Genomic DNA, 57,671 nt, shown 5'->3' on the forward strand with positions numbered 1-57,671 from the left:
ACGGAAGCTCGGGAGGAGCTGTCGGTACGTCTGAAACAATGGCTTGGCTCCCGCAAGGCTGTCCAGATGGTTGCTTCCCGCAAATGGGTACTGCTGCTTACGTTTATGGGGTTCCTGCTCGGAAAGGCAATGATCCTGAATGAGTTATCTCCCTTTGCCATTGCTTACTTCGCCGTAATTGCTTTCATGCGTAGGGATTACATCATTCCGGTAGGCGCTGCACTTCTCGCAGGCAGTCTCTTTGCACCGTTTCCGGTACCACTCATTGTTGCATCGGAGATCGCCATCTTTTATCTGCTCTTCCGCGGTCTGGAGTCATATGATCGTGCTGAATTATCTTATGCACCAACAATGGTGTTTACGACTACATTTATGGTCAAGTTATTCGCGGTTGTGATTGGACCATCCTTCAGCTGGTACGCGATGCTGATGCTCACGATGGATTCCGTACTAAGTTTCGTGCTCACCCTTGTTTTTATACAAGCCATACCGATCTTCACCTACCGCAAAAAAAAGTTCAGCCTAAAGAACGAGGAGATCCTCTGCCTGATCATATTGCTCGCTTCCGTTATGACGGGAGCCGTAGGGTGGACCATTCAGTCCTTATCCGTCGAGCATATGCTCTCCCGTTATCTCATATTAATCTTTGCTCTAGTGGGCGGAGCCCCCCTAGGAGCCTCAGTTGGGGTCATTACCGGCTTGATTCTGAGTCTGGCTGACATGTCAGCGGTGTATCAGATGAGCCTGCTTGCTTTTGCCGGGATGCTGGCGGGTATGCTTCGAGAAGGCAAACGTGCGGCGGTTGCACTGGGCATGCTACTGGGTTCGTCCATTCTATCCATATATCTGGGCGGACCGGGCGATGTGATGAACTCATTATGGGAGACGTGTGCAGCTATCGTACTATTCATGTTAACACCTAAAAGCCTGATGACGGCGATATCCAAATATGTACCGGGTACGCAGGATCATACCAAATCGCAGCATGAGTATGCCAAACGGATACGGGATATCACGGCAGAACGGGTAACCCGGTTCTCACAGGTATTCCGTCAATTGTCACGTAGCTTTGATCAGATGTCCGGTGCAGGGGAGCAGGTACAGAAAGAAGGTGGAATGGACCATTTCATGAATGCGGTTGCCGAGGGCACATGTGCAAGCTGTTTCAAGCGTACACAATGCTGGGATGCGAAGTTTATTCAAACCTACAAATATATGACGGACGTGATGAGTACGATTGAAGGAAACCCTGAGATCTCAGGCAAGCAGATTCCAGTCGACTGGAACAGGGTGTGTGCGAAACCGGAAGAGGTCCTTGAAGTCATGCGTGCCCAGTATGGACTGCATCAACATAACATGCAATGGAAGCGTCAAATTATCGATAGCCGGCAGCTGGTTGCAGAGCAATTGTCTGGTGTATCTCAGGTCATGGAGGACCTGGCCAAAGAAATTCAGCGGGAAAGTGATGAGATGGTACAGCAGGAGGAGCAGATTCGGGACGCACTGGAGTCACTGGGCTTATCCATTCACTCCATTGAGATCATCAATCTGGAAGCGGGCAATGTAGAGATTGAGATTGTACATGCATATACACGTGGATTCGATGAGTGCCGGAAAATGATTGCTCCGCTGATCTCGGATGTACTGGACGAGCATATTGCCGTCTTGCATGAGACCATGACCGATCCTCGTCAGGGACTGGCAACCGTCACGTTTGGTTCGGCCAAAACGTTCGAGGTAACCACGGGTGTTGCTGCCGCCGCAAAAGGGGGAGATGTGATGTCAGGCGACAGCTTCAGTACGGTTGAGTTAGGCAACGGTACATTCGCGGTGGCGCTCAGTGATGGAATGGGCAATGGAGAACGGGCACGCATGGAGAGCAGCGCGGCGCTGAACATACTGGAACAGTTGCTACAGTCCGGCATGGACGAGAAACTGGCGATCAAATCCGTGAACTCCGTTCTGATGCTGCGCTCCCCTGAAGAGATGTATGCAACAGTGGATATGGCGCTGATCGATGAATATACGGCAGAGACCACGTTTATGAAAATCGGATCGACGCCAAGTTTTATCAAACGAGGACAGGAGGTTATTCAGGTTTCAGCCAGCAATTTGCCAATCGGTATTATTAAAGATATTGAAGTGGATCTGGTGACGGTACAGCTTCAGCCGGGGGATATCCTCATTATGATGACGGATGGCATCTATGATGCACCGGGGTATGCGGTGAACAAAGAGTTATGGATGAAACGGCTCATTCAAGAGATTGATACAGATGATCCACAAGATTTGGCCGATTGCCTGCTTGAAAGTGTCATAAGATATCAGCAGCATGAGATTTTGGATGATATGACCGTCGTTGTTGGAAAAGTAGAGCATTTCCGCCCTGAATGGGCCACACTGCGTGTGCCTGGCATCAACCGGATGGAGCGTCCACGGACCGTCAGTTAATTGCATATTCTTCTGTTTGAAGTCTCTTCATTCTGGCAATGCTAGTCATAGAGTTGGAGAGTAACGAATAACGGAGGGATATCGGATGAAGCAAATCTTATTGATCACCGACGGTTGTTCCAATGTAGGACCAAGTCCGGTGCTGGCAGCGGCCGAAGCGCTGGAAGAGGGGATTACGGTTAATGTGGTTGGCGTGATTGATTATGGAACCATTGGTGAGTTGGGTAGCCGGGAGATTGAGGATATTGCCAGAGCTGGAGGTGGAATCAGCCAAATTGTAGGTACACGTCAGCTTGCCCATACGATGCAGATGATGACAAGAAAAACGGTGGTTCAGACCATTCAGCAGGCGGTTAATAGAGAGTTAACACAAATTTTGGGAGAGAAGGAGCCCAAAACGGTAACCGATCTGGAGCCTGCACAACGCGCCAGGGTCGTGGAAGTGATGGATGATATGGCTGAAACTATAGCCTTACAGGTTATATTGTTAATCGACGTTAGTGCCAGCATGAAGCCCAAACTGGCTGCGGTAGAAGAAGGCATTCGCGATTTAATGTTAAGTTTGCAGGCGCGTATAGGTCAAAGCAAGCTTTCCGTATTTCATTTTCCGGGACGACACAGTGGAGAAGATGCGGTAATGGATATTGACTGGACAACGGATCCAGGCCGTGTTCGGTCCTTGTTTGGAAGGTTGCAGATGAAGGGTGCAACGCCGACAGGTCCTGCAATTCAGAAGGTGATTGATTTTTACCGTTATGGTACACTGGAGAAACAGCAGGAAATAGAAGGGAACTATCGCATTGAAAGAGAAGGGATGCTCGGTGACAACGTTGTCTGACGCCTCTTTCCCGCCAGGAACAGTGGTTACAGGGAAATGGAATCGCAGTCGTTACACGATTCGGAAGCTACTGGGCAAAGGAGCTAATGGCATCGTTTTTCTTGTCCAACGGGGTGAAAATGGCAAACACTACGCGTTAAAAATGGGATTTGATCCGGTTGATCTGCAATCGGAAGTCAATGTGCTCAAATCTTTTCAACTACAGCGTAATCATGAGGCCCTTCGGCAGAGCGGCATTCCTTCCTATCTTAAAGATGTGGATGATTATGCCGTTCGTGGCCGGGATATTCCCTTTTATGTGATGCGTTACGTTAGAGGTGAGGCACTTCATCACTTTATTCGGCGTCAGGGGACAGACTGGACACTTCTGGTGGGACTTAGACTCTTGCAGAAGCTGGCACAATTGCATCAGGCGGGATGGGTGTTTGGTGATCTCAAACCTCAGAATGTGTTGGTATCCGACTATGGGCAGGTGGAATTGATCGACTACGGCGGAGTTACGTCGATTGGACGAAGCGTCAAACAGTTCACCGAATGGTATGATCGGGGCTTCTGGAATGCAGGTAGCCGTACGGCAGATGGTACCTATGATGTATTTGCATTTGCATTATTATTGATTCATGTACTTGAAGCAGACGCGCTCAAGGCACTGGCGGCCGAAGGATTACCGCAACTGCGAAGTGTGAATCAGCTCGTAGCGCTGGTGGAGCGCAGTGAACGACTGGGTCCTTTTCGCAATTGGACAACTCAGGCATTACGAGGTCAGTTTCGTGATGCAGGTCATGCGGCACAAGGGTGGAAGGAAATGATGGCACGCCCCACGCCTCTCCGCCGTCGTTCCAAAAGTACAACACCGCGCTGGCTTATGAACGCATTTGCTGTATCTGTGATATTACTTATTGGAGTGCTCATCTATGCACTACTTTTCTGATCTGTGAGAGTGCATATACATAACGCAAGGAATGAGGAACAGGTATGGAGGCTTTACGCTGGAACATGCTAGTAAAGAACGTGCTGGATGCAGCGGAAGAGCATCAGTTATGGGTTCCCGGGGATCGGATTGTCGTCGCAGTATCGGGCGGGCCGGACTCGGTGGCTTTTTTGCATATCATGCACGAGATCAGCAAGCGGCATGTGCCACTTGAATTGATCTGTGCCCACGTGCATCATGGCTTCCGGAGTGAATCTGATGATGAAGCGGAGAAAATGATGGAACTGGCACAACAGCTTGGTATTACATTTGAATGGACCAAGGCCGATGTACCTTCATATATGGAGCTTACGGGTCAAGGACCACAGGAAGCAGCCCGCAACAAGCGATATGCCTTTTTGCACGAAGTGGCTTCCAAATATAATGCGGCAAGCATCGCTTTGGCACATCATGCCGATGATCAGGCGGAGACGGTCATGCTTCATTTGCTTCGTGGAACCGGCTTGTCGGGACTCTCAGGAATGAAGTTTAAAAGACGAGAAAAAAATGTGGAACTTATTCGTCCATGCCTTCGTATAAACAAGACAGACCTTGTAGAAGCTTGTATTACCCAGGGTTTTATGTATTTCAATGATGAGAGCAACGCCCTGCGTAAATATCGGCGTAATGCCATTCGCTTGGATGTGCTTCCTTTTTTGGGGCAGTATAATGGACAACTCACGCCGTCATTGAATCGGCTTGCCGAAATTGTGGGTGATGAAGACGATTTCATGGAGCAGAGTGCATATGACACATACAGGTGTCTAGTGCAGGTGAACGGCGGAAGGCAAACCTTTGAGGTGCCTTCCTTCTTGAAGTTACATGTCGCTTTACAACGAAGGTTGATTAAACTAATATTGAATTATCTGCCTTTGGACAGTGATTTTGTCGACTTTACCCGTATAGAAACCATTCGGCGCAAGGTCATAGAGACCCATGTGACGACCTGGAGCCTGGATATAGGACAGACACTCGCCTGCACTCGGGAGTATAATCTGATTTCTTTTGGCATACGGACGGACGTACAGGATCAATCTTACGAGTACCGTCTTGCGCAATGGAGTGGAACTTATGAGCTTTCACTCACCCCAATTAACCGGTATATTCGGTTGATGACGGTGAGTCCCGAGGACTATCATGTACCGGAATCGGCGGATCAAGCCGCGTTTGATGCGGATCAACTGCTTATGCCGCTGGTTGTGCGTTCACGGTTACCTGGAGATACCATGAAAGTGATGGGATTAAACGGAAGCAAAAAGGTGAAAAATATTTTCATCGATGAGAAAATCCCCCCATCTGTCCGTCCACGTATTCCTGTGGTATGTGATGGAGCAGGTCATATCATCTGGTTACCGGGTGTTCGACGGTCCAGTGTGGCTCCTGTCAGGGAGGGCACTTCCGCAATCCTGTACATGACTGTAGGCGATTCAGCGATTCAGGGGTAGTGGTTATGGTTCAGGTAAGGCTTTCATAGTATAACTTAGGAGGTTCGCACAGTTGCAGAACGACATTCAGGAAGTATTGATCAGTGAAGAAGAAATTCAGAGTAAAGTCAAGGAATTAGGCGCAACACTAAGTGCCGAATATGCAAATCGCAATCCTTTGGTCATTTGTGTGCTCAAGGGTGCGTTTATATTTATGGCTGATTTGGTTAAAAACATAACGGTACCTGTTGAAATGGATTTTATGGCGGTATCCAGTTACGGCGCTTCCACCAAGTCATCAGGTGTTGTCAAAATCATTAAGGATCTGGATGTATCCGTAGAAGGACGGGAAGTTCTGATTGTCGAAGATATTATCGACAGCGGACTTACACTCAGCTATCTGATTGAACTGCTAGAAAACCGCGGTGCCGAGTCGGTGCGAGTGGTTACGCTGTTCGACAAGCCTTCAGGCCGTAAAGTTGAGTTGGAAGCTCATTACACAGGCTTTGACATTCCTGACGCGTTCATCGTTGGTTACGGTTTGGATTTTGCGGAGAAGTACCGGAACCTGCCCTATATCGGGATTTTGAAGCCGGAAGTCTATAGTAGCTAATATCCTGCCCGACCCAAGCCTTGAGCTGTTCTTGGCTTCTGTTGAGAAGCCATGTCGGGCTATGTTAAAATAATTAAAGTGTCTCGAGAGGAGGTAGGGGATGAATCGGTTCATCCGGAATTCTGGTTTTTATTTGATTCTTTTTTTAGTTGTGGTGGGGATAGTCCAGTTCGTCAGCAATGGCGGCGAAGCCACCGATAATCCTAGATATGATCAGTTGCGTGCAGCGATCAAAGCCAACAATGTCTCTGAATTGACGGTTCAATTCAACGGTCAAACGTATCTCGTGACCGGTCAATACAAGAAGGCACCTGATGGCGCCAAATCAGAAAATTTCTCAACGTATATTCCTCCTACGGATGAGGCAATTAGTGAGCTTGTAGCTGCAAGTGAAACTAACAATTTCCAATATCATCAGGAGCCAATGAAAGGTGACAGCATCTGGTTGACGTTGCTGACTTCCTTTATTCCTTTGATCATTATGTTCCTGCTGTTCTTCTTCCTGTTTAATCAGGCTCAAGGCGGCGGCGGTAAAGTAATGAACTTTGGTAAAAGCCGTGCTCGTCTCTACAACGAAGAGAAGAAGCGGGTTACATTTGAAGATGTTGCGGGTGCTGACGAAGAGAAACAGGAACTTGTTGAGGTTGTAGACTTCCTCAAGGACCCTCGTAAATTCGCAGCAGTAGGTGCGCGGATTCCTAAGGGCGTATTGCTCGTAGGGCCTCCAGGTACCGGTAAAACATTGCTCGCTCGTGCCGTAGCCGGTGAAGCGGGTGTACCATTCTTCACTATTTCAGGTTCCGACTTCGTGGAAATGTTTGTCGGTGTCGGTGCATCACGTGTTCGTGATTTGTTTGAAAATGCGAAGAAAAATGCCCCATGTATCATCTTTATCGATGAGATTGATGCTGTAGGACGTCAGCGTGGTGCTGGTCTCGGTGGTGGTCACGATGAACGTGAACAGACACTCAACCAGTTGCTCGTTGAGATGGACGGATTCGGAGTTAATGAAGGTATTATCATCATTGCCGCAACGAACCGTGCAGATATTTTGGACCCTGCCTTGCTGCGTCCAGGACGTTTTGACCGTCAAATTACGGTTGACCGCCCTGATGTAAGAGGTCGTGAAGCTGTCCTGAAAGTACATTCCCGTAATAAACCACTGACCAAAGATGTGAAGATGGATATTATCGCGAAGCGTACAACAGGTTTCTCTGGTGCGGATTTGGAGAATCTCTTGAACGAAGCGGCATTGCTTGCAGCGCGTCGTAACCGTAAAGATATTTCCATGAAGGAAGTTGACGAAGCGATTGACCGTGTCATCGTTGGTACGGAGAAGAAAAGCCGTGTCATCAGTGATCGCGAGAAACGAATCGTTGCTTATCACGAAGCAGGTCATACCATTGTTGGATACTTCCTCGAACATGCTGATATGGTACATAAAGTGACCATTATTCCGCGCGGACGTGCGGGTGGATATGTAATCATGTTGCCAAAAGAAGACCGTATGCTGGTTACCAAGCAGGAATTGCTGGATAAAGTAACCGGACTTCTCGGGGGTCGTGTAGCTGAAGAATTGTTCATCGGAGAAATTGGTACTGGTGCATACAGTGACTTCCAGCAAGCGACAGGTATTGTTCGCAGCATGGTTATGGAATACGGTATGAGTGAGAAATTGGGACCTATGCAATTCGGAAGTTCACAAGGACAGGTATTCCTTGGTCGGGATATCGGTCATGAACAGAATTACTCGGATTCCATTGCTTACGAGATTGATCAGGAAATGCAACGCTTTATCAATGACTGTTATGAGAAGTGTAAGGACTTGCTTGTTAAACATTCAAAAGAGATGCACCTGATCGCTCAAACTTTGCTTGAGGTTGAGACTTTGGAAATGGATCAGATCAAGCAATTGATCGAAACAGGTTCTTTGACTCCAAAAGCAGAGAATGACAATGATGGTGAAGGCACACCAACTGAAGGCGGAGAGCCAATCATCGACACCATCGGTGATGTGCGTGTTCGTATTCAAGGTAAAGATGAAACGCCTGAGCCACCAGCCGGAGATATTCCAAACGAAGCTCCGAATCTGGAAAAGGGTAATAACAATAACCCGGATGATGGCGGAACTAAGCCAACGTCTTAATACACAATACATCTGGCTATGATAGCAGGTGAAATCAAGAGAGCCCTCGAGGCTCTCTTTTTTTATCCATTATTTTAAAAGAGGATAGATAAAGATAAACGGGAGTTAGATGGCGAACCAGTTAGCAAACAGGTGGTTACAGCGCTGTCCCGGGCCTTTTTCATTTATTGACAGAGTCGTGAACGTTGTGTAAATTAGTTGTTAAACCGCTTGTGATTCGTTTCTCAAGCGAAGATAACGACTTAGGTTAGCCCACGAAACAGCGCATGACGCTGTCCCGATAAAGGAGAGGATCACAGGTGGAAGCTCTGGCTTTAGAGCGCAAGGCTGAGATGAACCGCGAGCTGCGTGAGCGGCTTATGGTGTTGAAGAAGGAACGTAATGCCATTATTCTTGCCCATTATTATCAACGTGACGAAGTACAGGAGGTTGCCGACTTCCGTGGAGATTCGTTTCTGTTAGCCCAGAAGGCAGCACAGACAGATGCGGATGTGATCGTTTTCTGTGGTGTTCATTTTATGGGTGAAAGCGCTAAAATTCTTGCGCCAAATAAAACAGTTATTATCCCGGACGAACGTGCGGGCTGCCCAATGGCAGATATGGTGAATGTGGATGGACTACGCAAATTGAAAGCACAACATCCTAATGCCAAGGTGGTTACGTATATCAATTCCTCGGCTGAGATCAAAGCAGAGACTGACATCTGTTGTACATCGGCGAACGCAGTCCGGGTTATTCAATCGGTGGATTCCGACGAAATTATCTGGGTACCGGATAAAAACCTGGGACATTATGTGCAGCAGCATACAGACAAGAAAATGATTATCTGGGAAGGCTACTGCAACACTCACGATATGCTTACAGTCAAAGATGTGGTGGAGATGAGAGCCAAGCATCCCAATGCGGAGTTTGTTGTCCATCCAGAGTGTCGCCCTGAGGTTGTAGAAATGGGTGATTTTGTAGGCAGCACAACAGCTATTCTGGAGTATTGCAAAAATTCATCAGCGAAGGAATTTATCGTAGGTACCGAAGATGGTACAGGATATCAGCTTCGTCTGGATAGTCCGGATAAACAGTTCCACTTTGCTACCAAGTTCCTCGTATGTCCCAACATGAAGGTGAACAACTTGAAGAAACTGGTGAAATGCCTGGAAACGATGAAGCCGCAAATCTACGTGCCACCGGCCGTTGCCGACAAAGCCAGAGAATCACTAGAGCGCATGTTGTTGGTAAAGTAGGATGCGCTACTCTTGCTCCAAGACAGGTGAATAACATGATACCGCAATATTTAGTTGATTTTGATCTGTCTGCGCTACCCATGGTAGAGACGGATGTACTGGTTATAGGCTCAGGGATTGCTGGTTTGTTTACTGCCATTAAGGCAAGTGGACAACAACGTGTATTAATGATCACGAAGAAGTCATTACTTGAAAGTAACACCAGATATGCGCAGGGAGGCATCGCTGCGGTTATTGCTGAGGATGATTCACCTGCTTACCACTTGCAGGATACACTTGTAGCAGGAGCGGGCTTATGCCGCTCCGAAGCGGTAGAGGTATTGGTGAATGAGGGGCCGGACGGAGTGAAGGAACTGATTCGTTTGGGTACTTTATTTGATCTGGAGAACGGCGAGTTGGCGTTGACGCAGGAAGGTGCGCATAGCCACCGCCGTATTTTGCATGCCAACGGAGATGCAACAGGATATGAGATTGTACGTGCGCTTGCTGTTGAAGTGAATGAGCATCCCGGGATTGAAGTTTGGGATGAGCATTTTGTTGTTGACCTGATTACGGATCGAGATCGAGGGGAATGCATTGGCGCTCTGGTTCAGAAGGATGACGGATCGCAAGTGTTCGTGAAGGCACAGGCAACCGTTCTTTGTTCTGGTGGGGCAGGACAACTGTACCGATACACGACGAATCCGGATGTAGCTACTGCCGATGGTGTAGCCATGGCTTATCGGGCTGGGGCTATTGTTCGTGACATGGAATTTATCCAATTCCACCCCACCTCTCTATGTTACCCTGGGGCCCCGCGTTTCCTTGTGTCAGAAGCCGTACGCGGCGAAGGAGCATATTTGCGCAATGTGAAGGGTGAGCGCTTCATGGATCGTTATCATGCCCAGCTTGAACTGGCCCCACGAGATATCGTGGCACGAGCGATTGTTAGTGAGATGGAGTCCACCAACAGTACCTTTGTGTACTTGGACATTACACATGAACAGCCAGAGATGATCAAGCATCGGTTCCCTACCATATATGAGACTTGTATGCGTTATGGATTAGACATGACAACGGACTGGATTCCCGTTGCACCTGCTGCCCATTACATGATGGGTGGAGTGAAAACGGATTTAAGTGGAGAGAGCAGCATCTCCCGATTATTTGCTTGTGGCGAGGTGTCTTCTACAGGAGTGCATGGAGCCAACCGCCTGGCAAGCAATTCTTTATCAGAAGCGATTGTATTTGGGCGGAGAATTGTTGATCGTATTCAATCTCTCCCTCCGCTTGGTTTATTACAAGTAAGAGGGGCTGCGCATTCATCTGTGGACATGAATAACAAGGTCAATAAGATCACGGAAGAGCAAAAGCCGGTATCCGAAAGACGTTTACGATTACAGAAAATGATGGTTCGTCAGGTAGGCCTGCGCCGGAATGGTGAGGACCTGCAGAAGGCCATGGACAAGCTGCAACAGGAATTGCAATTTTTTGATCAGACACTCACTCATAAGGAAGAGCTGGAGTATGCCAACCTTCTGACCTGTGCCTGGTTAGTTACCAGCGGGGCATTACACCGCGAGGAGAGTCGGGGGGCTCACTATCGTGAGGATTTCCCGGCGCGTGATGATATTGTGTGGCAGAAGCATAGTCTGCAACAGCGAGAACAAGCGATTGTGGAGGAATTGATGTCATGATACTGAATGGATATAATGAAGGGCTTATCGAATCGATCAAAAACTGGCTTCGTGAAGATGTTGGTGCAGGTGACGTTACAACAAGTGTGACGATCCCGGCAGGCAACCAATCCAAGGCCATTATACACGCCAAAGACAATGGTATTATTGCAGGCATGATCGTAGCTGAACTTGTATTTCAAGTCGTTGATCCTGATCTTGTATTTACACCGAAGGTAACAGACGGAGACCAGGTCACCCATGGCACGATTTTGGCCGAGGTAGAGGGAAGTACACATTCACTGCTTACGGGGGAACGACTGGCACTTAACTTGCTGCAACGTATGTCCGGAATAGCTACGCGTACGCGTGCCTACGTGGATGTGCTGGATGGTCTTGAGACCAGGCTCGTGGATACACGTAAGACAACGCCGGGCCACCGACTACTTGAGAAATACGCGGTGCGCGTGGGTGGCGGAGCGAATCATCGATTTGGACTGTACGATGCCGTTATGATTAAGGATAACCACATCAAGGGTGCAGGCGGAATCACCGAGGCGGTACAGCGTGCGCGAACCGTTATCCCACATACGATGACGATTGAAGTGGAGACTGAAAATCTGGAGCAGGTGAGAGAAGCCTTGCAAGCCGGGGCAGATATCATTATGCTGGATAACATGCATCCAGAGCGGATGCGTGAAGCGGTTGAACTTATTCGTGAACAGGCTCCTCATGTGAAGGTTGAAGCATCCGGTAACGTGTCTCTTCAGACCATTCGTGGTATTGCAGAGAGTGGTGTGGATGTAATTTCGGTTGGCAGGTTAACCTATTCCTTTGAGAGCCTGGATATTAGTCTGGATTTAAATGAAAAGAAAGAGGGGTGAACCTCTTTGATTCTAGTTGTAGACGTGGGGAACAGCAATATGGTGCTCGGCGTATATCAAGGCCGGGAATTGCTGCACCACTTTCGTCTGAGTACATCACGTCAGTCAACAGTGGATGAATACGGCGTATTGATTTATAATTTATTTCATATGTCCGGCATCAGGGCAAGTGACATCGAAGGTGTCATCATCTCATCTGTGGTTCCGCCACTGGTGAATGTAATTGAAGCGATGTGTGAGAAGTATGTAGGCAAAAAAGCTTTGCTCGTTGGGCCTGGTATCAAAACTGGCTTGAATCTGCGATACGAGAACCCTCGTGAAGTGGGTGCAGATCGTATTGTTAATGCAGTGGCAGCCGTTGAGAAGTATGGCGGCCCTCTCGTCGTGGTCGATTTCGGTACCGCAACGACTTTTGACTGTATTGACGAGAAAGGCCACTATCTGGGGGGAGCTATTGTACCTGGCATTCAGATCGCCACTGAAGCGCTCTATGAGCGGGCATCCAAGTTGCCTCGTATAGAGCTGGAGAAACCTAAAAAGGTTATTGGCCGTAATACTATTCATGCCATGCAAGCAGGTATTATATATGGCTATGCAGGGCAGGTAGATGGTATTGTAGAACGTATTCGCGAGGAGATGGGAGCGAAGCCCCGAGTTATCGCGACGGGTGGTCTCGCTACACTTATCGCAGAAGAAACCCGTAGTATAGAGGAAGTTGATCCGCTGCTTACGCTTGAAGGGCTGCGTATTATATATGAGCGGAACCGGGAAAGGTGAGCATAGTGACGGCATACAGCGGGCTGAGATTACAGCTTAAGTGTTGTGCCGTTTTTTCTGTGTTACGACTATTATGGCGATACGCCAAAGGAGGCTGAATGACTTGGAAAACAACAACAAGCATGACCGGTTAATTCGTGGTACAGCAATGAATGGAAAGGTAAGAGCCTTTGCTATCCAGACTACGGAACTGGTTGAGGAACTACGCAGAAGACACGATACGTTTCCCACGGCTACAGCTGCCATGGGGCGTACGGTTACAACAGCAGCCATTATGGGTGCAATGCTTAAAGGTGAAGAGAAGTTAACGGTACAAGTCAACGGTGATGGGCCCATTGGACAGATTGTAGCTGATGCCAATGCGAAAGGCGAAGTACGAGGATATGTTTCTAATCCGCATGTACATTTGCCAAGCAATAGTGTGGGGAAACTGGACGTTGCAGGCGCGGTTGGAACGGAAGGTTTCATCAACATAACGAAGGATTTGGGACTGAAAGAACCATATCGTGGCAGTGTGCCTATTATTTCAGGAGAACTGGGCGAAGACTTCACGTACTACTTTGCGCAATCGGAGCAAACACCTTCTGCTGTAGGCGTTGGTGTGCTCGTTGATACGGATAATTCCGTTATTGTCTCAGGTGGATTCATTATGCAGCTGTTGCCGGGATTGACAGATCCAGAGATCACGGCGATCGAAAACGCCATTAGTACGTTGCCGCCAGTGACGACGTTGCTGGAGCAGGGACTTGAATTGGAAGAGTTGCTTCGCCGATTGTTGCCAGATGTACAAGTGATGGAAGGATTGGATATTCATTTTAGCTGTGAGTGTTCACGTGAGCGGGTAGAGAAGACATTAATCAGCCTGGGCCAAACGGAGATGGAGCAATTAATTGAAGAAGAGGGCCAGGCTGAAGTGGTCTGCCAATTCTGTAATGAAGCCTATGACTTTAACAAAGAACAACTTGAGACCATCCTAGAGCAAGCCAAGAACTGATCTATGCGGGGACGGGATGCGGAATGACAAGACAGGAAAAAGGGTTGTGGACGGCTGTAATTGTCTTGACGCTAGGTATGCTGGTCATGGGTAGTGTGATGGCTATGCATGGTCTCAGACAGGGCAAAGACGAGGCAGATGCATCCCATGATGCTAATACGGAAGAAGGAAGCACCGTAGCGACGATCAACGGAGAAGTTATCACGGACAAAGAGTGGACCGATGCGCTGAAACGACGTTACGGCAGTGAGTTATTACTCCAGATGTTAAACCGTAAAGCAGTATATGCCGAAGCAATCGAACGCAAGCTGATCGTCACTCCCCAAGAGATTGCAAGAGAACTTGCCGCCGCGATGGATGGGTATGATTCAGAGAAATCATATTTTGACGAAATGAAGTCTCAATTGGGTCTGTCGAAACAGGAACTTGAGTTGGAAGCCGGCTACAGGCTGCTGCTTGAGAAAATCGCAACGATCAGCATACAGATCAAGGATGCAGATATTGAGCATTACTGGACTGAACACCGTGAGGATTACGTTTCCCCCGAGAAATATGACTTGTCCATCATCGTAGTGAAGGAAGAAGATGAAGCCAATTCCTTACTGGATGCGTTGGAGAAGGGGGAGGACTTTGAAGAAGCTGCTCGCAAGCAATCGACAGACAGCTTCTCTCGTGACGCTGGTGGGAGGCTGGGGTGGATTGAGCGGAATGATCCATTCCAGTCAGAAGAAATCCTTCAACTTGCTGCCGGGCTGGATGTAGGCGATATTGCCGGACCGGTTCGAGTGGAAGAAGGTTATGTTATTATCAGACTTAATGATAAAGAAGAACGCCAGGTGCAATCGGCCGAAGAAGTCCGTGAGGAGATTCGAATGCAACTGGCTCTGAGTCAGGCTGATCCGTTGCCGCAGGTAGAGCAAATGCTGCGTAACAAGTATGAAGCCGTAATCCTGTCCGAGATTCCTGCCTCCTGAATGCAATGGAAAAGATTGTCTCGTACTGCTGCATCTTGATAAAAATACTCTGTCTGCGGTCTTAGGGCCAAAGGCAGAGTATTTTTTTTTGAGTACTCATATTGACAATAAGGGTTAACGTTGATAAGATGAAAATAATAAATACCTACTCGTTTACTCGGATATAAAAGATTTATTTATGAACAAAGAAACTTTCGGAAACCTCCGCCCTGCTAGAAATCTTGGCAGTAAGGGATAGGATCAACAGGATTTCCGCAGTTCTTCTATAACAGCTAGAGGCTACCGGCCGCACAGTATAGGTTAACAGGACTCAAGTTTTATTCATCCACTAAGGAGGGCATTCATATGGCTAAAGTAGTTAATAACGTAACAGAACTCATCGGAGGTACTCCGCTTGTTCGTCTGAACCGTATCGTACCTGAAGGCAGTGCTGAAGTATTCGTGAAGCTGGAGTACCAGAATCCAGGTTCAAGCGTGAAAGACCGTATCGCAATTAGCATTGTGGAAGAAGCGGAAAAAGAAGGCAAGCTAAAACCAGGTGATACCATTATTGAAGCAACAAGTGGTAACACGGGAATTGGACTCGCGATGGTGGCTGCAGCCAAAGGCTACAAGTCCGTTATTGTAATGCCTGAGACGATGAGCTTGGAGCGTCGCAACTTGCTTCGTGCGTATGGTGCTGAGCTTGTGCTTACACCTGGAGCTGAAGGCATGAATGGTGCTGTTAAAAAAGCCGAAGAACTGCTGAAAGAAAACCCTTCCTATTTCATGGCTGAGCAATTTAAAAATAAAGCCAACGTGAAGATCCACCGTGAAACGACTGGCCCTGAGATTGTTGAAGCAATTCAATCTGTAGGCGGTACGTTGGATGCTTTCGTTGCAGGAATCGGTACAGGTGGAACAATTACAGGTGTAGGGGAAGTGCTGAAAGAAGCTTTCTCTGGTATTAAAATTGTTGCAGTTGAGCCAGCAGCTTCGCCAATTCTGGCGGGCGGCAAACCAGGACCACATAAGATCCAGGGGATTGGCGCCAACTTTATCCCTGAGATTCTGGATCAGGAAATCTATGATGAGATCATTCACATTGAGAATGATGATGCATTCGAGACGGCTCGTCAGGTAGCGAAGGAAGAGGGCATCCTGTCCGGTATTTCTTCCGGTGCGGCGATCCGTGCAGGTCTTCAGGTTGCGAAACAGTTGGGTGAAGGCAAGCGCGTGGTCGTAATCGTGCCAAGTAACGGCGAACGTTACCTCAGCACACCTCTTTATAACTTCGAAGGCTAAGTCTACAAATGACAAAATCAATCCTCCTTGCCCGTTAACGGGTATGGAGGATTTTTGGCGTAATGCTTTTAAAAGGGGCGGCGCTTTAGTATACTATCAGACAATAGAACTAGCGACATATGGAGGGCGGCACACCGCAATGACACACCTGATGACAACATACGCCGACTGGATGGAGTGGGCTGAACAAGGCTGGACCATGATGCCCTATATCACGAAGTCGGATGAGGGACCGTATCATGGCGGTTTACCGTTATCGTGGGAGGCAGCTTGGGAGCAGGCGTCACCATACGCAATTGTGCTGGAGAATGGCAAAGGCGGGAGATATACATTTCTGGGGTTAGACCCCGTATCTGTAATTTCCGGTAAAGGTCAAGAAGCGGTTATTCATGATGTGACGCAAGGAACCACCTTGACGGACAGCGGCAAGCCGCTTGATGTACTGAAGAGATGGACTGCCCCGTATAGCGCACCCAAGGTTAATGGGGCTCCAGACTTTGGGGGTGGATACGCAGGTTATCTCAGCTACGATGTAGCAAGATCATTGGAGAAGCTTCCAGTCTTGGCTGAGGATAATCCGGCTCTACCGGATTATTGGTGGATGCGCTTTGAAGAAATATGGGCGTATGACCATGAGCAGCAGGCGCTTTTCTGCATGGTTCATCTGGCTATAGAGCCTAACCGGAACGAAACTGATATCCGTAGTCTATATTCAGCGGCAGAAGCACGAGCGACAGCGATGCAGAAACGTTGGCTTCATATTATGGGGGCTGCACAGGCTGAGGAACAACAACAGGCACTGGAACGCCGCAACAAGCAGGTCAATCGTACCCCGCAGCCTGAAGATGCGGAAAGGGAATCGGAAGGATGGGAAACCTCCTTTCCCCAGGAGGACTTTGAACAAGCTGTGCGTACGGTACAGGAATATATCAGGCAGGGCGATGTGTTCCAGGTGAACCTGTCCTTGAGACAGGAAAAGCGGCTTCATTCGAGCGCTGAGCATATTTACGAATGGCTGCGCCTTGTGAATCCATCACCGTATATGGGAATGCTGCGTAGTCCAGACTTTCAACTGGTAAGCGGATCTCCCGAGCTTCTGGTCAAAGTGGAGAATGGCAAAGTCAGTGCACGTCCCATCGCAGGGACCCGAAGAAGGGGCCGGGATGAAGCAGAGGACAAAGCTATGGCGGATGAACTACTCAGCAGTGAGAAGGAACGGGCGGAGCATATTATGCTCGTTGATCTGGAACGGAATGATATCGGACGGATTGCGGCCTATGGTTCGGTTCATGTGCCTGAATTGATGACTATCGAGAAGTATTCCCATGTCATGCATCTCGTTTCCCAGGTGGAAGGCAGGCTGGCAGAAGGTTTATCCGTATTTGATGTGATTGCTGCGACATTCCCGGGTGGAACGATTACAGGAGCCCCAAAAGTCCGCACCATGGAGATTATCGAGGAACTTGAGCCTGTGCGGCGTGGGCCTTATACGGGTTCCATCGGGTGGATGGATTACAGTGGGAATATGGAATTGAACATCGTCATTCGTACACTTGCCATTAAGGACGGTATTGGTTATGTACAGGCCGGGGCAGGGATTGTTATTGATTCCGATCCATATCGGGAATACAAGGAATGCCGCAACAAGGCAAGAGCCATGATGAGAGCTGTGAATTACAGCGAAGAGGCGGAAGCAAGCAGAGCTATTGAACAAGAACAAGCGAAAAGAACAGAAGCTGTTAACTAAACTAAACTAAAATAAAATAAAACGAAGCAACCGTCACTTGCATTGACGGAAGATGAGGAGGAGCAGGCATATGATACTGGTTATCGATAATTACGATTCTTTCACGTATAACCTGGTTCAATATCTGGGTGAACTGGGCGAGACGGTGGAAGTTCGCCGCAACGACGAGATTGATCTGGCAGGCATAGAGGCACTGGCACCTGATCATATTCTGATCTCTCCGGGCCCGTGTACACCGAATGAAGCGGGCATTAGTCTGGCAGTCATCGATCATTTCAAGGGAAGCATTCCGATCTTTGGTGTGTGCCTGGGGCATCAGTCCATTGGACAAGCGTTTGGTGGCAATGTCATTCGTGCGGAGCGTATGATGCACGGCAAAACATCCGAGATGCACCACAATGGAACATCGGTATTTGCCGGATTGCCATCTCCATTCACAGCTACCCGTTACCACTCCCTGATTGTGGAGCGCAGCAGCTTGCCTGACTGCCTGGAGATTACAGCGGAGACAGCTGAAGGTGAAATTATGGGTCTGCGTCACAAAGAATATGCGATTGAAGGGGTTCAATTCCACCCGGAATCCATTATTACAGACCATGGTCATCAGATGCTTCGTAACTTTTTGTCCCAACAAGTGAAGGTTTAACATGCAATATGCCGCGATAAACGGAGAGTTGGTCAATATGGCGGCGGCCGTGGTTCCTGTAACGGATCACGGCTTTTTGTACGGACTTGGACTGTTTGAGACGTTCCGGACGTATCAAGGTGTCCCATATCTTTTGGAACGGCATCTGGAGCGCATGGCTTCGGGGTGTAAGGAACTTGGCATTCCTTTTACAACGACCGCCGCAGAGGTGACAGGTGGGCTTCAACGTTTGATGGATGCGAACGGACTTCGGGATGCGTATGTGCGATACACGGTATCAGCCGGTGAAGCACCGCTAGGCTTACCTTCTGGTGATTATTCGAAGCCGAATCATATTTTACTGGCAAAAGCATTACCTGATCCTTCTCCCTCTTTATATGAGAGTGGAAAAATGATTCAACGGTTGTCTACACCTCGCAACACGCCCGAAGGAGAAGTTCGGTTCAAGTCGCTGCATTACATGAACAGTATTCTGGCGAAACGGGAGCTTAATGGATACGGGCAGCATGTGCAGGGTGCAGAAGGGCTACAATTAACCCGGGATGGTCATATAGCGGAAGGGATCGTCAGCAATGTGTTTTGGGTACGGGAAAATGTTCTCTACACGCCAGCACTCTCAACCGGCATTCTGCCGGGTATCACGAGAGCTGTGGTAATGGAGATTGCCTCGCAGCAAGGAATCCCCTGCATAGAAACGTTAGCTTCCTGGGAGGATCTCCTGCAAGCAGATGAAATATTTCTAACCGGCTCGGTGGCCGAACTGGTTCCGGTGACAACTCTGCGGGATCAGGACGGAGCCGAAACGATAATTAGCAACGGACATATTGGCCCGGTTACAGCAGTCCTTCTGGGTATGTACCGGCAGAAAGCGGGGTATACTTCATGACACTTACACCTGTCATTTATGAACGGAACTATGCATGGGGGCCAGCTGAATTGAAGCTGGGTACAAGAACACAGATTATGGGCATTCTTAACGTCACGCCTGACTCATTCTCGGATGGTGGACGTTATACCAACGTGGAGCGGGCGGTTGCCCATGCCAAGAAGATGATGGAGGACGGGGCGGACCTGATTGATATCGGCGGGGAGTCCACCCGGCCAGGTTCAGATGTCGTGGGCGCCGATGAAGAGCTTAGCCGGATTATTCCGGTTATTGAAGCCTTGCATCAGCAAGCCCCGCACATTCCAATATCGGTAGACACGTATAAGGCCGATGTTGCACGTCAGGCTATTCTGGCCGGTGCTCATATTATTAATGATGTGTGGGGTGCTAAGGCAGATCCAGATATGGCCCGCACGGCAGCCGAACTGGGGTGTCCCATCATTTTGATGCATAATCGGCAGGATCGGAATTACACCGATTATCTGAGTGATGTCGTGAGCGATTTGCAGGAGAGCATACAGATTGCGTTAACAGCTGGCGTGAAAGCAGAGCAAATTATCCTGGACCCGGGCATTGGTTTTGTGAAGGATCTCGGAGAAAATCTGAAGCTCATGTCATCGCTCGGTTTGCTCAATGAAATGGGGTATCCCGTTCTGCTAGCCACCTCACGTAAAAGATTCATCCAGAACACCCTGAATGTCGGGGCGGATGATGCACTGGAAGGAACGGCTGCGACCGTTGCATTTGGCATTGCCCAAGGGTGCCAGATGGTTCGGGTTCATGATGTGAAGCCGATTCGGCGGACGGCAGACATGTGTGCTGCCATGTTATATGCTTCTCCGGGTATACGGAGGAAATAATGTTGGCGGGTCCCTGGTGACCCGTCCAGTGGAAGCGCAGCGTTTTTCAAAGGCGAAGCTAAGGCATGACTTCAAATAGATTAAAATTTCAATATATATAGAGGGCAGGCGGATCGTATGGATAGAATGGTATTGCATCGTATGGAGTATTACGGATATCATGGTGTTTTTGCAGAAGAACGGAAGCTTGGGCAGCGGTACTATATTGATCTGGAGATTGATATGGACCTGGGTGAGGCCGGACGTAACGATGATCTGACCAAAACGATTAATTATGCGGAGATCCATGAGCTGGTAAAACAGATTGTAGAGAATAAATCATTCCAGTTAATTGAAGCTTTGGGCGAACATATTGCATCTTCTTTACTAGACACTTATACTATTATCAATGCATTGACAGTCAAGGTGACGAAGCCACATCCGCCATTTGATATTCATTTTGAGGGCGTAACGGTAGAGCTTCGCCGCACAAGAAAGTGAGAACCGATCATGATTGCACATTCGACCTCTGAATCTTCAGAGGCTTATATTGCTTTAGGGGCCAATTTGGGTGACCGGGAACAGACGCTGTTTGAAGCATTGTCTTTGCTGGATGAACACCCTCATATATCCGTTCTGCGTTGTTCTGCACTATATGAGACGGAGCCTGTAGGATATGTAGATCAGCCTGCATTTCTGAATATGGCAGTCGCCGTACAGGCGATGCTGACACCTGAGCAGTTGCTCACGGAATTATTGGATATCGAGAATCGGCTTGGCCGTGTTCGTGATATTCGCTGGGGACCGCGCACCGTTGATCTGGATCTGCTCTGGATGCAAGGTGAGACGCGAGATACCGAATTGCTTCAATTGCCTCATCCTCGTATGGGAGAACGGGCTTTTGTGCTGGTCCCACTGTCGGATATCGTACCGGAGGGCGAGATTTCAGGTTTGTATACCTTTGTACACTCATCGTTGTCTGTACTGGATGGAAAGGATGGAATACAGCTTTGGAAAACATGCAATTGGCCAACCGAATCCGGGCATTCCGGAAGCTGAAAGGTTTAACACAACATGAACTTGCGGCCGAGACCGGCATCTCGCTGGCCATTCTGGGAACCATTGAACGGGGAAACCGTAAGGTATCACAGCAAGAACTCGATCGAATTGCTGGTGTGCTGGCAATCAGTATCGAGGAGCTGCGGGGCAACTAGGACCGTTTCGGTTTCGCCATGTTACAACAACCAAGACACCGATCGAACTTTATATCGTGATATATACAGAATTAAAAAAGGAGTGGAACGACTACCGTGCTTAACATTGGTGGCATTGAAATGAAAAACCAGGTCGTACTTGCGCCGATGGCTGGCGTATGTAATCCGGCTTTTCGTTTGATCGCAAAAGAATTCGGAACAGGCCTCGTATGCGCGGAGATGGTGAGTGGCAAAGCCATTGTCCATGGCAACCAGCGTACGCGTGAGATGTTGTTTGTAGATGAGCGTGAGAAACCGCTGAGCCTTCAGATTTTTGGGGGAGATCGTGATTCCCTTGTAGAAGCAGCCAAAATCGTGGACAAAGAAACCAATGCAGACATCATCGATATTAACATGGGATGCCCTGTGCCAAAGGTAACGAAATGTGATGCCGGTGCACGTTGGTTGCTTGATCCGAGCAAAATCTATGAGATGGTATCCGCTGTTGTGGACGCGGTGGAGAAGCCGGTGACGGTCAAGATGCGTATCGGCTGGGATAACGAGCATATCTTCGCGGTGGAGAATGCACTCGCGGTTGAACGAGCTGGTGGACAGGCGGTAAGTGTACACGGCCGTACGCGTGAGCAACTCTATACAGGCACAGCTGACTGGTCACACATCAAAGATGTAAAAGAAGCTGTCTCTATCCCAGTGATCGGCAATGGTGATGTCCATACACCAGAGGATGCACGCCGTATGCTGGATGAAACGGGTTGTGACGGAGTTATGATCGGTCGTGCCGCCCTGGGTAACCCATGGATGCTGTATCGTACCATTCAATACCTAAGCACGGGGGAATTGCTTCCTGACCCGAATGGCGAAGAGAAGATCCGTGTTGCCATCCTGCATATGGATCGACTGATCGCATTGAAGAATGAGACAGTTGCCGTACGCGAGATGCGTAAACATCTGGCTTGGTATTTGAAAGGCCTGAAAGGATCCGCCCGCATCAAGGATGTTATTATGGAAGGAACCAAGCGGGACGAGATGGTACAGATTCTGGAGAACTTTGTGAGTCAGCTGAAAAGCGAAGGTAATTTGGAGTCAGAACCGGTAATCACCGGAAATGCATCTTAATTATAAACGCATCTGTAAAACGTTTACACCTATAGGGGACGTAACATTGACTTTTCGAGATCGTTCCCCTATAATTTCTCAGTATAAATTCGCCATGTGCGTTAATAAGGATATAGCATCAGGAGGAATATTCTATTCCTCTGGAGAACTTCATATAGTTTTGAAGATGTATGCGAGCGGAGCTCTGTAACAAGCACTGATTCCGTTGCCGTACAATCAAATTTATTCCCATGACAGGAGAATCGGTTGAGATGAGCGACAAGGAAGTTATCCTTACACCAGAAGGACTCAAGAAGCTGGAAGAAGAATTGGAAACATTGAAATCAGTGAAGCGCCGCGAAGTGGCTGAACGGATTAAGGTAGCCATCGGGTATGGAGATATCAGTGAAAACTCTGAATACGAAGACGCGAAGAATGAGCAAGCTTTCATCGAAGGACGTGTAATCACGTTGGAGAAATTGCTTCGTAACGCGCGGATTATTAACAGCGACGAGATCGATACCGATGCCGTAAGCGTGGGTGCAACCGTCACTGTAGAAGATCTGGAGTTTGGCGACATCACGGAATATACGATTGTAGGTACTGCGGAGGCAGACCCGCTTCAGAACAAGATATCGAACGAGAGCCCTGTAGGTAAAGCGATTCTCGGCAAGAAAAAAGGTACAGTTGTTGATGTAAGTGTGCCTGCTGGCGTAATTCAATATAAAATTATGGACATTAAAAAGCTATAGCAACGAAGCAGTTGGGCACGGTAAACAAAAGCTTCCTTAGGGAAGCTTTTTCAACATTAGAGGAAAAACTACCTCTCGCGATGCCTGCAATGTAAATAAGGAGATGAATACAGATCATGACGGATGAAGTCTTGAATCAGGAAACCGAACTTAGCGAGCTTTTACAAATTCGCCGTGACAAATTGGACGAGCTCCGCAAATTGGGAATCGACCCTTTTGGCCAAAAATACGTACGTACCGAAGAAGCCGGCTCCATTCTGAAGAAGTATGAAGAACTGACCAAGGAAGAGCTGGAAGAGAAGCACATCGAAGTCAGTATTGCCGGACGGATTATGGCGAAGCGGGGAATGGGTAAAGCAAGCTTCGCACATATTCAGGACCTGAGCGGCAGAATCCAGATCTATGTTCGTCAGGATAGCGTGCCTGAAGACAAGTATGCGGCATTTAGCTTGCTGGACCTTGGCGATATCGTTGGAATAACAGGTGTGATCTTTAAGACCAAAACAGGTGAAACTTCTGTAAAAGTGAAAGATATTGAAGTGCTGTCCAAATCGCTCTATCCGCTTCCGGATAAATTCCATGGTCTCACTGACGTAGAGCTGCGTTACCGCCAGCGTTATGTTGACCTGATTATGAGCCCGGACGTACAACAGACCTTTATCGCACGTTCCAAAATCATTCAATCGATGCGTCGTTACCTGGATTCCCTTGGATATCTGGAAGTGGAAACACCTACGTTGCATACCATCGCAGGAGGAGCGGCAGCACGTCCGTTCATCACACATCACAATGCGCTTGATATGGAACTGTACATGCGGATTGCGATTGAACTTCACCTGAAACGTCTGATTGTTGGTGGGCTGGAGAAGGTATATGAGATCGGCCGTGTATATCGGAATGAAGGTATGTCCACACGTCACAATCCGGAGTTCACCATGATTGAATTGTATGAGGCATATGCCGACTACAAGGATATTATGCAATTGACGGAGAACCTGGTTGCTCATATTGCACAGGAAGTACTGGGTACGCAAGTGATCCAGTATGGAGATTATGAAGTAGATCTTACGCCACAGTGGCGCCGTGTTACGATGGTGGATGCAGTTAAGGAAGTTGTAGGCGTAGACTTCTCCGTACACATGACGGATGAGGAAGCACACAACTTGGCGAAGGAACATAAGGTTCCGGTTGAAAAACATATGACATTTGGTCATATTCTGAACGCGTTCTTTGAAGAATTTGTAGAAGAGACGTTGATTCAACCGACATTCATTATGGGACATCCTCTTGAGATCTCACCACTAGCGAAGAAAAATGATGTAGATCCGCGCTTTACGGATCGCTTCGAATTGTTCATCGTTGGACGCGAGCATGCCAATGCCTTCACAGAGCTGAATGATCCAATCGATCAGCGTCAGCGCTTTGAAGCACAGATGCTGGAGAAAGAACATGGGAACGACGAAGCTCATGAGATGGATGACGACTTCATCCGTGCGCTCGAATATGGTATGCCACCAACAGGCGGATTGGGAATCGGGGTGGATCGTCTGATCATGCTGCTTACCAACTCCCCGTCGATTCGTGACGTACTGCTCTTCCCGCACATGCGTCCTCGTACGCAAGATTAAATAAGGAACGTAGGATACGTTCATAATAGAAGAGGAACCTGCCGTTCAGTATCATGCTGGGGCAAGTTCCTCTTTAGGTTTACATAGACGCTAAAAATAAAGTTTGTCAGAAGGCCTTTGCTCACAGCACATCATTAGGGTAACACCGCGTCTTGAAATTGTTAGATCAACCTGTTCGTATTTTTGTTAAAAGAGGTGCCCTTCATGAAGTTCAGGCTTCACTTTGCCAAATTCTTATCTCCTCCGTTAATTCTGGTCGGTGGTTTTCTGCTTATCATTGCGATTGGAACGGTGCTTCTCATGTTGCCAATCTCCAACCAAAGCGGTATGCATTTGGCGTTTATTGACGCGCTCTTTACATCCACCTCTGCCGCATGTGTAACTGGACTTGTCGTTGTGGATGTAGGGACGACCTTTAATTTGTTTGGTCAGTTCGTCATTATGGTACTGATGCAGCTTGGTGGACTCGGATTCATGACCATGGCTACCCTCTTTGCGCTTGTATTGGGCAAGCGAATCTCACTCAAGGACAGGTTATTACTCAAAGAAGCCATTAATGCAGACAGTATGGAAGGGATAGTACGCATTATCCGCAAGGTGTTGATTTTCTCCTTTACCATTGAAGGGGTGGCTGCTGTCATACTTGCGCTGCGCTGGGCAACGGAGATGCCATTGGGTCAGGCCGTATACTATGGAATATTTCATTCCGTTTCATTGTTTAATAATGGCGGCTTTGATTTGTTCGGCAACAGCTTTCAATACTACACCGGAGACTGGATATTCAATTTGACTGCTTCTGTGCTCGTTGTCTCTGGTGGACTGGGTTTTGTTGTATTAAATGATCTGTTCGAGTATCGCAAACGCCGCCGTTTGTCTCTTCAGTCCAAACTGGTGCTGTCTGTATCCGGAGCGCTGATCGGTATAGGAGCGATTGTGTTGTTTGTTTTCGAATTCACCAATGGACATACACTGGCTTCACTCACATGGAGCGAGAAGATCTATGCGTCCTTCTTCCAGTCTGTCTCTACACGTTCGTCGGGAACGAGCACAATCGATATCACGGAGATGAGGCAGGCTACCCAATTCTTCTTCATTCTGCTGATGTTTATCGGGGCTTCCCCAGGATCGACGGGGGGCGGAATCAAGACGACTACATTCCTGATCATGATTGGTGCGGTGTATGCCATGATTCGGGGAAATAAGGATATTGTGTTTTTCCGCCAGCGTGTTCCGAAAGAACTGCTGATGAGGGCGTTGACCATTATTATGGTTTCTCTGATCATATTCATGATCGTGGTGATGCTTCTGCTTACGACAGAGGATGCGCCATTCCTTTCACTGATGTTTGAAGCTGCATCCGCAATCGGTACCGTGGGTCTTTCTGTGGGAGTGACTGATGAGTTGACCAATTGGGGAAAAATTATTATTACCTTTACCATGTTTGTAGGTCGGATCGGGCCATTAACCATCGCGTATGCTCTTCGTCCGCGCAAAGAGAAGAAACTGTATCGTCATCCGGAAGGCCGGATCATTATCGGATAAAAAGAAAAACCGTCAGACATTCAGAACTAACTCCTGTTATCGTAACGGGCCTTAGTCACAACGAATGTGCTGCGGTTTTTTTTGGTTTAACGACACAAGGAAGCAAGATGCAAAGTGAGAACATCGTCCATGAGCTTGGCATTCATCTGATCCGGTCTAAGCACGGTATGTATGCCTAAGCCATCTACCAGTGCATACAATCTCTCGATCTCCAGTTCTTTGTCCAGATCGGGTCTGGAGAGGTCGAGCTTTATCAGGTAGGTGATAACAGAGCCTACAGCTTGTCTGAGTTCATTATATACGGTATTAGCAAGTTCTTTGAGTGTAGGATCGGTATTCGCTCTGGCTGTAAAAGCGTACCACACCTCCATTTCGGCCAGTTTTTCTTCCGTGTTTGGTAAGAATTCGAGCAATAGGCATTTCATATTGTCCATGGGAGAGCCGGTGAAGGACATTTTTTGGACTCGATGAGACACCCGTTCAGATACCAAATTCATGGCATATCGTAGTAGTTCCGATTGAGTAGAAAAGTAGTGACGCATCGAACCAACCGAAACTCCAGCTTCTTCAGCAATATTCCGAACAGAGGCCTGTTCCATGCCATCTCTTCGTATAATACGCCAAGCTGCCTCGGCCACGAGCACGCGCTGTTTATCGTGATCAACAATTTTAGGCATAGGCATATTATATCACTGTTGATTATTATAGTACACACGTGTTAAATTATATTTAATACATTTGTATCAAAAAAGGAGAGGCTGAAATGATTGGTTATTTCATTATAGGTTGTGAGATTGCCTTTTGGGTGTTTGTGTTCGCAGGTCTGAGTGTCAGGTATCTCCTTGGCATGAAGCGAATAGGCATCGGTTTGTTAATGGCGACGCCGGTTATCGATCTGTTATTGCTGGTAGCTACAGTTATGGATCTCCAGCGAGGAGCTACAGCAAGTATGATTCATGGTATAGCTGCGGTGTATATAGGAGTAAGCATTGCCTATGGTCACCAGATGATCGCTTGGGCGGATCGATATTTCCTATATTGGTTCAAAGGTGGAGAAAACCCTCGTAGTAACAAGTTATATGGTAGAGAACATGCGAGTCGTGAGCGTAGTGGATGGTTTAGACATCTATTGGCTTGGGCTATAGGAAGTGCTTTTTTATTGGCCATGATATGGTGGATTGGAGATGCTGAACGTACAGCTGTCTTCAATAATCTGATCAGAGTGTGGGGAATGATACTCGGTATCGATTTTCTGATAAGCTTTAGTTACAGTTTATGGCCAAGAAAGGTTCCTGCTAGGAATGTTAAACGTTAAAGTAAAAATGGACGTGTGTATGAACTTGCTAAGTTGGGAGAATACCATATGTACGTCCGTATTAGATCAATCCGATTGTTAATATAGTTTCAAAAAAAGACTTGCATTCAATATCTGTACATGGTATATTCTAATTCCGGCCAAGAAAACACGGTTTACACGGTGCGGCAAGCAAATGAAATAAGCTTCGAAAGAAACTTAAAAAAAGAGCTTGCAAAGTTGGTTCGGATGTGATAAGATATAAAAGTTGCTGAAGAGAACGACATTCGGTAACAAAATAAGTTTGATCTTTGAAAACTGAACAACGAGTGAGTAAACATTCTGCTTGCAGAATGAACGCGAAAGTTTGAGACAAGCCTTGGCTTGGATCGACTGGAGCACAAATGAGATTTTTAATCTCGTCAGATTCAAAATGAGCTTATCGCTCTTTTCAATACTTTATTGGAGAGTTTGATCCTGGCTCAGGACGAACGCTGGCGGCATGCCTAATACATGCAAGTCGAGCGGACTTGAAGAGAAGCTTGCTTCTCTGATAGTTAGCGGCGGACGGGTGAGTAACACGTAGGCAACCTGCCCTCAAGTTTGGGACAACTACCGGAAACGGTAGCTAATACCGAATAATTGTTTTCTTCGCCTGAAGGAAACTGGAAAGACGGAGCAATCTGTCACTTGGGGATGGGCCTGCGGCGCATTAGCTAGTTGGTGAGGTAACGGCTCACCAAGGCGACGATGCGTAGCCGACCTGAGAGGGTGATCGGCCACACTGGGACTGAGACACGGCCCAGACTCCTACGGGAGGCAGCAGTAGGGAATCTTCCGCAATGGGCGAAAGCCTGACGGAGCAATGCCGCGTGAGTGATGAAGGTTTTCGGATCGTAAAGCTCTGTTGCCAGGGAAGAACGCTTGGGAGAGTAACTGCTCTCAAGGTGACGGTACCTGAGAAGAAAGCCCCGGCTAACTACGTGCCAGCAGCCGCGGTAATACGTAGGGGGCAAGCGTTGTCCGGAATTATTGGGCGTAAAGCGCGCGCAGGCGGTCATTTAAGTCTGGTGTTTAATCCCGGGGCTCAACCCCGGATCGCACTGGAAACTGGGTGACTTGAGTGCAGAAGAGGAGAGTGGAATTCCACGTGTAGCGGTGAAATGCGTAGATATGTGGAGGAACACCAGTGGCGAAGGCGACTCTCTGGGCTGTAACTGACGCTGAGGCGCGAAAGCGTGGGGAGCAAACAGGATTAGATACCCTGGTAGTCCACGCCGTAAACGATGAGTGCTAGGTGTTAGGGGTTTCGATACCCTTGGTGCCGAAGTTAACACATTAAGCACTCCGCCTGGGGAGTACGGTCGCAAGACTGAAACTCAAAGGAATTGACGGGGACCCGCACAAGCAGTGGAGTATGTGGTTTAATTCGAAGCAACGCGAAGAACCTTACCAGGTCTTGACATCTGAATGACCGGTGCAGAGATGTACCTTTTCTTCGGAACATTCAAGACAGGTGGTGCATGGTTGTCGTCAGCTCGTGTCGTGAGATGTTGGGTTAAGTCCCGCAACGAGCGCAACCCTTATATTTAGTTGCCAGCACTTCGGGTGGGCACTCTAGATAGACTGCCGGTGACAAACCGGAGGAAGGTGGGGATGACGTCAAATCATCATGCCCCTTATGACCTGGGCTACACACGTACTACAATGGCCGGTACAACGGGCTGCGAAATCGCGAGATGGAGCCAATCCCAACAAAGCCGGTCTCAGTTCGGATTGCAGGCTGCAACTCGCCTGCATGAAGTCGGAATTGCTAGTAATCGCGGATCAGCATGCCGCGGTGAATACGTTCCCGGGTCTTGTACACACCGCCCGTCACACCACGAGAGTTTATAACACCCGAAGTCGGTGGGGTAACCGCAAGGAGCCAGCCGCCGAAGGTGGGATAGATGATTGGGGTGAAGTCGTAACAAGGTAGCCGTATCGGAAGGTGCGGCTGGATCACCTCCTTTCTATGGAGAATCGTTTCCTGCAACGGAAACATTCAAATATGCAGCTTAGCTGCAAAACACTCACTCGTTGTTCGGTTTTGAGAGCTCAAACTCTCAAACAGCTTGCTTTTGCATGGAGCTTGTTCTTTGAAAACTAGATATCGAAACGAAACAAACGCGAATTAGAACATTCCTTTTTAGCTGAACTTGTGTTAAACAAGTTTCAATAAAAACGGTAGTCAAATTGCTTTTGTGATGGTATCGGGTGAGAGCGACTTTTGGCTTTGCGCAAGCAAAACAAGGGAAGCGAGCGACCGAAACCGGAACAAAATGGTTAAGCTACTAAGAGCACACGGAGGATGCCTAGGCGCTAGGAGCCGATGAAGGACGTGGCGAACAACGAAACTGCCTCGGGGAGCTGTAAGCAAGCTTTGATCCGGGGGTGTCCGAATGGGGAAACCCAGCTGGGGTAATTTCCAGTTACTCACAACTGAATACATAGGTTGTGTAGAGGCATACCAGGGGAACTGAAACATCTAAGTACCCTGAGGAAGAGAAAACAATAGTGATTCCGTCAGTAGCGGCGAGCGAACGCGGAGAAGCCCAAACCAGAGAGCTTGCTCTTTGGGGTTGTGGGACGTCTCACATGGAGTTACAAAGGAACCGGTTAAGCGAAGAGGTCTGGAAAGGCCCGCCAAAGAAGGTAAAAGCCCTGTAGTTGAAAGTTGGTTCCCTCCGAGACGGATCCCGAGTAGTGCGGGGCACGTGAAACCCCGTATGAATCCGGCAGGACCATCTGCCAAGGCTAAATACTTCCTAGCGACCGATAGTGAAGCAGTACCGTGAGGGAAAGGTGAAAAGCACCCCGGAAGGGGAGTGAAATAGAACCTGAAACCGTGTGCTTACAAAAAGTCAGAGCCCGTTTTAGGGGTGATGGCGTGCCTTTTGTAGAATGAACCGGCGAGTTACGTTCCCGTGCAAGGTTAAGGTGAAGAGCCGGAGCCGCAGCGAAAGCGAGTCTGAATAGGGCGAATGAGTACGTGGACGTAGACCCGAAACCGGGTGATCTACCCCTGTCCAGGGTGAAGGTGCGGTAACACGCACTGGAGGCCCGAACCCACGCATGTTGAAAAATGCGGGGATGAGGTGGGGGTAGCGGAGAAATTCCAATCGAACTCGGAGATAGCTGGTTCTCCCCGAAATAGCTTTAGGGCTAGCCTCGGAAAACAGAGTCGTGGAGGTAGAGCACTGATTGGGTGCGGGGCCCGCAAGGGTTACCAAGCTCAGTCAAACTCCGAATGCCATAGACTTACTTCCGGGAGTCAGACAGTGAGTGCTAAGATCCATTGTCAAAAGGGAAACAGCCCAGACCATCAGCTAAGGTCCCCAAGTGTGTGTTAAGTGGGAAAGGATGTGGAGTTGCACAGACAACCAGGATGTTGGCTTAGAAGCAGCCATCATTGAAAGAGTGCGTAATAGCTCACTGGTCGAGTGACTCTGCGCCGAAAATGTAACGGGGCTAAACACACCACCGAAGCTATGGCTTGATGCTTTGCATCAGGGGTAGGGGAGCGTTGTATAAGGGTTGAAGGTGTACCGTAAGGAGCGCTGGACATTATACAAGTGAGAATGCCGGTATGAGTAACGAAAAGATCAGTGAGAATCTGATCCGCCGAAAGCCTAAGGGTTCCTGAGGAAGGCTCGTCCGCTCAGGGTAAGTCGGGACCTAAGGCGAGGCCGAAAGGCGTAGTCGAAGGACAACAGGTCGAAATTCCTGTACCACCGTAAGCCGTTATGAGCAATGGGGGGACGCAGTAGGGTAGTGACGCGGACTGATGGATGTCCGTCTAAGCAGTAAGGCTGATGTGTAGGCAAATCCGCACATTGTAAGGCTGAGCTGTGATGGGGAGCGAAAATTATAGTAGCGAAGGTCATGATCTCACACTGCCAAGAAAAGCCTCTAGCCAGGTGATGGTGCCCGTACCGCAAACCGACACAGGTAGGCGAGAAGAGTATTCTAAGGCGCGCGGAAGAACTCTCGTTAAGGAACTCGGCAAAATGACCCCGTAACTTCGGGAGAAGGGGTGCCCCGGTAGTGTGAATAGCACGAGGGGGCCGCAGTGAAAAGGCCCAAGCGACTGTTTAGCAAAAACACAGGTCTGTGCGAAGCCGTAAGGCGAAGTATACGGGCTGACGCCTGCCCGGTGCTGGAAGGTTAAGGGGAGTGGTTAGGAGCAATCCGAAGCTGTGAACCGAAGCCCCAGTAAACGGCGGCCGTAACTATAACGGTCCTAAGGTAGCGAAATTCCTTGTCAGGTAAATTCTGACCCGCACGAATGGCGTAACGACTTGGGCGCTGTCTCAACGAGAGATCCGGTGAAATTTTAATACCTGTGAAGATGCAGGTTACCCGCGACAAGACGGAAAGACCCCATGGAGCTTTACTGCAGCTTGATATTGAATTTGGGTACGATCTGTACAGGATAGGTGGGAGCCTTTGAAACGTGAGCGCCAGCTTGCGTGGAGGCAACGTTGGGATACCACCCTGATCGTATCTAGGTTCTAACCTGGTACCGTAATCCGGTGCGGGGACAGTGTCAGGTGGGCAGTTTGACTGGGGCGGTCGCCTCCTAAAGAGTAACGGAGGCGCCCAAAGGTTCCCTCAGAATGGTTGGAAATCATTCGAAGAGTGCAAAGGCATAAGGGAGCTTGACTGCGAGACCTACAAGTCGAGCAGGGACGAAAGTCGGGCTTAGTGATCCGGTGGTACCGCATGGAAGGGCCATCGCTCAACGGATAAAAGCTACCCTGGGGATAACAGGCTTATCTCCCCCAAGAGTCCACATCGACGGGGAGGTTTGGCACCTCGATGTCGGCTCATCGCATCCTGGGGCTGAAGTAGGTCCCAAGGGTTGGGCTGTTCGCCCATTAAAGCGGTACGCGAGCTGGGTTCAGAACGTCGTGAGACAGTTCGGTCCCTATCTGTCGTGGGCGTAGGAAATTTGAGAGGAGCTGTCCTTAGTACGAGAGGACCGGGATGGACGTACCGCTGGTGTACCAGTTGTTCCGCCAGGAGCACCGCTGGGTAGCTATGTACGGACGGGATAAACGCTGAAAGCATCTAAGCGTGAAGCCCCCCTCAAGATGAGATTTCCCAGTATGTAAGACCCCTTGAAGACGACGAGGTAGATAGGCTGGGGGTGGAAGTGCAGCAATGCATGGAGCTGACCAGTACTAATCGGTCGAGGGCTTATCCAATAGCAAGTGATAATTCGCATGTTTCGTTTCGAATCTAGTTTTCAGAGAATGATCTCTGAATGTAAGCTAAGCTATGCGTTTGGTGGCGATGGCGGAGGGGTTCCACACGTACCCATCCCGAACACGACCGTTAAGCCCTCTAGCGCCGATGGTACTTGGACCGCAGGGTCCTGGGAGAGTAGGACGCCGCCAAGCAAAGAACCACTGCCGATGTTATTCGGTGGTGGTTTTTATTATATAGTTTTATTATGCAGTATGGGATTAAATACAGATTGAATTTGGTGATTTCTCAGCACAATAGGATGTATACAGGTAACGTTATTCGATACGAATTGACGTTTTTTTGCGTAATAACTAGACTTGTCCGCTCTGGAAAAACAGTTGTGTTCATCAGGCAATACACCTGATATAACCAAGTACTTTTCCTTGACAGTCTAAATATCGCTTTGCTAAGATGGCAATAATAAATTTTTCAGAAAACGTATTTTCGGCGTAAAATACAGCCTGGAATCTTCGGGTTTTGGACCGTAAAGCTGAGCAAACATAAGGAGGAACACTTGCGTGTGGGAAGATAAATTTGGTAAGGAAGGCCTCACCTTTGATGATGTATTGCTAGTGCCACGGAAATCCGAGACACTGCCTAAAGAAGTAGATGTATCTATTCGTTTGAGTGATACTGTAAAGCTAAATATTCCTTTGATCAGTGCGGGTATGGATACAGTAACTGAAGCGACTTTGGCTATTGCCATTGCACGTGAAGGCGGTATCGGTATTATTCATAAAAATATGTCTGTTGAACAACAGGCAGAAGAAGTAGATCGTGTTAAGCGTTCGGAGAGTGGTGTTATTACAAACCCGTTCTCACTGACGGCAGATCATCTGGTATCTGATGCGGAAGCAGTAATGGCGAAATATCGGATCTCCGGTGTACCTATTATTGAAGGAGATCAGAAGCTGGTTGGTATTTTGACCAACCGCGATTTGCGTTTTATTCATGATTACGGCATCAAAATTAGCGAAGTCATGACTCATGAGAATCTGGTTACCGCTCCTGTAGGCACTACACTTCAAGAAGCTGAGGGTATCCTTCAGAAGCACAAGATTGAGAAACTTCCATTAGTTGATGAGACAAACACGTTGAAAGGTCTTATCACAATTAAAGATATTGAGAAAGCCATTCAATTCCCTCATGCAGCCAAAGATGCTCAAGGACGTTTGTTGGTTGGTGCAGCGATTGGTATTTCCAAAGATACATTTGAACGTGCAGATGCTTTGGTACAAGCTGGTGTCGACCTGATTACAGTAGACTCGGCTCACGGACACCACATCAATATCATTGAAGCTGTACGTCAGCTTCGTGAACGTTTCCCTAGCCTGACCATCGTTGCAGGTAACGTCGCTACTGGCGCTGCCACTCGTGACTTGATCGAAGCAGGGGCTTCGGTAGTCAAAGTGGGAATTGGTCCAGGTTCGATTTGTACAACACGTGTTATTGCTGGTATTGGTGTACCTCAAGTAACTGCAGTGTACGATTGTGCAACGGTGGCACGTGAATATGGAGTTCCGATTATCGCGGATGGTGGAATTAAATATTCTGGTGAAATTACAAAGGCACTGGCTGCAGGCGCACACGCGGTGATGCTTGGAAGTTTGTTTGCCGGCACAGCAGAAAGCCCGGGAGAAACTGAAATCTTCCAAGGACGTAGCTACAAAGTATACCGCGGTATGGGTTCAATGGCTGCAATGAAACAAGGTAGTAAAGATCGTTACTTCCAAGATGATGACAAGAAACTGGTTCCGGAAGGAATCGAAGGTCGTGTCGCTTACAAAGGACCATTGTCTGATACGATCCACCAACTGATTGGTGGCCTTCGTTCGGGTATGGGATACTGTGGTACAAGTAACTTGGAGCAACTTCGTAACGATACAGGTTTTATCCGAATTACAGGTGCGGGACTGCGCGAAAGTCATCCCCATGATGTGCAGATTACCAAAGAAGCACCTAACTACTCGTTGTAATCTGAAGAGAGTTAATCATTTCCAGGACAGGCTCGGTGATTTTCACCGGGTCTGTCTTTTTTTGCAGATACCCCTGTGATAGAATAGAACAAGCGGTGACGATCCATGGGTGGATTAAGGCGTTGCGGCGGCTATTTGACGTGAATCTATGAATATGGTTTTGAAAAGCAAATGCAGTGCCAGAAAAGGCTGCCAGTTAAACAGAAGCGCGGACGTCCTTTTACATAAGCATTTGCAAAATGCGGACTAAGTGACAATCGATAACGAACTTTAGGAGCAATAATATTGCTCGTTCGATACAGCGCATATAGTACACATCTCATACCATCAAACACACAGGTTAGGGAACAAGAAAATCGCAGCATAAGCTGCACTGAAGCAATTAATAATGCTTTGGATCGAAGGGAGTATTCATCATTGAAAGCCAAACACATGAATAAAAAGAAACGCCAAATGCTCAAAAAGAGCGTAGCCTCGGTAATGCTAATTAACATGCTTTGCATGTCTGCAGTAATGCCGGTCATGGCTGCTGCGGACAACTCCAGTCAGGTTCTGACTGCTACGGCAACAACAACGAAGACGGAAAAAGCCGTAAAGGTTCCTGGGGTAGACTCACTTGGGCTTGAGGTTAGATCAGCGGTGCTAATGGAAGCCTCAACGGGACAGATTCTACTAAATGTCGATGCGGATAAAGCGATGCCACCTGCAAGTATGACCAAGATGATGACAGAGTACATTGTCGCAGAACAGGTCAAACAAGGTAAATTTGGCTGGGACGATATTGTACCTGTTAAAAAGAATGCTGCACAAAGTGTCGGATCACGTATTTTCCTGGCAGAAGGTGACGAGCACACAGTTAAGGATCTCTATATTGCTATGGCTGTTGGCTCTGCCAATGATGCTACGGTTGCTTTAGCTGAGTATGTTGCCGGTTCCGAAGAAGCTTTCGTGAAAATGATGAATGATGAAGCGAAGCGTATGGGCATGAAGGATACCTTCTTTATCAACTCTTCCGGTCTCGACCGAGCAGATATGCCTGCTGATTTCCGCCCAGCTGAAGACAAGGAAACAGTGATGTCCGCTCTGGATGCTGCAATTCTATGCCGATACATCATTATGGATCACCCGGACTACAAAGAATTCACAACGATTCAATCCTACAAGTTCCGTCCCAATGATAAAGCTCCAATTATCAATTACAACTGGATGCTGGAAGCGAATAAAAATATAACCAATTTCAAAAGCTATGCCTATGAAGGTCTGGATGGAATGAAAACAGGCCATACCACGAACGCAGGTAATAACTTTACAGGTACAGCAGAACGTAACGGTATGCGTCTAATTAGTGTTGTTATGGGCACAGATTCGGAATCCGCACGTTTCAGAGAAACTAAAAAAGTATTGGACTATGGATTTAACAACTTTGAAGTGAAACAGGCTGTTGCAGGCAAGACCAAAGTGACGGGCTGGGAAGCGGTACCTTTGAAAAAAGGGAAAGAAACAACCGTTCCTGTTGTAACAGATAATGCGGTAAGTTTCGTTGTACCCAAAGGTACTCAGAACCTGAATGTGACGTTCAAAGCCAACGTAACTGAGGCTGACAAGTTGGTAGCACCAATCAAGGCAGGTACAAAGGTTGGTACGGTAACGTACACGTATAAAGCAGATGGAATTGAGCCACAGGAAAAAACAGTGAACTTGATCACTGCTGAAGAGGCTGAAAAAGGTGGATGGTTCCGTTTGTTCTTCCGTGCTGTGAAGGATTTCTTTGTGGATCTCTTTGACGGGATTAAAAACCTGTTTTAGTCCATAGCAAACTTTATGGAAAGAGTATGATCATGATTTTAATGCTTACATGGTCATATCATTGACAAAATACAAGTTATTCCGACCGGATGGATTGTATATTTACAATTTTTCCGGTAAAATATCAAGTTAGAATTCACGTATGATGAAGTAAAAAAGTACAATGTTCGTTTACCATATGCAAGATCGTGGCTGGTAAGAGAAGGGGAATGAGCGTATGAAGATCGGCGTTTTAGCACTTCAAGGAGCTGTCACAGAGCATATTCGAAGTATTGAACGTGCTGGAGCAGAAGGTATAGCTATCAAACAGGTTCAGCAATTGGAGGACTTGGATGGTCTTATCCTTCCTGGCGGGGAAAGCACGACGATCGGTAAACTGATGCGCAAGTATGGGTTTATGGATGCCATTCGGGCGTTTGCTGCTGAGGGCAAACCGGTATTTGGTACCTGTGCTGGCTTGATCGTTATGGCTAAACACATTGCAGGGCAAGAAGAAGCTCATTTGGAGCTAATGGATATGACTGTATCCCGAAATGCATTTGGACGGCAGAGAGAGAGTTTTGAGACGGATTTGCCAGTCAAAGGTATTGAGGAAACGGTAAGGGCTGTATTTATACGGGCGCCCTTGATCGAGAGTGTCGGAGACCAGGTGGAGGTTCTCTCCACATACAAGGATGAGATTGTTACGGCTCGTCAGGGACATTTGCTGGCTTGCTCCTACCATCCGGAATTGACGGATGACTATCGTCTGCATACTTATTTTGTAGACATGGCCAGATCCTACAAACACACGGTAGACTCTAAATAATGCATGATGTACAACCTATGATCTCCCGGTCATCGGATCACTTCACCAGAAGCCGTATAAGGCCGCTGGTTGGCAGTTGCATCTGAACGGATGCCTGATGTTGCCTGTATCTGCTTCATAGCGGGAATCGCAGCGGAGGGTGACAAGGGGGATATAGGTTGTTTTTTGGGTTACAGGTTCCGATAAGTATATAGTAAGGTGTATACAGTAGAGTTTTGAGAATGGATTTAACATAAGGCTTCACGTTGTGAGGTTATTTAGGAGGGGTATATCGTGCTTGATGTGAAAATATTGCGGAATGAGTATGCACGTGTAGAAGAAGCATTGACTAAACGTGGCAAATCGCTGGATCTTATCGCTGGATTTACCGAGATGGATGCCAAGCGTCGGGAATTGCTTCAAGAGAGTGAAACGCTGAAGAGCCGTCGGAATACAGTTTCCGCTGAAGTTGCTAGACTGAAGAAGAATCGTGAGAACGCTGATGATCTGATTGTGGAGATGCGTGAAGTGTCTGATCGAATCAAAGCCATGGACGAGGAAGTTCGGGAACTGGAAGTGAAGATCAATGATCTCACAATGGCGATTCCGAACATTCCTAACGAAAGCGTACCTATTGGAGCTTCTGAAGACGACAATGTTGAGATTCGTCGTTGGGAAGAGCCGAAGTCATTTACTTTTGCACCAAAAGCACACTGGGAAATTGCGCAGGATCTCGATATTCTTGATTTTGAAGCGGCTGCCAAAGTAACAGGTTCCCGTTTTACCTTTTATAAAGGTCTGGGCGCACGTCTGGAACGTGCATTGATTAACTTCATGATGGATCTGCACAGCGATCAACATGGATATGAAGAGATTCTGCCTCCATACATCGTTAATCGGGACAGCTTGTTTGGAACAGGTCAACTGCCTAAGTTCGAAGAAGACCTGTTCAAGTTGAAAGATACCGAATATTATCTGATCCCTACTGCTGAAGTTCCGGTAACGAACTATCATCGCGAAGAGATTCTGAATGTAGATCAATTGCCTAAGCACTTTGTGGCATACAGCTCTTGTTTCCGCTCTGAAGCCGGTTCGGCTGGACGGGATACACGCGGCTTGATTCGTCAGCATCAATTCAACAAAGTAGAGCTGCTCAAGCTATCTACTCCGGAGACTTCGTATGAAGAACTGGAGCAAATGACTCAAAATGCGGAGCGTGTGCTTCAATTGTTGGGCTTGCCGTATCGCGTCCTGACATTGTGCACGGCAGATATGGGTTTCACCTCAGCTAAAACGTATGATATTGAAGTATGGTTGCCTGAGAGCGACACTTATCGTGAGATTTCCTCGTGCTCCAACTGTGAGGACTTCCAGGCACGTCGTGCCAATATCCGTTTCCGCAGAGAGCCAAAAGCGAAACCGGAATTTGTTCATACATTGAACGGGTCAGGATTGGCGGTTGGACGGACGGTAGCCGCTATCCTGGAGAACTATCAACAGGAAGATGGTACGGTTGTCATTCCTGAAGCATTGCGTCCTTATATGGGCGGTGCAAGTGTGATTGCACGTCGCTCTTAAGTTAGAGTTAGCTAACCATCCTCATCAAGGGGAATACTAATTCAATCCGTCATTTTGGAATGGCGGATTGGAGTGTTTTGTATAACTAAGGCAGTTGTCTGATACGGGATTATCAATTTTAATATAAAAAGGTTGCATTATAATGTCGAGATGTGGTATGATACTTTTCGTGGCAAGTTTATAAAAGTTAATTCCCTGGAGAGGTACCGAAGCGGTCATAACGGGGCGGTCTTGAAAACCGTTAGGGGGCAACTCCACGTGGGTTCGAATCCCACCCTCTCCGCCATACTACACTTATAACAAGGATTCGAGCGATCTCGCTCGAGTCCTTTTTTGCGTTGTGAGTTTGTCCAGCGTAGTGAGCATACAGGTTGGTGACCGATGTATAGGTTGCTCAGTACAACGTTATATTTTGAATAAGGCTAATATGTATAAAAACATCTTCATCGCCGCACTTTATAGGAGTGGAGGTGGTAAGATGAACCGCGAGTTAAACATCGATCAGACAGAGCTTGTAGGGGCTTGGCAAGAACGTTTGCCTCAAGTCCTGAATGTTGGAGACCAGGCTCAGGTAATGGCCGATGAAGCCGATCAGCAGGCGATTCGGATACACATTGCTACAGCAGGGCACGAGATGTACTCTTTTGATTTCAAATGTGCATATGTCGATTCCCGTGAAGTCAGCGTACAGCTGATTGATGTGGAAAGGGATGGACGAACGACGGATGAGCGTACAGAACCGATTCAGGAACTGGCTCACGATTATACACGGCACATTCATGAATGCGCCCAGTCGTTACAATCCCAGACGAGATAATAGCCTGAAATCTGAAGGAGTGAACTCAATTGACTAAAGCCAAAGCGGGAGTAGACAAAAACCTGCAAAATGTAGTCGATGATCTGGAGCAGCCTGCCGTAAACAGTGATCATGCCCAGCAAATTCAGCAAGATATTAATGATCGCCGTCATCAGGATGCACTGAATCATGACAAAACGGAAGATAGGGACCCATCCCATTCCTAACAATGATGAGGGGGCAATAATATGAGCAAACCAAAAACAATTCCCGTACCGGAAGCGCAAGCATCCGAACAGCATCGTCATTCATCCAAACGCTCTTCCATGCAGGAACCATTATCCGGTTCCAAAAAAGTAAAAAATCAAAATCATGTGGATCATTTAAATCCCCAAGGTTAATAGAAGAAACAGATTCACGCAAAAGTCCCTTGTTACCTAACAGGGGGCTTTTGCGTATTCATACATATATAAAGACAGGCACATGGTAATTCCCAAAGCTGACATAGGTCTTTGTAGCCATTTTAAAGAGGAAAGATCACATTTTTCCCAAATTAGGTTTCGGTATCTGGCGATATGGTATATCATTGATATTGAATTACTTTTTTTGGGGTTATCACGAGAGGAGAGAAACAAATGACTAAACGTATGGGGGCGCTTCTTCTCACGTTGCTGTTGACCGTATCTATGGCATTGACAGCATGTAGCAGCAAGCAGGAACCAAAAGAGGCATTGAAGACGGCTGCGGCCAATGCTTCCAAATTGACTTCGTATGAAATGAGTTCTAATTTCACTATTAATGAATTGAGCTATAAACCTGGGGATGCTTCACAAACTGATCCTACCATGACTCAGTTTATGAGCATGCTGAAGGATGCTCAGTTGAATGTAACAGGTGTATACCAAAGTGAGCCAATGCAGACAGAGATGACTCTTGGCATCGAGCTTAAAGGCGACATGGGTATGACCTTTAACATCCCAATGGTGATGACGGCAGAGAAACTCTATGTGAAAGTGCCGAATATTCCGTTCTTCCCGATTCCGGAGAATGTTGTTAACAAGTTCCTAGAGTTGGACCTGAAAGAACTGGCTGAGCAAGAGGGTACGGAATGGAACCCTGATGCTATGGACGCAGCCAAAACTCAAAAGCTGAGCAACGAAGTCATGGACGCAGTGCTGAGCGAGTACGATCAAGCTAAATTCTTCAAAAATCTAGACACCAAAGATGCAAAACTTCCTGAAGGTGTAGATGCGAAGCAAGTTGTACAATTCTCGGTTAATAATGACAATGTTAAAGAAGCAGTTACTGTACTGGTAACAAAAGCTATGCCTAAAGTATTGGATATTCTGTCCAAAGAGGAATATCGTGAAATGTTGCAAATGGATCAGGCTGATATCGACAAAGCCAAAGAAGATCTGAAGATCACTGAAGCAGATCAGGCTGAAATGGCTAAAGACTTGGATAAATTGAAAGATGTTCTGACAATCAACCAATTCAACATCGATTTCGCATTGGACAAAAACGACTTCCCTGTATATCAAAAGATGGTCGCTGATGTGCTGATCAAGCCAGAAGGTACAAAAGACGAAGTGAAATTGGCATTTACCGGTTCCAATACGTACACTAAGATTAACGAAAAAGCAGCATTCAAAATCAACATCCCTACTGGCGATGACGTAATTACTATGCAAGAGTTCGAAGAATTGATGAACGCTTCATACGGATACTAATCTCGCTGAGTTCAAACCGTCTGTGATTCAAGTGAAGGATAATCTCCTTCCGCTTGGGTACAGGCGGTTTTTTTTGTTAGACAGCGTAAGGGGGATATCCGCAAAATAATTGATCTTTGAAGTTAAATCGTGGCTGGTGATATATACAAATAAAACCGCACTCTCTCCTACATAACTAGAGTAGTGCGGTTTTGTACATTAAACTTGTATATTGTTGAATTGGGAATACAGACAGCTTTATTGGGAAGCTTCTAAATCAATTAATTCTTAAGTTCGTCCAAGTCTTCAGCAAGTACAGCATAGATCTGATGATCTTGATATTTGCCGTTGATCTTGAGGTATTTGCGCGCAGTACCTTCAAACTGGAATCCGTTCTTCTCCAGTACGCGCTGTGAACCTTTGTTGGAGGGCAATACTGCAGCCTGAATCCGATTTAACTTTAGCGCACGGAAGCCATAAGCTACGGCGAGTTTAACCGCTGCTGTCATTCGTCCGCCACCCTGATAATCTGGATGGATAAAGTAACCCATATCCGCATAATTGGCAACGCCCAATACGACATTGTTGATACTTACTTGTCCAATCAACAGGCTGTCTTTAACGGTATAGATTCCAAATTGATATCCTGTACCATCTTCTGCTGCCTTGACCCGATCTTCAATCCGCCGGGTCTGAGCATCCAGTGTATAGAATTCATCGTCTCGCACGGGTTCTACAGACTGGTATGGGACGCGTGTGACCTGAATCAGGTCCAGATAGAACTGTGTATCCTGGGGGGTGAGCAACCGAAGGCTTATGCCATTGGCTGTATCATAGAGTGTTAGTGCCATTACAGCACACTTCCTTTCTAATTGGGATGTTTGTAGTCGGTGACTACTTTAACTTTTGGCGCAGACTTCTGAAAAATTGAGTTAGCATCGTAGAGCATTCGGGCTGAAGGATATCCGGGATCACCTCGGTGCGATGGTTAAAACGAGGCTCCTGTAGCAGGTTCATCAGTGTACCTGCACAGCCTGCCTTGGGATCAGCCGTACCATAGATTACGCGGGGGACCCTGGATTGTACAATTGCACCTGCACACATTGGACAAGGTTCCAATGTGACGTACAGAGAACAATCCAACAAACGCCAAGCTCCGATGGTCTCGCTGGCCTGACGAATAGCCACCATCTCTGCATGGGCGGTGGAATCCAGTGTAGTTTCACGCAGATTGTATCCCCGACCAATAATTTGGTTATTTTGTACGATTATAGCTCCAATCGGCACTTCCCCAAGAGCTTCAGCCTTGTAGGCCTCGGCAATGGCCTCTCGCATCCAATGCTCATGTTGAGCCTCTTCAGATAAATTCCCAAGATCGGGCTGGGAAGAATGGTCATTCATTACTATATAACTCCTTCCAAAATCGTTTATTCAGCGAACAAATATTCGGGTTGTTAACATGTTGTGTATAGAATTGTGGATAACCCTGTAGTTGCTCACATAGTTATAAACAAACTATCCACAAGCCTGTGGGTATGTGGATAAATATAGTGATTAATTTCATTGTAGAGTTCGAAAATGCAAAAAACAACGAATTTCGAGCTTTTCAGTCATTCGGTAACTTTTGGACACAGGTCAATTATCCTTTTCAAAAAGACATACAAGCGTTATGATGGAGATAGGTTTTGCCATATATCGCCAGAGGGTACAAGCCGAGAGGTGAACAAAAAACTTGTCTATTAAAACGAAATTATCCATGATTATGTCGTGCTCAGTGCTCGTTATTTTAGTGTTGAATATCGCACTGAGTTATTATACTACAGAAGAGAATCTGAGGCAGGACAGTGAAACCAAGATGGTGCTCACTGCAAAGCAGATTGCAATTGCTGTCGAACAGAATCAATACAGTTCGGATTATGTAAAACGGCAGATTGGAAACAATCTGTGGCTTGCTGCTGTCATGGCAGCAGAAGAATTGGACCAGGATATTAATAATATCACAAATGAAGAACTTGTACGCTTGAGCCAAAAGGTCGGCGTCTCACATATTTCGTTAATGGAGCAGACGGATGATGACATCGTTGTTAACCGCTCCTCAGATCCGAGAGAAATCGGGCTGTCCACCAAATCCATGACTTATTGGTATCAGGCCTTTAAGCAATTATTCGAAAAACAACAGGTGACGATTCCCCAAGGACAGAAGTTGGAGCATTTCTGGTCAGATGGATTCGAATATTCGACATCCAGTCCTTCGGATATTGATATCTGGGGTTACTACCATGATGGAAAGAGAAACTACATAATCAATCCCTTCTATAATAATACGGAAGTTGATGACTATGTGAAAATCTCTAGTCCGGATGAGATTTTAAATAAAATTCGTGAGGTCAATCCCTCCATTCTGGAGATTACAGGCATCAATCCGTTGACTTTTGGTAGCCCGAACATGGGTGATGACGGAAGAGATTCGAACTTTAGCAAGTTGAATAACAGACCGATTCGTTTTGGTACATACCAGTATGGTTCTACGGATGAGGATCATCGTGCTGTGGTGCGCGCCATTCGAACAGGGCAAAATGTATCTTTTGTCAGTGAAACGCACGAACAGAAGGTACTGAAGAGTTTTATTCCCATTTTCACACCCAATCAGTCTTCCTATGTGATCAGTATTGTCATGGACTATAAGCAAATATCCTCCATGGTATCTGAGCAGTTGGTGAGCCATGCCTCCATATCGTTGGTTTTGCTGGAGATTGTGATCTTTGGCAGCTATTTGCTCGCAGGGTATATTACACGTCCGATCCAATCCATACTGGGCAAAGTGAATGATGTAGCAGATGGGCACTTTGATTTCCGTCTGAAAGTAAAAAGGAAAGATGAACTTGGCCAACTGGCCAATCGTATTAATGCCATGATTCGTAATCTGGGCCATTATACGAGCCGTCTGAAACAGATGTATGAAGAGAATCGGGCGGTGAAAGAACATCTGGAGTCCATTATCAATCAGACAGCGGATGCCATTCACATTACGGATCTTGAAGGAAAAGTGCTGCGGGTTAACCGGGCATTTGAACAATTATATGGCTTTCGAAGTCGTGAGGTGGAAGGTCGTAATCTGAAGATCATCCCGCCAGAGGCAGAAGAAGAAATGAAACGTCAGCATGCCCAACTCGTTGAGGGGATGTCCATTACGTCCAACGAAACCACCTGGATGAAGAAAGACGGGACCCGAGTAGAGGTCAGTGTCAGTACGGCTCCGGTACGAGACGAGGCTGGAGAGATTACCGCGCTCATTAGTGTCTCCAGGGACATTACAAGCCGTAATCGGATGGAAGAGCTGCTGAGACGTTCTGAGAAGCTAACAACCGTGGGCCAGCTTGCAGCAGGTGTGGCACATGAGATTCGTAATCCACTGACCACGCTGCGCGGATTCCTGCAGTTACAGCAAGAGAGCAACAAGCTGAATCATCGTCATCTGGATCTGATGTTATCGGAGCTGGATCGAATCAACCTTATTGTTGGTGAATTTCTGATTCTGGCGAAACCGCAGGCGGTTCATTTTCAGAATCGGGATATTCGTTTTATTCTTGGCGATGTCATCTCGTTACTGGATAGTCAGGCGCATCTGCATGGTGTAGAATTTGTACTGCGTGCCTCATCCGATTCGGCTATGGTACACTGTGAAGAGAACCAATTGAAGCAGGTATTCATCAATTTGCTGAAAAATGGTATGGAGGCCATGCCAAATGGAGGAAACATCCATATCAAGCTCAAGCATGACGAGCAATCGAAACGCGTCAGAATTGAGATCAGGGATGAAGGGATCGGTATCCCGGAAGAGATGATGCCCAAGCTTGGGGAGCCTTTCTTTACGAATAAAGAGTCTGGAACAGGGCTTGGCCTGATGGTCAGTCAGCGCATTATTCAATCACATAAGGGCATGATGGATATTAAAAGCGTCATGAACAAGGGAACAACGGTTATTATTGAACTGCCTGCATCCGAGCAACAACCGGAAGTTATTGAGGTAGATCAGGTAACAGATGACACACTTACAGATGAAGAGAAATAGATGAGGTGAGATTACCTTTTGCGTATTAATAAATTTATTAGTGAAACAGGTTATTGCTCCCGGCGTGAAGCCGACAAGTTGGTGGATAGTGGTCAGGTAACCATTAATGGAGTTAAGGCTGAACTGGGCAGTCAGGCAGAAGAAGGCGACGATGTACGAATCAATGGCAAGCCAATCAAGGAAAAGAGAAAACACGTATATATCGCGCTGAATAAACCGATCGGGATCACAAGTACAACCGAGCAGCATATTCAGGGCAATATCGTTGATTTTGTCGGGCACGATGAACGTATCTTTCCTATTGGACGTCTGGATAAGGACTCGGAAGGTTTGATCCTGATGACCAATGATGGTGATATCGTTAACCGGATTCTTAGATCAGAAGGGCGCCATGAGAAAGAGTATATCGTTACTGTTGATCGATCTGTAACCCCGAGTTTCCTTAGAGGTATGAGCACTGGGGTGAAGATCCTGGGTGAAATGACCCTGCCTTGTACAGTGACCCGGATGACGGATCGAGTATTCCGTATCATCCTGACTGAAGGAAAGAACCGTCAGATTCGGCGGATGTGTAGTGCCTTTGGTTACGAGGTTCGTAAGTTAAAGCGTATTCGGATCATGAACATCCATCTTGGAGAAATGGCGACAGGTTCATGGAGAGAGCTTACCCCTGCTGAAAAAGCGGAGCTGGGCGGTCTGTTAGACTATTCACTGGAATAGTTGATTCGAGTTCCACTAATTAACTGATTGAAGCCCTGCTTTCCGAAAAGGAGCGCAGGGCTTTTTGGTGCAGATTTAATGAAGACTAGTCAATAATACCGAATAGTACGGAAATATGTAGATGAACCAGGCATAAGCCTTATATAAATCAAAAAGACCGTTCTCCTTGTACCTGGAGAACGGTCTTTGGTTAATGAATCGCTGCAGGCCTCTAGTTTCCTCCGCCAACGGCTTTTACATTTGTATTGTTACTTTGATACTTCCGAATGATAGATACCTCTACACGGCGATTCTGTGCCCGTCCAGTATTGGTGTCATTGCTGGCAATTGGGTGATACTCTCCATAACCACTTGGTGTGAATTTGGAAGGGTCCAATTGCGAGTTCAGCAACAGGATTTTCAGGAAGTTGAGCGCACGATCTGCGCTTAGATCCCAGTTATCCTTATATTGGTTGTTCGAAATGGGAATATTATCGGTATGACCGGATACAACCACTTCATATTCAGGGAACTCCTGTAGCATGCTTGAGATTGCTTTGGCCAGGGATCGTGATTCAGGCTTCACATCTGCTCGGCCTGAGGAGAACAGGGCGTTATCACTGATGGTGATCTTCAATTCAGACTGATTCAGCTTGGTGTTCAGCTGGTCCGAAAGTCCGTTCTTCGAGATATATTTGTCGAGTCGCTCTTTGAGTTTCTCCAGGTCTTCTTGTTCTTTCTTAGCCATCTGTGCATCTGTAATCTGAGCTGGTGTTTTCTTGGTGATTTCTGTAGGTTCCTGTTTGTTCTTACCCAAATCAGCACCTGGCGTATCCGGATTCATGGACGAATGGTCCAGAATCCCGGAACCTCCATTTAATGCACTGTTTAGTGCGGAAGCCATCTGCTCGAACTTAGCTGCATCGATTGAACTCATACCGAACAATACAATAAACAGAGCGAGCAACAAGGTCATCAAGTCGGAATAGGGAAGCAACCAGCTCTCGTCTATATGCTCTTCATGTGGTTCGTGCTTCTTAGCCTTTTTCACCTGGTGATCCCTCCTTCTCTTCCAGTTGTTTACGTTCGGAAGGTGTCAGGAATACGGATAACTTTTGGTTGATGGCGATGGTGGAGACACCGGATTGTATGGATAACAGTCCTTCAACCATCATCAGCTTGATCTCCATTTCTTGCTTGGACATCCGTTTCAGCTTGTTAGACATCGGGTGCCATAACACGTAACCACTAAATATACCAAGGAGTGTTGCGATAAATGCTGCCGCAATCGCATGGGAGAGTTTCTCCATGTCACTGAGATCGGCAAGTGCTGCGATGAGACCTACAACGGCCCCGAGAACCCCGAGCGTTGGTGCGTACATCCCCGCCTGAGCGAAGATCAAGGCACTGCCACGGTGGCGCTCCTCAGTAGCATGAATATCTTCCATGAGTACATCACTCACAAATTCCTGATCGTTGCCGTCTATAATCATACGCATACCGCCACGAAGGAACTGATCGTCAATCTCTTCTACTTTTGATTCCAGTGCAAGCAAACCTTCACGACGGGTAGTGGAAGCCCAATCCATAAATGTGCCGATCAGGGATACGCGATCAATAAGTACTTGATTTTTGAAAACAATCCCGAAAAGCTTAGGGATTTTCTTAACTTCAGACATCGGAAATGCGATAAAGATGGTTCCTGCCGTACCAACAAAGATAATAATGTAGGCTGCGGGATTGTTAACCAGGTTGATTAAGGGCGCACCCTTCAAGAACATACCAAATACAAGGGAGACCAGCCCCAAAATTAGTCCAATAATCGTTGAAATGTTCATCATACACCTCATCCATGAGATAAAATTGAATCCTTTCAAGCGGCTGTGTTCGGGCTTCCGGACGAATTTTTGGCCGCAATCCGTTCAATGTTAGGCATTCCTTACGGTTGCTAAAACAGTTAAAACGGTCATATATGTATTTATCGACCAGAAGGCCTTTTTTTTTAAGGGCTATTTTCAGGTATAATAAGATCAAATCCGCTCCTTAGGGGCCGAATAGGAGTGAAAAGCCAATGGGCGTAAAGCATGGACGGGATTATGAAGGAATTTTGACAGATCTGACAACGGCAATCGGACGCATACCGGATCGGTATGTTTTCTTTGAAATGGACGCGGAAGAGTGGGAGAGACTGGTTGCATCTGACCAACTTGAAGTGGATGAGGCATTGGCGGAGGATCTGTTCTATGCGCTGGGCGAGGAGTCTGTTATTCCGGTTGGAAGTGGCGTGGTCATCCATGATAAGGAACAGCACCGCATTCATATTTTGATCGGGGAAGAAGAGTTGACATTTGTACCTTTAATTTAGTGTGTTTACTTGCATCTTTAGGGGTGTATATGGAATTGGAATTCTCCTCAAAGCCTTATGGTTATTGGTTCTATGCCATGTAGTTGATTGGATTTTGAAGCTTGTCCGTGGTAAGATGTTAGTCGTGAAATGGGCCAACCGCATGGCGGTGAGCCTGGCCTTTGAGGTTGCTGTTGATCGCACCGAAGGTGTCGGTGGTTATACGGACGCATGTCTGTAATGTACCATCCTATGGGGAGGAAGATAACGCATGGTTTTTTCGCAAGAGGAAGTCGAAGCTCATCTGGGAAGGCTGGAAGGCTGGGAACTGGAAGAGGGACGGTGGATTGTACGTAAATTCGTGTTCTCCAACTACATGAAAGGGATTGCATTTGTGGATGAGGTCGCTGCGATCTCGGAAGCATTCAATCATCATCCTTTTATTACGATTGATTATACAACGGTTACGCTGCGTCTCACATCATGGGATGCGGGTGGTATTACATCTGTAGATATCAAGGAAGCAGGGCAATATAACGAAGCTTATGACAAAATGAGGTCGCAATAACGAGGTCGGTTATTATCACGCGGCCAGAAGTGAGTGAACCATACATGTCAGACTATAATCAGAAACAACCTCTTATTGCTGTCGTAGGCAGTCTCAATATGGATCTTGTGGTGAAGACAGACACGATTCCGGAAGAGGGAGAGACGGTGAGCGGTGAGGAGCTACATTATCTCGCTGGTGGCAAAGGGGCCAATCAGGCTGTTGCCGCTGCGCGTCTGGGTGGACAGACTACGATGATTGGTGCGGTGGGATCGGACGGTTTTGGCGAACGTCTGCTGCACAGTCTGACGGAAAGTGGTGCAGATGCCTCGCAGGTTCGCATATTGGAAGACACGGTTACAGGGACGGCTTCCATCTGGCTCTCTCGGGGAGACAACCGGATTATCGTTATTCCTGGTGCGAATGGGCAAGTGGTGCCTGAGATGCTGGAAGAGGCGGATACGGTAAAAAGCCTGACTGCAGCCGCAGCGGTGCTGCTGCAGCTGGAGATCCCGCTGCCAGCGGTTACCCGCGCCGCCCAACTGGCGGCTGAAGGCAGCGCACTGGTGGTGCTCAACCCGGCTCCCGCGGTGCCGGGTCTGCCCCAGGAGCTCCTGCGGTGCGTCGACGTTGTCACGCCAAACCGCAGCGAGCTTGCCGTGCTTACCGGCCGGGGTCATCTCCGGCCGGAAGACCTGGATGCGGCGGTCGCAGAGCTCGCCGCATCCCTCGGGGCCGCTGTCGTCACGACGCTCGGCCCCGAGGGGGCTGTGTACGCGGCGGCGCCTGGTGGCCGCGTACAAGCAGGGCGTGCCGGCGCGTGCCGTGCGCCCGGCTACGCCGTAAGCGCCGTCGATACGACCGGGGCTGGCGATTGCTTCAACGGCGCGCTGGCGGTAGCCCTCGCGCGCGGTGAGACTTTGGACGCGGCCGTAGGCTTCGCCATGGGTGCGGCCGCGTTATCCGTGACGAAGCTTGGCGCCCAGTCCGGGATGCCGTCCGCACGTGAAGTTGAGGCCTTTCTGGCTGAGCATGCCGCAGAGGCTTAATAATTGGTATAACAAAGAGGCTCTTATTCTCCCAAAAGGGGATTAAGGGCCTCTTTGTTATGCGTGTGCAGAGACTATTTCTTCTCTGACAGCCACATGGCGATATTTGCAATCTCTTCGTCCTGCAGTTTGCCCTTGAAGGAAGGCATACCACCTTTACCTTTGACAATCGTAGAATAGATCTTCTCCAGATCATCCTGGCTGCCGATGTTGGCCAGAGCAGGTCCTACGCCACCTTGAAGCTGATCCCCGTGACAGGAGATACAATTGGCTTTGACCAGTGCTTCAGCTTGTCCGGCATCCAATGTTACTTCCGGCATGGTTGGCTTGGCTTCTTCAGCCACTTCTTCTTTCCCTGGAAGCGTAAACATTAAAACAATAGCTAAAGCGCATGCTGCAAAAAATACTCCGCTCATGATCCATTTGTGCATCCCTTATGTCCCCTCCAGAATGAAAGATCATCTAACCTGAAACTATCCATATCATTATAACGGAACCTGTACTGACATCATAGCATTTTGTGGGAATTTTTTGAACTAATCACATAACAAGGGGCAAATTTGGTTGTTTTTCAATGGATTCTAACCGCGAGGCCCTTCATAAACCATACAGTGAAAGGGCTTCAAGCCGCTTGGGGTCTGTCGTTCGTATGTATCCTGGGTGACAAATCCACTCTTCAGATAGACTTGAATGGCACGAGCATTCCAAGTGAGTACTTCCAGATCAATCTCATTCGTGGGATTTCGGCGAATAGCTTCCTGTACAATGGCAGTGACAAAAGCTGTCCCTTGACCCTGACCACACAGCTCTGGATGCATGCCAAGGCCAATCCGGGTTACCCCTTGAAGTGGGAAGTATTGAGCAAACCCACATATACGATCGTTCTGATCCAGGACGATTGCATATTGCTCCTGCCGCAGCTGTGCATCTCCGAATTCCACTTCCAGAGCTTTCATCTGCTCCCAGGGGAGCCAGCTGTAGATATTGTAAGGCGGGTCATACTGCCAACTGCAGATAAGCTCCGCATGTTCTTCTCGCATGGGTACAACGTGAAACGTTACGGGGGCTTCCTTCATACACCTGCATGCTCCTTTCCTTGAAACAGAACTCTTTGTCCACTCTACAAAAGAGATGTTCATTTAGCAAGTCTTCCTTCCCAAGAAAAAAAATGAAACAAAAGTTCCGGTAATTTCGTTTATATTATAACGGGATGGGTAAAAACATCATAAGGGCACGGACGAACGAACGCAAAATGAACCTGTTGATGTCGCAGGATATGCCCCGAGTATAACTTGCAACATGAATAAGGATTGAAGCACAAAAAAACCGCCGGATACATTCCTGCGGAGAATGTACCGGGCGGTTCTGTTATGCTTCTTGCTTCGTTCCAGTATGGTTAATGGTTACAGCATCATGTTGCTCAGCTTGTCCCTAGTCAAGGGCCAGTGATTCATATGCGTCCGTGCTCATAATCCGTTTCGCGCCAACATAACGATTGGCCCAATAGTTTTCACTCAATGCACTGATCGTAACGCCTTTGGAAGAAGAGGAGTGTGCGAACTTTCCATCCCCTACAAAGATTCCTACATGGGATACGCCTTTACCTGTTGTATTAAAGAACACCAGATCGCCAGCTCTCATCTCCATGCGGGATACGGAATCGCCCATGTCGAATTGGGAACTGGATTGGCGTGCCAAATCAATACCCAACTTGTCGAATACATACCGGGTAAATCCGGAGCAGTCAAAGCCGTTAAGCGTTGTTCCCCCACTTTTGTATGTAGTTCCCATTGCTGAATCAATTACTGTGTCCATCTTTGAATCTGCGAATGCGCTACCTGCACCAAGCGATAAAGCGAATGTGATGCTAAGTACAGCTGCGGTTAATTTCTTCTTGAACAAGAGATATTCCCCTTCCAATGCCTGCGAGGTTAGCTTAAGGATTCGGTTGAAGGTCCCCTATGATCCCTCTGTAGCAAGATCAATTCACCCATAACTGGTTCCCCCGCTTCCCAGGTGCCAGGAATTTGGCTATGCTAGTTATGCACCTGCGAAATCAAGAAATGACGATTTAATTTTAAGTAGTTACAAATATGAATGTAAAGATTACAAAGTTGTTACTAAAAACTCACTGCGATTATTGTAACAGAGGAGTACGGCTTTGGCAACGTTTAGCAACAAATTTAGCAAAAAAAACCTCGACCTTTGACGGGGAAAGGTTGAGGTTTGCCTATTTATAAGTACATATTAGGCCATGAGTTTAACATGTGATGGTAACAATTTTTAAACTATCTGCTCTCACCTTTGGATATTTTGGACTGCCATAATCGGAAATGGCTGCATATTTTCCACAGACTCAATAGACATCTGGCAAGTGGATACGTCTGTTGTAGTATAAGTCCGGTAAGTCCCGTTAATAACCATGAGGCTGTAGTGAATGCCCCAAAGACGAGCAGGTGTACTCCGCCCAGCAGTAATGCAATGCCGATTACAGCGATGAGATGACGCAGTGCAATCCAGAGTGCTTTGAGGGTACCGTGAGCCCCGCCTTCTCCTTCCGGTGCCGACACACCGAACTGCATATAGAGTATGACATGGTGGATGATCCAACCATATACAATCCAGGCAGCAACATAAGGTATGCCAGGCAAAAGTAATTGAAGGGAATGAAATCCGTCCATGAGAATCGAGTAGAGCTTCGGTATGAGCCAGTAGGCGGGCAGAAGTATCAATAATGTACGTATGGTGTGGAGCAGCAGCATCGGTTTCCACAGATTTTTGATTCCGCGGACAAAGGGAATGCGCTCTTCTGTAGAATTAAAGTGCTGAAGTGAGTAGAGCAGTCCTGCCTGAATGAGGGGGCTGATCAACATGCGAACCAGCAGCATGCCCCCGAGAATCCATAGATAACGATGAACCTCCGGATGGGTAGACAGGTTAAGTTGACTTTCCATTTTGAACAAAAGTGTACTCAGCTCACCGGCATCAGCATCTGGATAGCGTAGGAGCAGTGGGATGACGGCCGATTGTACCATTCGATAGAAGAAATATCCCCAAATGAGTTGATAGAGAAATAAGAGTGCGGCAATGAACATATGCTGACGGACGAGAAACCAGCCTTCACGTATTTTCGCTTTCACCGTTTCCACCTCACCATGACAGACCTCCGAATATGGCTTCTATTAGTTTGGTTACACTCATGCTCCAGCGGGACTTCGTCTGCTCATCCAGTCCGGATTTCAGGAAATTGTTCATATGGCGGTTCTCCAGCACGATCGAGTACAGAGGATCGGTCATGGCCCAGGATACGGGGGATGTGTGAGTTAATTTATACGTGATGCGATCTTCTTTTCCATTCCATTGCTTGGTGAGGATATGCCCGTCTTCAAAAGCAATGCGAATAGGAACGGCGTTGTAATCACTCCCTTTTTTTGCGATCGTCACGGATGACTCGTACAATGTTTGACCGTCTTTCTGTACGGGCGTAACACGAATCTTCTCTACAGCAAAGTCAGCCATCCCGTTACTATAGACGTATTGATCAAAATAATCAGACCAGGAAGTGCGGGTCACTTGTTCCACAATTTTCTGAAAATCAGATGAAGTGGGATGTTTGAAACGGTACTTCTTCACATAGGTAGAGAGAATGCGTTCCATCTTTTTTGCGCCGACTTGATGTTCGATACCAAGCAATACAAGTTTGCCACGTGTATAGACATTGGCTGCATACTCATTCTGTGAATCGAACTTCCAGGATTCTTGTGTTAAAGATGAAGGAGACGTAATCAGTCCCGATTGTACCGGCAGATTCGGAATCAATCCGTACTCCTGCTCCATCAGCTTGTCTTCTGCATAAGAGGTGAATCCCTCATCCAGCCAGGCTTCCTCGAATTCGTTGCTGGCAACCATGCCGTAAAAGTACTGGTGTCCGATCTCGTGGACTACGGTTCGTTCCAGGTCATAACCTGGCGTGGTGTCATCGGCTCCAAAGGCTGTAACTAGCGTAGGGTATTCCATACCTCCAGCGCCGTTCCCCGCTTTGGGTGGAACTACGATGGATAAGGTAGCGTAAGGATATGGGCCAAACCATTTGCTATAATTGGCTAGAGCGGCCTTCGCGGCGTAGAAGTAACGTTCTTTCAGATCCTGATGAGCTGGGTCCAGATATAACTTGATTCGTACACCAGGCACATTGGGTGCAGAGAAGGGTTCCTCGGCGTAGACAAAATCCGGTGAAGCTGCCCATGCGAAGTCATGCACATCATCGGCATAGAATTGATAGACCTTTTCTCCATTCTTCACCACGGCTTGCTGCGTCGGAAATCCGGTAGCAGCCACTTTGTATGTTTCAGGCACCCGAATACGCACACTATATATACCGAAGTCAGCGTAAAACTCTGAATTGCCATGGTACTGGTGCAGATTCCAGCCTTCCGTTGTTCGTCCACGTCTGCCCACAGGTTCATAGGCACTTAATTTGGGAAACCATTGACCTGCCATGACAAAATGATCAGCAGTTCCCATCCGGGCAAAAATCTTCGGCAGATTCACTTCAAATCGGGTGTGGAGCGTGATGCTTTCCCCGCCTTTGACGGGTTTGGGCAAGCGTACTTTAATGAGGGTGGTGTCCTTGATATTTCCGTCATCTGGTTGCACATACTGCATCCGGTGTAGCAGAGAGAGCCCGTCCTCCGTTTTCATTTCGGTAATGTTCATAGAGCCGTAGCCATTGGTAGGCATGACATCACCCCGAAGCTTTCCACCGGATTCCTTCATAAAGGTGGTGTCAGCAGAAGAGAAGGCGTTGGGATACATATGAAAGTAAAGCTCGCTGACGGTTTTTTTACCTGGATGTGTCCAGGTAATCGTCTGAGTCCCTTCCAGTACATTCCCTTCGACCAGTTTTACATCCATGTGATATTCCACAACACGGTTGCTGTACACTTCGGCAGTAGGGGTCTGTACACTTTCTGGAGGTGCTGGCGTTTGGGCTATTGCCTTAGGCTTGCCCGATTCGGGGGCGAGTACTGGCAATTCGGAATGAGTTGAGCGATTATAACCCAGAGTGATCCATATCCCTCCGGCAAGTACACACAGGGCCAGGGATGCAGTGAGCCAGCTCTTGGCGCGTCGTGGAATCATCGTTAAATACCTCCCGTTGACAAGCATCTACAGCATGTATATGTTTGCAATGGGGCAATTATTAGTTAAAATATTTGTATCAACCCTTGGAGGTTATAAACATGGACCAAAATGAGCAAAACGGCAAAAAACAGATTGCCTTGAATATCGTTAGTGCAAAAAGCAAGCATAAAGGCTTCGGTGCAGGCTCCATTGAGCTGAATAACCTTTCCCCGGTCATTATTGATAATGGCGAAGCCAAAATCGATATCGGTGCGATGCATGCGAAGAGCAAAGTGGAACGCAATATCAAGTTCTCTACCAATCGTGAAGATGTGCCCAACGGACGCCAGGTATGGCTGGTGTGGGTAGCTGTCGATCGCACGGAGGAAGGCCAACTCTATGGTGGAGCAACGGCATGTGAGATGTGGATTGATACGGAAGCAAGACGTGGATGGAAACTGCTGGCCGAACATGTGAATCGCATGGATTATGCCTTGAAGCGTCGCTTCATGTTGGATGAGCTTGGACCTGAAGCTCGAGCTGCACTTAAGACACTGCTGATCTCACACAACGAAGACTGGTGGAATGCTTCTCCAGATGTATTGAAGGAAGCACTCGCCTAAGGCAGATCTTTCAACACAGTATAAAAGAAAAAAAGCAAAAGGCCCCTTGACCGGAAAGTTCGGTAGGGGGTCTTTTGCTTGTGCTTTAATCCTATTCATCGATCTGAATAATTATGAGTTTTCATCCGAAGTGAATTTCCAATTGTTCAATATAACCAGGGGTTATAGGTGACGCAACTAAGTCATTGCGCATTTGCGTCATTCTACCCACCAACGTTTGAAATCTCCCCACCAGGAATGTTTCTCTTCCTGAATACCTTGTTGATTCTGTACCTGACGGGTCTTCTCATCTTCTCCAGAATCCGAATCATCCGTCGTGCCATGGCATACCTCTGTCGGTTCAGTACCATCAATGAAAACTTCCAGCCGTTTCTCTTCACAACCGTTGCCTGCCAGCTTGCCGGATTCCGGGTCAATATAGACACTTACGACATGATCGGGCACGGTGAAGATTTTGGGTGGTACGCTCGCAAGTGCCTGTTCTGTGAACTGGGCAAAGATCGGCGCTGCCCGGCGGCCATCCGAAGTTGAGATGGCTTTGCCTTGATCGTACCCAACCCATACCGCGGTGGAGAGCTCAGGTGTGAACCCAACCAGCCAGGCATCCGTGTTGGTTGTTCCCGTTTTTCCCGCTACCGGACGTTTGATCGCCTTAGACACCCGGTTGCCCGTTCCTCCATTTTCGAAGACACTTTCCATTAAACGAGTCAGTACATAAGCTGCCGCAGGTTCCACAACGGTCTCAGCCTTCGTCTGAGGCGATTCATAGAGCACACGTCCTGCGGCATCTGTCACTTGTAGAATGGCTACAGGTGGCGTCCGTTGTCCACCAGCAGCAATGACGGAAAAGGCCGATGCCATCTCCAGCGGGCTGACAGGTGACGTTCCCAGTGCAAGAGAAGGTACGGCGCTCAGGTTGCTTGTAATGCCAAGGTTTTTTGCCATACTCACAACCTCCTCAGGACCGATCTGCATAATGGTGTTCACCGCATAAATATTGTCTGAAGCGGCGATCGCCTGTCTTAGATCAATCTCACCCAGATACTTGTCTCCAAAGTTGCCGGGTTTATAGGTTTTGCGGTCATTGTCATAGTGAAAAAGGGTAGGTTCACTGTTAAATATGGATGCACTGGTGAGTTGCTTGGATTCCAGGGCTGCCAGATACATAATCGGTTTAAACGCCGAACCTGGCTGGCGCGTTGTCGCTAGAACATGGTTAATCTGATTGGTACGGTAATTCTTGCCGCCTACCATGGCTTTGATGTAGCCCGTACGAGGGTCGATGGACACGAGGGCCGTCTCCAGCTCACTTTTGGCATCCATACCCTTCGCTATGGCGTCTTCCGCTGCTTTTTGTACACGCAGATCCAGGGTGGTG

At 47.6% G+C, this 57,671-nt stretch carries 50 protein-coding genes, 1 tRNA gene, 3 rRNA genes and 1 riboswitch (2 of these 55 cut by a window edge); of the genes, 43 read left to right on the forward strand and 11 right to left on the reverse strand.

The window, feature by feature from the left end; translation table 11 throughout:
• From spoIIE to NSQ20_RS00395, 24 genes are all read left to right on the forward strand, one after another.
• Positions 1-2,451, forward strand: the 3' portion of a protein-coding gene (spoIIE, locus tag NSQ20_RS00280; RefSeq protein ID WP_179088724.1) for a stage II sporulation protein E. 57 nt of this gene lie to the left of the window's left edge; 2,451 of the gene's 2,508 nt are visible here — the last part of the coding sequence; the start codon falls outside the window, past its left edge; the stop codon is at positions 2,449-2,451.
• 85 nt (positions 2,452-2,536) lie between these two features.
• Positions 2,537-3,289 (forward strand): VWA domain-containing protein, encoded by a 753-nt coding sequence (locus NSQ20_RS00285; protein WP_036606118.1) that lies wholly within the window; start codon positions 2,537-2,539, stop codon positions 3,287-3,289.
• Positions 3,273-4,220: a protein kinase gene (locus tag NSQ20_RS00290; RefSeq protein WP_036606117.1), complete on the forward strand. Its 948-nt coding sequence runs from the start codon at positions 3,273-3,275 to the stop codon at positions 4,218-4,220. Before NSQ20_RS00285 ends, NSQ20_RS00290 begins: the two co-directional genes overlap by 17 nt.
• Positions 4,221-4,285: 65 nt before the next feature.
• The gene (gene tilS / locus NSQ20_RS00295) at positions 4,286-5,704 is read left to right on the forward strand and encodes a tRNA lysidine(34) synthetase TilS (RefSeq protein ID WP_340031570.1); all 1,419 of its coding nucleotides are present in this window, start codon (positions 4,286-4,288) and stop codon (positions 5,702-5,704) included.
• A 52-nt stretch (positions 5,705-5,756) separates the two neighbouring features.
• A complete protein-coding gene (hpt, locus tag NSQ20_RS00300) occupies positions 5,757-6,296 on the forward strand; it encodes a hypoxanthine phosphoribosyltransferase (RefSeq protein ID WP_017691352.1) in 540 nt (179 codons plus the stop codon).
• A gap of 100 nt (positions 6,297-6,396) precedes the next feature.
• On the forward strand, positions 6,397-8,442 hold the full coding sequence (ftsH, locus tag NSQ20_RS00305; RefSeq protein WP_036606115.1) for an ATP-dependent zinc metalloprotease FtsH: 2,046 nt from the start codon (positions 6,397-6,399) through the stop codon (positions 8,440-8,442).
• 299 nt (positions 8,443-8,741) lie between these two features.
• Entirely contained in the window at positions 8,742-9,680 is a 939-nt protein-coding gene (nadA, locus tag NSQ20_RS00310) for a quinolinate synthase NadA (protein ID WP_036606114.1), read from the forward strand.
• Positions 9,681-9,715: 35 nt separating this feature from the next.
• Positions 9,716-11,356 carry an L-aspartate oxidase gene (gene nadB / locus NSQ20_RS00315; protein WP_047844510.1) on the forward strand — a complete coding sequence of 547 codons (1,641 nt, stop codon included), beginning with the start codon at positions 9,716-9,718 and terminating at the stop codon, positions 11,354-11,356.
• The gene (gene nadC / locus NSQ20_RS00320) at positions 11,353-12,219 is read left to right on the forward strand and encodes a carboxylating nicotinate-nucleotide diphosphorylase (RefSeq protein ID WP_047844509.1); all 867 of its coding nucleotides are present in this window, start codon (positions 11,353-11,355) and stop codon (positions 12,217-12,219) included. The genes nadB and nadC overlap by 4 nt, the downstream gene beginning before the upstream one ends.
• 6 nt (positions 12,220-12,225) lie before the next feature.
• Entirely contained in the window at positions 12,226-12,996 is a 771-nt protein-coding gene (locus NSQ20_RS00325; protein ID WP_036606111.1) for a type III pantothenate kinase, read from the forward strand.
• Between the two features lie 73 nt (positions 12,997-13,069).
• Positions 13,070-13,990 carry an Hsp33 family molecular chaperone HslO gene (gene hslO, locus NSQ20_RS00330; RefSeq protein WP_047844508.1) on the forward strand — a complete coding sequence of 307 codons (921 nt, stop codon included), beginning with the start codon at positions 13,070-13,072 and terminating at the stop codon, positions 13,988-13,990.
• A gap of 23 nt (positions 13,991-14,013) precedes the next feature.
• Complete coding sequence (locus tag NSQ20_RS00335; RefSeq protein ID WP_340031571.1) at positions 14,014-14,964, forward strand: peptidyl-prolyl cis-trans isomerase; 951 nt, start codon at positions 14,014-14,016, stop codon at positions 14,962-14,964.
• Between the two features lie 345 nt (positions 14,965-15,309).
• Entirely contained in the window at positions 15,310-16,248 is a 939-nt protein-coding gene (cysK, locus tag NSQ20_RS00340) for a cysteine synthase A (protein ID WP_036606108.1), read from the forward strand.
• A gap of 139 nt (positions 16,249-16,387) precedes the next feature.
• Positions 16,388-17,995 (forward strand): anthranilate synthase component I family protein, encoded by a 1,608-nt coding sequence (locus NSQ20_RS00345; RefSeq protein ID WP_340031572.1) that lies wholly within the window; start codon positions 16,388-16,390, stop codon positions 17,993-17,995.
• A 70-nt stretch (positions 17,996-18,065) separates the two neighbouring features.
• On the forward strand, positions 18,066-18,641 hold the full coding sequence (gene pabA / locus NSQ20_RS00350) for an aminodeoxychorismate/anthranilate synthase component II (RefSeq protein WP_036606106.1): 576 nt from the start codon (positions 18,066-18,068) through the stop codon (positions 18,639-18,641).
• A gap of 1 nt (position 18,642) precedes the next feature.
• Positions 18,643-19,527 carry an aminotransferase class IV gene (locus tag NSQ20_RS00355; RefSeq protein ID WP_100528136.1) on the forward strand — a complete coding sequence of 295 codons (885 nt, stop codon included), beginning with the start codon at positions 18,643-18,645 and terminating at the stop codon, positions 19,525-19,527.
• Positions 19,524-20,387, forward strand: a complete 864-nt coding sequence (gene folP, locus NSQ20_RS00360) for a dihydropteroate synthase (protein ID WP_340031573.1) — start codon at positions 19,524-19,526, stop codon at positions 20,385-20,387. Before NSQ20_RS00355 ends, folP begins: the two co-directional genes overlap by 4 nt.
• A gap of 117 nt (positions 20,388-20,504) precedes the next feature.
• Positions 20,505-20,867 (forward strand): dihydroneopterin aldolase, encoded by a 363-nt coding sequence (gene folB, locus NSQ20_RS00365; protein WP_036606103.1) that lies wholly within the window; start codon positions 20,505-20,507, stop codon positions 20,865-20,867.
• Positions 20,868-20,876: 9 nt separating this feature from the next.
• Positions 20,877-21,425, forward strand: a complete 549-nt coding sequence (gene folK / locus NSQ20_RS00370) for a 2-amino-4-hydroxy-6-hydroxymethyldihydropteridine diphosphokinase (RefSeq protein WP_036606102.1) — start codon at positions 20,877-20,879, stop codon at positions 21,423-21,425.
• Entirely contained in the window at positions 21,377-21,580 is a 204-nt protein-coding gene (locus tag NSQ20_RS00375) for a helix-turn-helix transcriptional regulator (protein WP_047844502.1), read from the forward strand. Before folK ends, NSQ20_RS00375 begins: the two co-directional genes overlap by 49 nt.
• A 96-nt stretch (positions 21,581-21,676) precedes the next feature.
• Positions 21,677-22,696 (forward strand): tRNA dihydrouridine synthase DusB, encoded by a 1,020-nt coding sequence (dusB, locus tag NSQ20_RS00380; protein WP_340031574.1) that lies wholly within the window; start codon positions 21,677-21,679, stop codon positions 22,694-22,696.
• Positions 22,697-22,947: 251 nt separating this feature from the next.
• Complete coding sequence (gene greA, locus NSQ20_RS00385) at positions 22,948-23,427, forward strand: transcription elongation factor GreA (protein WP_036606099.1); 480 nt, start codon at positions 22,948-22,950, stop codon at positions 23,425-23,427.
• Between the two features lie 116 nt (positions 23,428-23,543).
• The gene (gene lysS, locus NSQ20_RS00390) at positions 23,544-25,055 is read left to right on the forward strand and encodes a lysine--tRNA ligase (protein ID WP_339196341.1); all 1,512 of its coding nucleotides are present in this window, start codon (positions 23,544-23,546) and stop codon (positions 25,053-25,055) included.
• Positions 25,056-25,259: 204 nt separating this feature from the next.
• Entirely contained in the window at positions 25,260-26,597 is a 1,338-nt protein-coding gene (locus NSQ20_RS00395) for a TrkH family potassium uptake protein (protein WP_340031575.1), read from the forward strand.
• A gap of 86 nt (positions 26,598-26,683) precedes the next feature.
• Here NSQ20_RS00395 and NSQ20_RS00400 read toward each other — a convergent pair whose 3' ends face one another.
• A complete protein-coding gene (locus tag NSQ20_RS00400) occupies positions 26,684-27,274 on the reverse strand; it encodes a TetR/AcrR family transcriptional regulator (RefSeq protein WP_340032974.1) in 591 nt (196 codons plus the stop codon).
• A gap of 86 nt (positions 27,275-27,360) precedes the next feature.
• Here NSQ20_RS00400 and NSQ20_RS00405 point away from each other — a divergent pair, with 86 nt between their 5' ends.
• The 13 genes from NSQ20_RS00405 to NSQ20_RS00465 all read left to right on the forward strand — a co-directional run bounded on the left by NSQ20_RS00405 (position 27,361) and on the right by NSQ20_RS00465 (position 41,856).
• Positions 27,361-27,912 (forward strand): hypothetical protein, encoded by a 552-nt coding sequence (locus tag NSQ20_RS00405; RefSeq protein WP_036606096.1) that lies wholly within the window; start codon positions 27,361-27,363, stop codon positions 27,910-27,912.
• Positions 27,913-28,350: 438 nt separating this feature from the next.
• Positions 28,351-29,903, forward strand: a 16S ribosomal RNA gene (locus tag NSQ20_RS00410).
• A gap of 311 nt (positions 29,904-30,214) precedes the next feature.
• Positions 30,215-33,140, forward strand: a 23S ribosomal RNA gene (locus NSQ20_RS00415).
• Between the two features lie 78 nt (positions 33,141-33,218).
• A 5S ribosomal RNA gene (gene rrf, locus NSQ20_RS00420) occupies positions 33,219-33,335 on the forward strand.
• Together the 16S, 23S and 5S rRNA genes form the textbook arrangement of a ribosomal RNA operon.
• A 366-nt stretch (positions 33,336-33,701) precedes the next feature.
• The gene (guaB, locus tag NSQ20_RS00425) at positions 33,702-35,159 is read left to right on the forward strand and encodes an IMP dehydrogenase (RefSeq protein ID WP_036607306.1); all 1,458 of its coding nucleotides are present in this window, start codon (positions 33,702-33,704) and stop codon (positions 35,157-35,159) included.
• A gap of 417 nt (positions 35,160-35,576) precedes the next feature.
• The gene (locus NSQ20_RS00430; RefSeq protein WP_340031576.1) at positions 35,577-36,965 is read left to right on the forward strand and encodes a D-alanyl-D-alanine carboxypeptidase family protein; all 1,389 of its coding nucleotides are present in this window, start codon (positions 35,577-35,579) and stop codon (positions 36,963-36,965) included.
• A 217-nt stretch (positions 36,966-37,182) separates the two neighbouring features.
• A complete protein-coding gene (gene pdxT / locus NSQ20_RS00435) occupies positions 37,183-37,773 on the forward strand; it encodes a pyridoxal 5'-phosphate synthase glutaminase subunit PdxT (protein WP_036671585.1) in 591 nt (196 codons plus the stop codon).
• Between the two features lie 273 nt (positions 37,774-38,046).
• The gene (serS, locus tag NSQ20_RS00440; RefSeq protein WP_076254817.1) at positions 38,047-39,330 is read left to right on the forward strand and encodes a serine--tRNA ligase; all 1,284 of its coding nucleotides are present in this window, start codon (positions 38,047-38,049) and stop codon (positions 39,328-39,330) included.
• 197 nt (positions 39,331-39,527) lie between these two features.
• A tRNA-Ser gene (locus tag NSQ20_RS00445) sits at positions 39,528-39,616 on the forward strand.
• A gap of 192 nt (positions 39,617-39,808) precedes the next feature.
• Entirely contained in the window at positions 39,809-40,147 is a 339-nt protein-coding gene (locus NSQ20_RS00450; protein WP_036607297.1) for a hypothetical protein, read from the forward strand.
• A gap of 29 nt (positions 40,148-40,176) precedes the next feature.
• A complete protein-coding gene (locus tag NSQ20_RS00455) occupies positions 40,177-40,353 on the forward strand; it encodes a hypothetical protein (RefSeq protein WP_340031577.1) in 177 nt (58 codons plus the stop codon).
• 21 nt (positions 40,354-40,374) lie between these two features.
• Positions 40,375-40,527, forward strand: a complete 153-nt coding sequence (locus NSQ20_RS00460) for a small acid-soluble spore protein P (RefSeq protein WP_036607296.1) — start codon at positions 40,375-40,377, stop codon at positions 40,525-40,527.
• Positions 40,528-40,761: 234 nt separating this feature from the next.
• Positions 40,762-41,856, forward strand: a complete 1,095-nt coding sequence (locus NSQ20_RS00465) for a hypothetical protein (RefSeq protein ID WP_036607295.1) — start codon at positions 40,762-40,764, stop codon at positions 41,854-41,856.
• Between the two features lie 260 nt (positions 41,857-42,116).
• Here the strand turns inward: NSQ20_RS00465 and NSQ20_RS00470 are convergent, their stop codons facing one another.
• Together NSQ20_RS00470 and tadA are read right to left on the reverse strand one after the other, a co-directional pair.
• Positions 42,117-42,686 (reverse strand): GNAT family protein, encoded by a 570-nt coding sequence (locus NSQ20_RS00470; RefSeq protein WP_340031578.1) that lies wholly within the window; start codon positions 42,684-42,686, stop codon positions 42,117-42,119.
• A 43-nt stretch (positions 42,687-42,729) separates the two neighbouring features.
• Positions 42,730-43,236 (reverse strand): tRNA adenosine(34) deaminase TadA, encoded by a 507-nt coding sequence (gene tadA / locus NSQ20_RS00475; protein WP_340031579.1) that lies wholly within the window; start codon positions 43,234-43,236, stop codon positions 42,730-42,732.
• Between the two features lie 331 nt (positions 43,237-43,567).
• Between tadA and NSQ20_RS00480 the strand changes: the two genes are divergently transcribed.
• A complete protein-coding gene (locus NSQ20_RS00480; protein WP_340031581.1) occupies positions 43,568-45,907 on the forward strand; it encodes an ATP-binding protein in 2,340 nt (779 codons plus the stop codon).
• Positions 45,908-45,925: 18 nt separating this feature from the next.
• Positions 45,926-46,627: a 23S rRNA pseudouridine(2604) synthase RluF gene (gene rluF / locus NSQ20_RS00485; RefSeq protein ID WP_036607293.1), complete on the forward strand. Its 702-nt coding sequence runs from the start codon at positions 45,926-45,928 to the stop codon at positions 46,625-46,627.
• 211 nt (positions 46,628-46,838) lie between these two features.
• Here the strand turns inward: rluF and motB are convergent, their stop codons facing one another.
• The gene (gene motB, locus NSQ20_RS00490; protein WP_036607292.1) at positions 46,839-47,657 is read right to left on the reverse strand and encodes a flagellar motor protein MotB; all 819 of its coding nucleotides are present in this window, start codon (positions 47,655-47,657) and stop codon (positions 46,839-46,841) included.
• A complete protein-coding gene (gene motA / locus NSQ20_RS00495; protein WP_036607291.1) occupies positions 47,644-48,444 on the reverse strand; it encodes a flagellar motor stator protein MotA in 801 nt (266 codons plus the stop codon). Before motA ends, motB begins: the two co-directional genes overlap by 14 nt.
• A gap of 233 nt (positions 48,445-48,677) precedes the next feature.
• Between motA and NSQ20_RS00500 the strand changes: the two genes are divergently transcribed.
• The 3 genes from NSQ20_RS00500 to rbsK all read left to right on the forward strand — a co-directional run bounded on the left by NSQ20_RS00500 (position 48,678) and on the right by rbsK (position 50,546).
• Positions 48,678-48,971 (forward strand): hypothetical protein, encoded by a 294-nt coding sequence (locus NSQ20_RS00500; protein ID WP_340031582.1) that lies wholly within the window; start codon positions 48,678-48,680, stop codon positions 48,969-48,971.
• 250 nt (positions 48,972-49,221) lie between these two features.
• Positions 49,222-49,518, forward strand: a complete 297-nt coding sequence (locus tag NSQ20_RS00505) for a 4a-hydroxytetrahydrobiopterin dehydratase (protein WP_017691315.1) — start codon at positions 49,222-49,224, stop codon at positions 49,516-49,518.
• A 44-nt stretch (positions 49,519-49,562) separates the two neighbouring features.
• On the forward strand, positions 49,563-50,546 hold the full coding sequence (rbsK, locus tag NSQ20_RS00510) for a ribokinase (protein ID WP_340031583.1): 984 nt from the start codon (positions 49,563-49,565) through the stop codon (positions 50,544-50,546).
• A gap of 74 nt (positions 50,547-50,620) precedes the next feature.
• On the opposite strand, the gene NSQ20_RS00515 is transcribed toward rbsK, so the two are convergent.
• From NSQ20_RS00515 to NSQ20_RS00535, 5 genes are all read right to left on the reverse strand, one after another.
• The gene (locus tag NSQ20_RS00515; RefSeq protein ID WP_036607288.1) at positions 50,621-50,977 is read right to left on the reverse strand and encodes a cytochrome c; all 357 of its coding nucleotides are present in this window, start codon (positions 50,975-50,977) and stop codon (positions 50,621-50,623) included.
• Between the two features lie 150 nt (positions 50,978-51,127).
• Positions 51,128-51,622, reverse strand: coding sequence for a GNAT family protein (locus tag NSQ20_RS00520; RefSeq protein ID WP_340031584.1), 495 nt, complete (start codon positions 51,620-51,622; stop codon positions 51,128-51,130).
• A 355-nt stretch (positions 51,623-51,977) separates the two neighbouring features.
• On the reverse strand, positions 51,978-52,412 hold the full coding sequence (locus NSQ20_RS00525; protein WP_223199955.1) for a C40 family peptidase: 435 nt from the start codon (positions 52,410-52,412) through the stop codon (positions 51,978-51,980).
• A 39-nt stretch (positions 52,413-52,451) separates the two neighbouring features.
• Positions 52,452-52,589, reverse strand: a riboswitch (cyclic di-AMP (ydaO/yuaA leader).
• Between the two features lie 245 nt (positions 52,590-52,834).
• Positions 52,835-53,686 (reverse strand): hypothetical protein, encoded by an 852-nt coding sequence (locus NSQ20_RS00530; RefSeq protein WP_036607309.1) that lies wholly within the window; start codon positions 53,684-53,686, stop codon positions 52,835-52,837.
• Between the two features lie 10 nt (positions 53,687-53,696).
• Complete coding sequence (locus tag NSQ20_RS00535) at positions 53,697-55,688, reverse strand: M1 family metallopeptidase (protein ID WP_340031585.1); 1,992 nt, start codon at positions 55,686-55,688, stop codon at positions 53,697-53,699.
• Between the two features lie 101 nt (positions 55,689-55,789).
• Between NSQ20_RS00535 and NSQ20_RS00540 the strand changes: the two genes are divergently transcribed.
• The gene (locus tag NSQ20_RS00540; RefSeq protein ID WP_017691308.1) at positions 55,790-56,293 is read left to right on the forward strand and encodes a YwhD family protein; all 504 of its coding nucleotides are present in this window, start codon (positions 55,790-55,792) and stop codon (positions 56,291-56,293) included.
• 198 nt (positions 56,294-56,491) lie between these two features.
• Here NSQ20_RS00540 and NSQ20_RS00545 read toward each other — a convergent pair whose 3' ends face one another.
• Positions 56,492-57,671, reverse strand: the 3' portion of a protein-coding gene (locus NSQ20_RS00545) for a PBP1A family penicillin-binding protein (protein ID WP_340031587.1). The gene runs 899 nt beyond the window's last position; only the last 1,180 of its 2,079 coding nucleotides appear in the window; its start codon lies off the right edge, out of view; it ends in the stop codon at positions 56,492-56,494.

The organism is Paenibacillus sp. FSL K6-1122, assembly GCF_037977015.1.
GTDB lineage: Bacteria > Bacillota > Bacilli > Paenibacillales > Paenibacillaceae > Paenibacillus > Paenibacillus amylolyticus.

Coding starts and splice junctions, on each gene's coding strand:
- NSQ20_RS00400 (WP_340032974.1), bottom strand. CDS start 27,274: ATGCCTAAAATTGTTGATCACGATAAACAGCGCGTGCTCGTGGCCGAG.
- NSQ20_RS00405 (WP_036606096.1), top strand. CDS start 27,361: ATGATTGGTTATTTCATTATAGGTTGTGAGATTGCCTTTTGGGTGTTT.
- ftsH (WP_036606115.1), top strand. CDS start 6,397: ATGAATCGGTTCATCCGGAATTCTGGTTTTTATTTGATTCTTTTTTTA.
- NSQ20_RS00505 (WP_017691315.1), top strand. CDS start 49,222: ATGGTTTTTTCGCAAGAGGAAGTCGAAGCTCATCTGGGAAGGCTGGAA.
- NSQ20_RS00285 (WP_036606118.1), top strand. CDS start 2,537: ATGAAGCAAATCTTATTGATCACCGACGGTTGTTCCAATGTAGGACCA.
- motA (WP_036607291.1), bottom strand. CDS start 48,444: ATGAACATTTCAACGATTATTGGACTAATTTTGGGGCTGGTCTCCCTT.
- NSQ20_RS00450 (WP_036607297.1), top strand. CDS start 39,809: ATGAACCGCGAGTTAAACATCGATCAGACAGAGCTTGTAGGGGCTTGG.
- NSQ20_RS00470 (WP_340031578.1), bottom strand. CDS start 42,686: ATGGCACTAACACTCTATGATACAGCCAATGGCATAAGCCTTCGGTTG.
- pabA (WP_036606106.1), top strand. CDS start 18,066: ATGATACTGGTTATCGATAATTACGATTCTTTCACGTATAACCTGGTT.
- NSQ20_RS00345 (WP_340031572.1), top strand. CDS start 16,388: ATGACACACCTGATGACAACATACGCCGACTGGATGGAGTGGGCTGAA.
- NSQ20_RS00395 (WP_340031575.1), top strand. CDS start 25,260: ATGAAGTTCAGGCTTCACTTTGCCAAATTCTTATCTCCTCCGTTAATT.
- folP (WP_340031573.1), top strand. CDS start 19,524: ATGACACTTACACCTGTCATTTATGAACGGAACTATGCATGGGGGCCA.
- NSQ20_RS00515 (WP_036607288.1), bottom strand. CDS start 50,977: ATGCACAAATGGATCATGAGCGGAGTATTTTTTGCAGCATGCGCTTTA.
- rbsK (WP_340031583.1), top strand. CDS start 49,563: ATGTCAGACTATAATCAGAAACAACCTCTTATTGCTGTCGTAGGCAGT.
- nadB (WP_047844510.1), top strand. CDS start 9,716: ATGATACCGCAATATTTAGTTGATTTTGATCTGTCTGCGCTACCCATG.
- folK (WP_036606102.1), top strand. CDS start 20,877: ATGATTGCACATTCGACCTCTGAATCTTCAGAGGCTTATATTGCTTTA.
- cysK (WP_036606108.1), top strand. CDS start 15,310: ATGGCTAAAGTAGTTAATAACGTAACAGAACTCATCGGAGGTACTCCG.
- NSQ20_RS00355 (WP_100528136.1), top strand. CDS start 18,643: ATGCAATATGCCGCGATAAACGGAGAGTTGGTCAATATGGCGGCGGCC.
- hslO (WP_047844508.1), top strand. CDS start 13,070: ATGGCGATACGCCAAAGGAGGCTGAATGACTTGGAAAACAACAACAAG.
- NSQ20_RS00335 (WP_340031571.1), top strand. CDS start 14,014: ATGACAAGACAGGAAAAAGGGTTGTGGACGGCTGTAATTGTCTTGACG.
- tadA (WP_340031579.1), bottom strand. CDS start 43,236: ATGAATGACCATTCTTCCCAGCCCGATCTTGGGAATTTATCTGAAGAG.
- NSQ20_RS00535 (WP_340031585.1), bottom strand. CDS start 55,688: ATGATTCCACGACGCGCCAAGAGCTGGCTCACTGCATCCCTGGCCCTG.
- nadC (WP_047844509.1), top strand. CDS start 11,353: ATGATACTGAATGGATATAATGAAGGGCTTATCGAATCGATCAAAAAC.
- greA (WP_036606099.1), top strand. CDS start 22,948: ATGAGCGACAAGGAAGTTATCCTTACACCAGAAGGACTCAAGAAGCTG.
- NSQ20_RS00520 (WP_340031584.1), bottom strand. CDS start 51,622: ATGAAGGAAGCCCCCGTAACGTTTCACGTTGTACCCATGCGAGAAGAA.
- NSQ20_RS00500 (WP_340031582.1), top strand. CDS start 48,678: ATGGGCGTAAAGCATGGACGGGATTATGAAGGAATTTTGACAGATCTG.
- lysS (WP_339196341.1), top strand. CDS start 23,544: ATGACGGATGAAGTCTTGAATCAGGAAACCGAACTTAGCGAGCTTTTA.
- tilS (WP_340031570.1), top strand. CDS start 4,286: ATGCTAGTAAAGAACGTGCTGGATGCAGCGGAAGAGCATCAGTTATGG.
- NSQ20_RS00460 (WP_036607296.1), top strand. CDS start 40,375: ATGAGCAAACCAAAAACAATTCCCGTACCGGAAGCGCAAGCATCCGAA.
- folB (WP_036606103.1), top strand. CDS start 20,505: ATGGATAGAATGGTATTGCATCGTATGGAGTATTACGGATATCATGGT.
- NSQ20_RS00465 (WP_036607295.1), top strand. CDS start 40,762: ATGACTAAACGTATGGGGGCGCTTCTTCTCACGTTGCTGTTGACCGTA.
- pdxT (WP_036671585.1), top strand. CDS start 37,183: ATGAAGATCGGCGTTTTAGCACTTCAAGGAGCTGTCACAGAGCATATT.
- NSQ20_RS00540 (WP_017691308.1), top strand. CDS start 55,790: ATGGACCAAAATGAGCAAAACGGCAAAAAACAGATTGCCTTGAATATC.